Genomic DNA, 42,641 nt, shown 5'->3' with positions numbered 1-42,641 from the left:
ACGTTTAAACAATGGATGGTAAAGGCGATGCTGACTATTCAGTTCAGTTGAATCCTTTAACAATAATTTCCAATAGCGCTTTAACCGTCGGTATTGTTTCTGTTCCTGAGGAGAAGAATGCCGAAAGCCATTCATTGTCTGTATTCGAAGCTGGTTCAAGGCTCGATTCATCTGCTGTACAATGTGGAATCGGTCAGTCACGAGTTGAGCATTTTGAAACACAGACTTGATTAATTGGTCATAGCTAGCGTTCATGTCCATGACCAGATACTTCACGCTTTCTCTTGCTTCTTTTGTATAGCGCATAAAATGTCGGGTTAAGTGAGTTAATCGCCGATCTTCAAGGACTTCAAGAATCTGGTTCGTTTCTCCGTTTACACAAATGAAACTCATCGCTCCTTCACAGGATTTCATTGATTTGAATTCATCAATACATAGAATTTTGGGAAGGAACCTCCAATTAGGAGAATACGAAGCAGCTAGTTTACTCATTAATCGAAGAACAGTCACATCTGAAACAAAATGCTTTTGAGCAATCTGTTTTCTAGAGATATTCTTTTTTAAATCAAGCATGATTTGAAAGCAAAGTTGTTTTGATAAATGATGATGTTCTTCAATCAAATCAGTAAGTGCATGAAAGGTTTTCCCGCACTCATGACAAAGAAACCGTGAGCGTCTCAGTTCTAAGAAAGTCAAGCGTCCATTAAACACAGGCAACTGAGCGCGTGTCAAATGATGCCCGTTCTTAATAATTTATCCTTGATTTTTTATACCACAATGTTCACAATATGTCGGAATATAAGTAAACGTTGCTTTGATGACTTGAGCTTGAATCCCCTTTGTTTTTCTGTATTCAAGCCAATCCTCTCCGAAGGAGAGATGTTTATCTGTTAGTCCAAGTAACTTTCTGGTATCCTTATCCATAGGGAACAACCTTTCTGATAATTTGTGGTTTTAGTCGATTTCATTTTATCAATTTGTTGTTCCTTTTTTTGTGTTTGAACACTCAAAAAAGTGTTGATGGTTTTTCCTTTAGGAATATCCACCAACACAAATTATTATAGAGCCATTTTCCTTAGTTTATTGCCTCATATCCCCTCTCTCTTATTAGTTTCATTCCTCTAGAAAGTGTCATTTCTTGCAAATAACAAAAAACAAAATTACAATTATTATATGAAAAGGAATGGAGGAATTGGTTTATGACAAAAAAAATTGGATTTTTAATTGGTAGTTTAAGGAAAGAATCTTTTAACAGAAAAGTTGGACAAGCATTGGCAAGTTTACTACCCGATGGTTATGAAGCAGTTTTTATTGATTTAAGCCAGCTAGACATGTACAACCAAGATTTGGATGATGAAAATACACCACCCACTTCATGGACGAATTTCCGCTCAGCTGTTAAAGAAGTTGATGGACTGGTTTTTGTTACACCCGAATATAATCGATCTGTTCCAGCTGTGTTAAAAAATGCATTGGATGTCGGTTCTAGACCGTACGGCCAAAGTGTTTGGGATGGTAAACCAGGTTTGGTAGTAAGTGTGTCACCAGGAGCAATCAGCGGCTTTGGTGCAAACCATCACTTACGTCAATCATTAGTCTTTTTAAATGTCCCTACCCTTCAACAACCAGAAGCTTATATTGGAAATATTGTTAATTTGATCAACGAAGATGGTAGCATCAAAGAAGATACTATGAGTTATTTCAAAACAATTATTGATTCGTATATTCTCTTTTTTGAAGCGAACAAAAAATAATTAAATGAGCGTACAGAAGCTTTAGCCAAAAGTAGCGATGAGAAATTTCTATCTCCGATTAAAACTACTGCTAATCTAAAGCTTCTTTTTTATGAGATTGGAACCAAAAAATTTTAACTCCAAAAACCAAGTAGAAACAATATTTCATCAAATCACTTCGTTCTTGGAATATCTATAGAAATAAGCGATAACTCACAAAAATGACAAGAAACACAAAAGATTTCCATCCTACATCGAATAATTATTACTTAATGTTTTTAAAAATTCGGTGCTTTCTTCTGTATAAGTTGCTCCTACTTTCACCGTTTATCAAGGTCATAAAACCATCGTTTAGAATCGAACAATTGGACGAACCAGCAGTTATTGCGCTCTTTGCAATGAATGATGGTTAGGAAATTACCGAGACTCTGATTGTTTTCTACAGTTTATCGGTTTTAGAACTTAAAACAAAAGTGTTTTTTTACTTATACCTCACTCACTATCCCTCTTTTTATATTAAAGAATCTTTGAAATTATTTGATTGAAAAACATCGTTATATCTCACATGAACTACGTTATTGCCGCTTGATTTCCAACTAAATTTCTGCAAAATTTAGCTATTACAATCGATTTTAGGTACTCCGTGCTATTTTTGTCTCCTTTTTAATTAAATCTTCTCTGAAAAAAATATTTACAAAAACGACTGTACTATGTATACTAGTACACACAGACAACATAGAAAGGAGTTTATAATGGTTTTTATTAATAAATCTAGTAGTAAGCCGTATTACGAACAGCTAATGCTTAGTATTAAGGAAGATATACTGAACGGTATATTACAGCCCGGAGATAAACTTTCTTCTGTTAGAGAAATGGCTCGCCAACTCGGCATGAATCCCAATACAGTCAGTAAAGCTTACAAGATGCTAGAAACGCAAGAAGTGATTGTTACGATTAAAGGTAAAGGCACCTATATCAAAAAAATAAATACACAAAATCGTGATCACCAAAAAATCGAAAAATTAAAAAAGGAACTAAAAAGTTTGACAATTGAAGCCAATTATCTAAATGTGACGAAAGAAGAACTTGTTGGTTGGTTGAATGAATTTTAAGTAATAATAAAGGGGGATAAAAATGCAATTACATAATTTAGAAAAACAGATTGAGCATCAAACAATAATAAATAATATCTCTGTTACTATTAACAAAGGAGAAATAACGGGAATTATTGGCAGAAACGGTTCAGGAAAAACAACTCTTTTTCGCCTATTATCAGGACAATACATACTAGATAGTGGAAAAATCGTTATTGAAGGACAAGATATAAATCAACATCTGTCTTTAAAGCAAAAAATTTTTTACATTGATGAACAAGAACAATTTTTAAATCCATATTCTTTAAATAAAATCCTACTTTTTTATATTAATGCGTACCCTAATTTTGATCGAGACAAATATTTTTGCTTAACAAAAGAAAACATGCTTAATGAAAACAGCAAATATCGCTCACTTTCCAAAGGTATGAAAGGTCTTTATCGAATTATTTTAGCTATTTGCTCGAATGCAGACTATTTATTATTAGACGAACCATTTGATGGATTGGATGTATTTGTTCGTAAAAATATTATTGCACTGATTCTTGATACTATTACAGATAGTTCGCGAGCAATTCTTATTTCCTCTCATAATCTAAATGAACTGGAAAATATTATTGATCGTGCCCTATTCTTAGACCAACAACAGATTCAATATGACTATCACTTAGAAAATATTAGAGAAAAAGCGCGAAAAGTCCAACTAGTTTTTTCATCTAAAAAAATTCCTGCTGTTGTAAAAAATAATAGTAAATTGCTACATTATCAAGGGCGTGTCGTGACAGTTGTCTTTGAAGATTATACTGATAGTTTAGAACAAGCAATTCAAGACGAACAACCACTACTTTTCGAAGAATTGCCATTAACTTTAGAAGATCTCTTCGAAATAAATTTTTCAAAAACGACTAAAAAAACAATTCCTAAAGAAAAGGAGCAGTTCTATGTCTAAACAAGTATCCACGATTCTTAAAAAAAGATATTTCTTAGCTACACTTTTTGCTTGTCTATTTATTTTCTTTTTTACTATTTATCCAGTGAATAGAGATCTATCTAATTGGCATGTTCAAAAAAACTATTATTACTCTTCTGAGTTTGTTAAAAGCTTTAGTTCTAATGAAAAAGACTATATTTATAAAAATGATCCAATGTATGAAAATAAATCAAAAAAAGAACGACTTGCACAATATCAGCGAGAATCACTATTTTTATTTCAACAAACAAAAGCAGCAGATGAAAATGGGAACTATGCAAAAGAAGACAACATTTATTATTCAAGTTATTTGTCAGAAAATTACTTTTTCTTATTAGCAATCGTTGTAGGTGCTGGTTTTTTATTATTCTTTGTCGATTTAAAAACATCTTTTAATTCTTTTTTATTTTCTCTAGGTTGCTCAAAAAAAATAATTTACTGGAAAAAATATTTACTTGTCGGCGTTCCTATCTTATTATCTATTTTAATCAGCAAATTTTTCTATCTAGGTATTTTTTTTAGTAACATTTCAAAAGAATGCATCAATATCAGCTTCAAACAATTAATGTTAAGCATTTTAGCAAACTGGATTATGTATATCTTTTATTTCTGTGCAGCTTCCTTTATTGGATTGACCATGGGAAATATGATTTTGGGTCCGCTGACCCTAATAGGTTTCACAAGTAGTTGGAGCAACTTTATTGCCTCTGTTATCAATCTAAAAAGCTTTATATCAAATAACAACGCTGAGTATTTTTATCCATTACTAACTTGGGGAATTACAAAAAATCCAATTCATTTTCCAATTATTTTTATTTTCGCTCTCTTGTCATTGATTAGTTTAACTTTAGGATATATCGTTTATCCCAAAATAAGTTTAGAAAAAAATGGAGATTATTTACTTCTCGATTACTTAAGGTGGCCAGTACTTTTGATTATTGTTTTTTACACTACTAGCACGATTGTGTTTTCTCGAGGTTACTATTATTATCCAATGTTTGCAGAAGCGCCTTCGGTTATCCCAGTTATTTTGTTCTATTTTATAATTACTTTAGTGGTTTCTGCCTGTATTATTTTTCAAAAACCCATTTACAATTTTATAAATGAAAAAAGATTACAACTAAAAAAATAGCTTGAATCAAATAATATCATCATTTCTATCACAATAGGAACGATGATATTATTTGATTTTATTATTTAAAACCATACTTTCTAAGAATATCCAAACACTATATTTTCGAAATTCAACTGGAACATATCATCATCAAACCTCGTTTTTATTTCATGTAAGCTACATTTTATTTCTTAATCTCCAACTAAATTTCTAAAAATTCCGAATTACTCAATTACTTTCAGATATTCCTTAGTTAGGACTTAATGATTTAGATACTAATTATTGCTTTATTTCTTTCGTTTATATTCTTTAATAATTTTTAATGCTCTTTTTCGTGTTTTTATGTTAGGACTTTTTAACCGCCGATAAGCACTTGAAAGATCTGTTTTTTCCATAATAACCTCCACTTATAATTTCATGTAATACTCTAAAATGTTTTTTATAGATTTCTATAAAAGAATATTGATTGTATTAACTATTGCACTCTTTACCAACTTGCCTTTTTGATACCTGGAATCAATCCTTGATGAGCTAATTCACGAAATTTGATTCGAGACATTCCGAATTTCCTCATATATCCCCTCGGTCGGCCATCAATTTGATCTCTTGATCGTAAGCGATTTGGATTTGAATTTTTAGGCAATTTAGCCAAACCTTTATAATCATTGACTGCTCTCAAATACAGTCGTATTTCAGCATAATGTTCGATTAATTGTTCTTGTTTTTTCACTTTTGCTATTTTTGATTTTTTAGCCATCGATACTATCCTCATTTTCATTTTGATTTACGTTGTGCAAAACGTAATTATTACGATTTAACAAAGACACAATAACAAGATAATTTCGTTTTGTCAATAACTATTATTAAACTCACTATTTTTTTATCTAAAAAAAGGTAGTCAGTGATTGATTACTGAACTACCTTATCAACTATTATCCAATTTTTTTTACTCTCCCACCAGTTCTTTTTGCAAATACTTCTGCTTCTCTTTTTACTGTAAACGTCAAAGCAATCTTCTTGTCTCTTGTTCTACTGCCATCTTTGGTCAGATATCCATGGAAAAACTTGACTGCATACATAGCCTCACCACCTTTTCTTTGATAATAGCAAGATAAAATCTTTGCTGCAATCATTATGCTTCACAAAACAAACGCTAAGAGAAAAAATGATGAAACATTTAAATACTCTTCACCAACAAAAAAGCTGAATCCTTACTATCAAGGACTCAGCTATTACTTAAAGCTTATTCTTCTTCTTCAGCCATGAAGGTATTGAAAACTTCTTCAATCATATCCCATTCAGCATCAGTTTCAATTTGTTGCAATTCGCCTTCTGTTCCTTCTTCGTTTTCGATGTAAGCATAAGCTTGTAGCTCGACATCTTCTTCTTCAGGAACACCGGCTGGATATAACAAGACATAATTTTTACCAAATTCCTCTTGTCCATCAACTGTTAATAAGATTTCGTATAATGTTTCATTTCCTTGTTCATCAACAAGCGTGATATGTTCATGTCCTTCGTGATCATGATCGTGATTATGTTCTTTTGTCATAAGATATTCTCTCCTCGTTTACGTTTATCGAAAAACAGCTAATTAGATTTTGTTCGTCGCACTATCTAAATAGTTTTGTAAAATCATCACCGCTGCAACTTTATCGATAACTTTTTTGCGCTTCGCTCTGGAAGTATTGGCTTGCTCTACTAGCATACGTTCTGCTTGCACAGTCGTCAATCGTTCATCTTGATAAACTACAGGTAAGCCAAATAGTTCTTCAATCTTTTTACCATAGTTCATTGATGCTTCCGCTCTTGGACCAATAGAATTGTTCATGTTTTTAGGTAAGCCAACAACAAAGGTCGTTACTTCATACTCTTTTACTAAATCAGCTAATCGTTCAAAACCGAACTCTTCTTTTTCTTCGTCAATTCGAATGATTTCGACTCCTTGAGCTGTCCAACCAAATGGATCACTGACCGCTATCCCAACTGTTTTAGATCCAACATCTAAACCCATTGTTCTCATCTAATATTAATTCCATGACTGGATAGATAGTATTTGACAAGCTCTTCCATGATTTCATCTCGTTCGTGACGACGAATCAAATTTCGAGCGTCTTGATAACGAGGAATGTAGGCCGGGTCTCCGGAAAGTAAATATCCCACAATCTGATTAATTGGATTATATCCTTTTTCTTCTAAAGCACGATAAACTGTAGCTAATGTTTCACTTACTTCCTTTTTGCGATTATCATCAAAATCAAAACGCACTGTTTCATCTGTAAAACCCATTTATCTACACCTCACTTTTATTCTAATCATACAACTCTATTCTACTAAAGATGGCTACAAACTACAAATAAAACTTAAGCTACTTATAGATAATTTAAAGAAAATCTTTAAAAACAATCGATAACTCATCAGAAAGCGAACATTTCAAATTAACTTTCGACTAAAATCATTTTTCATCTACTATAAAATTCACTAAAACTCGCTAAAAAAAGTCAAAGAGTTAACTTTTTAAATCAGTCACTTCTTTGGCTTTTTATTTTCTAAATCAATTATTATTGTTTCATCAATTTAACCATCAGTGCTTTTTGCGCATGCAACCGATTTTCAGCTTCTTGGAATACAACAGAATGAGAACCGTCAATGATATCTGCGGTAACTTCTTCTCCTCGATGCGCAGGTAAACAATGTAAAAACAAATAATCTTTCTTAGCTTGAACAGCCAATCGATTATTCACTTGGAAATTCTTGAACGCTTCTTCTCTTTCTTTTTGCTCTGATTCATCGCCCATACTAGCCCAAACATCGGTCACAAGTACATCGGCTTCCTTAACTGCTAAGTTCGGGTCAGTAAAAAGTTCAATTTTACTACCGCTTTGCTTCGCATTATTTTTAGCAAGTTCTAAAATTGTTTCATCAACTTCATAACCAGCTGGTGAGGCAATTGAAACATCCATTCCAACTAAACTTCCTGCAATTAAAAATGAATGCGCCATATTATTTCCATCACCCACATAGGTTAATTTGATTCCATCTAGTTTTCCCTTTTGCTCGTAAATGGTTAAAAAATCTGCTAGAACTTGGCATGGATGATGGAGGTCAGTCAACCCATTAATAACGGGAATCGATGCTTCTTTAGCTAATTCAGCAATCATATCATCTGAGTACGTCCGAATCATAATTGCATCTACATAACCAGATAAAACTTTTGCCGTATCGCTAATTGGTTCGCCACGCCCCATTTGAGTACTTTTAGAATCTAAAACAATGGCTTGACCACCTAATTGAATAATACCAGCTTCAAACGATACTCTTGTCCGTGTACTATTTTTCTCGAAAATCATTGCTAAAATTTTGCCTGCTAAACTACCACGATAGTCTTCTGGTTTCGTTTTTATTGCTACTGCTAATTCAATAATCGACAAAATATCCTCTTTTGACAGTTCCGTCAAATCTAAAACACTTTTACCATATAAAGAATTAATCATTCTCATTATCCTCCTTTAATACCTCAAGAATCATTTCTATTCCATATTCGATTTCTTCTTCTGTAATAATCAATGGTGGTAATAGTCGTAAAACATTTTTTCCAGCTCTTAAAACAAGCAGCCCTTTTTCAGCCAAACGATCGATAATCACGTTAAGTGAATCGGCATTGATTAATTCTATTCCAATCATCAATCCAGTCCCACGAACTTCTTTGATATTCGATAACTCATTCAATGGAGCTAATCCTATTTTAAGTAATTGACTCTTTTGCTGCACCGCATTTAATAATTCAGGTGTGTTAACTAAATCAAGTACTTTATCAGCAACTGACATTGCTAGTTTATTGCCACCAAATGTGGATCCGTGACTTCCAGGTCCGAAAACTGATGCTAATTCTTTTTTGCCGACCATTGCTCCCACAGGAATACCATTACCTAACCCTTTTGCTAATGTGATGATATCTGGCTCGATTTCGTATTGCTCATATAAAAATAACGTTCCTGTCCGACCAATACCAGTCTGAATCTCATCTGCAATCAATAAAATATTCTTCGCTTTACATAAGGCAACAATCTCTTTGATCCATGATTTCTCAGCTAGAACGATACCCCCTTCACCTTGGATCAATTCTAGCATAATCGCAGCCGTATCATCCCCGATTTGCTTTAATGCTTCAGAATCATTGAACGGAAGATAAAGAAAATCAGGTACTAAAGGCTCAAATCCTAGGTGAATACTGGATTGAGCGGTTGCGCTCATAGCTCCATATGTTCGTCCATGAAACGAATCATTAAACGTTACAATCACTGATTTATTGGTTGCTTTTCGGGCCAATTTCAATGCTGCTTCATTCGCTTCGGCACCGCTATTACAGAAGTAGCTGACATAGTCTTTTCCATTTGCTAAGGCTTTAGCCACTTCTTCCTGCAGATGATTCTCATATAAATTTGGCGTATGCCACAAAAGGGAGGCTTGATTCGTCAATACTTCATTTAATTCTTTATTAGCATAGCCAAGATTCATCACACCAATCCCGCTAGTAAAATCTAAATATTTTTTTCCTGCCTGATCAGTTAAATAGGCACCCTTGCCTGAGATAATCTCAAATGGTTTTCTTGAATAATTTGAAAATAAATAACTCATGCAATCGCCTCCTCTAATTTGATAACTGTACCTGCATGGGTCAATTCGTTAGTGATATGAACAGCTTTGACTCCACTATAGATTGCAGATAATGCACTCTCGACTTTTGGTAACATGCCACCTTGGATTACTTCAGATTTTTTTAGACTAGAAATTTCTTTTGGTGAAAGTTGATTTAACCAATCGTTGCCGTTTTTAACCCCAGGGACATCAGTCAATAAGTATAACGCTTCTGCTTTTAGTTCTTCTGCTACTTTACAAGCAATATGATCCGCGTTGATATTTAGCCACTGTCCCTTTTCAGTCAATCCTAAAGGCGCAATTACTGGAATATGATTTTTTTTCAATAAGTGAGCTAACAATTCCGTATCAACTTCTTCTACTTCACCAACAGCTCCTAATGTCTTCTTATTTAAAAAGGTTCCTGTGATGATTTGACCACAGGAAGCATTTAATCCTACTGCTGAAAAACCTTCTTGCTGAAAACGAGTTGTAATCATCGGTTGAACTTGACCAATAAGTACCATTTGTGTAATTTTAAGCGTTTCTTCTGTTGTAACTCGCAACCCTTCTTTAATCACAACTGGAATCTCTAAACGATTCATCATTTCTGAAATATAATGACCTCCGCCATGAACAATCACAATCTTATATTCTTGCTTTTGCCATTGAGCGATTTGCTTAAAAAAAGCCTCGGTCAAATTATCACTAGCAACGCCACCCATTTTTACAACAATCGTTTTCTGCATGATTTTTCTCCTTTATGTATGATATAACGCATTAATTTCGACATATTTATATGATAAATCACAACCCCAAGCAGTTCCTGAAGCGACTCCTTGTTTCAGATTAATCATAATCTTGATTTCATTTTCAGCTAATATTTTTTCCATTGCGACGGAATCAAATAATTGTGGTTGGCTCTCTACTAAAACAGGAATCCCTCCTAGGAGGATATCAATCGTATTAGGATTTATTTCCACCTCAGAATAACCAACTGCACAAATAATTCTGCCCCAATTCGGATCTTTACCAAAAATCGCGGTTTTAACTAAGGAAGATCCTACCACTTTTTTAGCAATCATCCGAGCATCCAGCGCATTTTGGGCATTCCGTACATTGACTTCAATCAGCTTAGTTGCTCCTTCTCCATCTTTAGCAATTAATTTCGCTAAGGTTTCCATCATCAAATGAAGCATTTCAGAAAACAAATCATAAGCTTCCATCCCTTTTTCAATTATTGGATTCCCTGCTGCTCCATTTGCCATTACAATCACCATATCATTTGTAGAGGTGTCGCCATCAATCGTGATTTGATTAAATGTTTTATCCGTCTTTTCTTTTAATAATTCCTGTAATAAGTGATGAGAAATTGCAGCATCGGTCGTAATAAAGGCTAACATCGTCGCCATATTAGGATGAATCATACCAGACCCTTTACAAACACCCGACATTGTCACTTTTTTACCAGCCAATTCAGCTTGAATCGTCAATTCTTTCGTTCCAGTATCCGTCGTTAAAATAGCTTCATGAAAACCAAAACAATTTCCTTCTTTTTCTAGTAAATCAATTCCTTTTTCAATTATATCCATTTCCATCGGCTGCCCAATAATACCTGTCGAAGCTACTGCAACATCATTTGTTTTAATGGAAAACTTTTTTGCTGTTATTTGTTGCATTTCTATGGCATCTTCCAGTCCTTTTTTACCAGTACAAGCATTTGCATTCCCTGAATTGACAATCACAGCTTGTAAAACGCCATCTTTTACTGCTTGTTTTGTTAAAGTAACTGGAGCTGCTTCTACTTTATTGGTAGTAAAAACAGCAGCCGCTTGGGCAGGAACTTCTGAATAAATGACGCCAATATCTTTACGTTTCTTTTTCAATCCACAATGTTTACCATCTGCATAAAATCCAATTGGCGAAGCAATTGTTCCTTCTATTATTTTCATTAGTTTCTCCTTTTAAGGATACATCGGTAAAAGATCTAAGCCAGCTGTTTCTGGATATCCTGCTAATATATTTAAATTTTGAACTGCTTGTCCAGCAGCTCCTTTACCTAAATTGTCAATTACAGTTACGACCGTTACAATGTTTGTTTTTTCATTATATGCTAGCCCTATATCGCAATTATTTGAACCAAAAACTTGCTTAATCGAAGGAAATTGATTTACTTCCTGTATTCGAATAAATGGTTTTCCTTCGTAAAAATTTTTATATAATGCAACTAATTCTTCATCGCTTTGCGACTGTTTTAGTTTTGCGTAGGTTGTCACAAAAATTCCTCTTGTTACTGGAATTAGGGAAGTCGAAAATTGAATGGCTTCTAAATCTGACTGCCATTTTTTTAACTGTTGCACAATTTCTGGGATATGTTGATGACTATTCATCTTATACAAACTCATATTATCATGAGCATTTGTAAAATGAGTACTTTCAGAAAGTCCTTTTCCTGCACCTGAAAGCCCTGATTTCGCATCTACAATAATAGAATCCAGAGCAATTTTTTGTTTACTTAGAAGTGGAGCTAATGATAGCTCAGTTGCCGTCGCATAACATCCAGGATTCGCAATAAAACGAGCGGTTGGTTCTGCTCTAAATTCGCTTAACCCATAATCGAATGCTGCGACGATCTCCTTTGGTGGCGCTGTTTTTCCGTACCATTTCTCATAGGCTCCATCTTCTTTTAAGCGAAAATCACCCGAAAGGTCAATTACCGGAAAATCAGCTTCGACAAAAGGAAGTGCTAATTCTTTTGATATTCCTGAAGGAGTTGCAAAAAAAACAAGGTCACTTTTTGTCATTATTTTTTCTGCATTGATTTCTTCAAGCGGTAAGTTTATTAACTGTTTTAAATGAGGTTCTACTTGGTCAATTGATTTTTTATTCATTGAATGGCTATGAATAGAAACTATTTCTACCAAGGGATGTGTTCGAAGATATCGTAACAATTCCAATCCGCTATAACCTGTTACACCAATTATTGATACTTTCATACTTTCCCTCCAGCCAAATAATGATTATTTTTTGTATCTTTTTTCATAGTATACAACTGTATTTTATACAAGTCAATGATTATTTATATAAAAAATAAGTGAAACAAAGTATTTTTATACATAAAAACTCGAAATAAATGATTAAATGTCAGTAGAATGCTATTCTCTCTCTATTTAAAAAATGTATAAAAATTAACATATTATGAATAACCCTGTATTTTTATATCATAAACTAGTATGTTAATACAAATAAGACTGTAAAACGCAAAAACAAATTTTTTTGCAGTTTACAGTCTTTTTTTCAGTTATTCCTTTAACTTTAAACAAAGTAAAATTGTACCACTAAAATCACGATAATTATAATGATGCCAGGTAAATAGTTAGAAACTCTAATTTTAGTTATTTTCATTACATTCAAAGCAATTGCTAAAATCATCAAACCACCAATAGCGCTGATTTCGTTCATTAATATATCCAATAAATCTTTAGGAATATAACGCATGATGACACTTGCTAAAACAGCGATTAACCCTTGATAAAGAAAAACTGGAATTGCTGAAAATAATACGCCTACACCTAAAGTAGCTGTGAGCACAATCGACATAAACCCATCCATCACTGCTTTTGTATACAAAGTTTGATGATTATTTGCAACACCACTTTCAATCGCACCGATAATACCCATTGAACCAATCAAAAAAATCAATGTCGCCGTAACAAATCCTTCGGCAAAATTACTACCAGGTTTAGCTTATTTCTTTTCTAGCTTTAGCCCGAATTGGTTCATCTTGTCTTCAATACCTAAAAATTCACCAATCATCGCACCGACACACAAACTAATCAAGACAATAATAAATGAATTTGTTTTAAATGCCATTTGTACACCTAAAACCAATACACCCAAGCCAATTCCCTTTACTACGGTATCTTTCATTTGTTCAGATATATTTCTAAAAATAGCTCCTAATAAACTTCCAAGGATAATTGCTAGCCCATTCACAAAAGAACCGATTAATATCATTCTATTTAATTGCCTACCTTTTCTTTTTTCCACTATTATACGCTAAAAATCACAAACAGAAAATGAAAAATTGACACAGTCAGCATTAATATTATTTCGACTCAACTACCTGTTTTTCTTTTTTAGGAAGTGAGGGTTGCAGAAAAAGCTCATATTTTTCTTGATTATAAACTTTATCAATCTCACCAATATATTCAATCGGTATATTCGGACGAATCATCCCATGTTTAAACTGAAATAACCCATCACTATTATCTAACGAAAATACTCCTCCTAAATCATAATAACTACATCCTTTTTCGATCGCCCACTTAATTCCTTCCCAATTAACTAAATAAGGCGCCATTAAAACTTGATTTTGGTGCGTACTTCCTGCATACATATACCAGACTTTATCTCCTGAGAGAAAACATAAACCAGCAGCATCAGGCTTCCCATCTATCGAAACAATAATAATTTTCATTTGATCACTAGCTAAAAAAGAATCAGCTAAACGATCAAAATAAGCTTTCGGACGATAAGAAATCCCATGACGTTCGCTTGTCATTTTATATAATTGATAAAATGTTTCGATTTCTTTTCTATCATTAGTCACTTTGGCAACTAACCCTTTTTTCAACGCATAACGAATACGATATCTTGTTTTTGAATATCGTTCAGCTAAGACTTCCTCTTCGGTTTTCCCTCTTAAATCAACCAACATATTGAAACGAGGTTGAATCGTCTCAGAACCACTTAATTCTCTATTTCGAACAATAAACCCATTTTCCCGTAAAGCTAAATCAACTTCTTCACAATACGGAATCTCAGGATCCATTCTTAAAAGAAAAACATCCCGTTTAAATAATTCTTCCTCTGCTTCAGCAACTAATTTTTGGATAAAATCTGGTTTAATTTCATTTAAAACAGGTCCTTTGGTAACATAAGCAAAAGCAGATTCTTCTCTATTATGGATAATCAAAATTGACATCGCTGCAATAATTTGTCCCTCTTCCTCTATATAAACATAGACAGGTTCCCAATTATTTTTCACCTGACCCCATTTTGTTTCTTGTGTTATTGATGAATACTTCGCATGGCGAATAAACGCATCATATCTTGATTGTTGTTCAACATCTATTGTATTTAAAATCGGCATAAGATTCCCTCAATTCTTTCATTTATTATAAAAAGAGCATATCAAGTGAAACTTAAACCAAAATTAAATCGCTTTTACCGCTTTTATTCTATGTTGCTTTTCAACCATCTATAGTAAACTTAAAGAAAAACGAAATGAGTGAACAACATGAGCTCTGATAAAATAGAAAAAGTTATGGAAACTTGCTTGTTAGCAGGGAAAATTATGATGGAAAGTGATGCTGAAATGTATCGAGTCGAAGATACAATGCGGCGAATCGCAATTGCTGCTGGGGATTTCCAATTAGTCAGTTACGTTACGCAAACAGGCCTTTTCGTGGGAATCGATGGAACTTCCACTATCCGTATGGTCCAAATCTTAAATCGCTCAATTGATTTAGAGAAAGTTTCAACAATTAATCACTTATCCAGAGCTTATGTCGCTGGCCAATTCGACCTTTCAGAATTATTAACTCAATTAAAGAGAATTGAAAAAGAAGCAAAATTTTTCCCGTTATGGTTACGAATTGTTGCAGCCTCGGTAGTAAGTGGTACGATTATGATTTTGTTTGGCGGAGCATGGCAAGATTTATTTTTGACCTGTCTCATTGGTGGTTTAGGCTATTTTCTATATTATTTTAGTTTGAAAATTTTTCGAATCAAATTCCTTTCAGAATTTTTAGCTGCTTTATTTATTGGTTTTACTGCCATTTTAAGTGTGCAGTTTCATCTAGGAATCAATCAAGACATGATTATTATCGGTTGTGTAATGCCGTTAGTTCCAGGAGTTCAAATGACAAATGCGTTTCGAGATTTACTTGCAGGTCATTACTTATCAGGTGTTTCCAGAGGAACGGAAGCCATGATGACCTCTGCGATGATTGGCTTTGCTATCGCCTTTGTTTTTCAATTATTCTATTAGGAGGTCTAATTATGCTATCTATTTTACTTCAATTTTCATTTAGTTTTTTAGCCTCTGCGGCGTATGCAATTATCACAAACGTCCCTAGACGTTCGCTATTTTTTTGTGGCTTATCTGGCGCAACAGGTTGGTTATTGTATTGGATAACTTTGCTGATTGGTGGAACCAATGTTTTAGGATCACTGCTTGGTGCAATGGGAGTCGCGACTGTCAGTTATCTATTTTCAAAAAATTTAAAATTACCTGTGACTATTTTTAATATCCCCGGAATGGTCCCTTTAGTGCCTGGCGGTCTAGCTTATCAAGCTGTTCGGAATTTAGCAATCGGAAATTACGACATTGCAGCTTACTCTGCTGTCCAAGCAATCATGATTGCAGGAGCAATTGCACTAGGTCTTGTTCTATCAGAATTATTTAATCACAACATCCGAAATTTCAAAGAAAAAAGAGAGACAATTATCTTGCTAAGAAAGAGCAAAAAATAATAAAAAAGGAATTTTCTAGAAAAAGTAAAAATAAACACTTCTATGGAAAATTCCTTTTTTTATTATTTTTGTTTATAGATAATGACAGAATTTGGGTAGATACTTGTTGTAAAACTAAATGAATGTAAACAACAGATTTTGCCTGGTACCTATCTGATTACTTAAATTTTAAAGTGGGTGAGACAAAAGCAAAGAACACTTTTGTTCTATCTTATAAACCCGAACAAACGGTGGTACAAAAGCAGCTCCTTCAGAAATAAGCCGAAATTTACCAAGAATTTGAAGAGTAATTTTCGAAAATTCCTTCTTATTTCTCGGAGCTAACCACTTTTGTCCCAACCTCTCCAACAACCTATAGAGTCTTTTATCATTTTCTGAAATTGCTTCTTATTGCTATAATTTATGAAGAACCTAAGAATTAGAGAATCGATTATCTCCATTTTTATACTGGAGCTTTACTTTTAAAAGGCACGATAAACATATTGATTTTTTGGTTCTTCAATTTTTTTGAATTGAGTAACATCAACAACTGGAATTTCCCGTTTAAATGGTAAGTAATATTCTGAACGAATTACACCAGTCAACTCAATCCAATCATTATTTTCAAGATCCGCATCTGATGGTAAATGAGTAAGTAAACCAAATACTCCAGAGTCAGCTATACAATGAATGATTCCAAATCGAAAAACAAAATAATCGGTTTTATCTTTTTCAGGCGACTTAAAAACAAAGCCTTTATAAGAAATCTTTTTGCCAACAAATTCACTGGGATAATTGTAAATCAGTTCCATAATTTCTAAATAATTTTGATCAGTTACGTTTAATGTATCGTTATTTACGTATTGAGTCAAAATTTCTTTCATTTGTTTGTCATAATCAGTCTTTTCAAAATAAATACTTGTATCAGGCTTTAGATATTGCGTTTCAAATTCGGGATCACCAACCGACTCTTTACTAAGCGGAAAAGTAAATCCTTTTGCTTCTACAATCGTTGTATCCAAACTGACTGTCGGAAATAAGAATCCAACGATTAATGGCAACATTAACAAAAAATAAGCAATTCCTTTTTGGACTTTCGTTTCCAAGCCATGATGGTGCTCATGATGCGCTTCACTTGAACAATGGTCATGATGCTCATGCATAGATTCTTCTTTACTCAATCCTTCTTTATTCCACAAAATTAACTGAACCAGTGCCAAAATCAACGAGAGAATCATCGATAAAATCGCTAAATAACGATAATGGACATTAATATATTGATTTAACTTTCCAGATACTTGTAAATACATCATCAAAGTCGAATAGCCAACTAATATTAAAAATCGAATCATTTAATCCCTCCTCTAAATAAATAATGCATAAACCGTTACAACAACAGTTATAATAGAAACAAATTTTAGCATAAATGATGATTTAAAATAGCGTTTCATCATCAATAAGTTTTTAATATCAACGACTGGACCGAAAACTAAAAAACCGATCACTGGACCCGGCCCAAATAAGCTTAGTAAAGAAGAACCAATAAAGGCATCTGCTTCAGAACATAAAGATAGAATAGCGGCTAAAAGCAACAGAACTATCACTGCCAAAATTTTAGTATGACCTAATTGTAAAATAGCTCCTGTTGGTAAATAAGTCTGCATAAGTGCCGCAAGTAGTGAACCGAAAATCAAATAACGTCCTGTATCAAAAAATTCATCTAAACTATGTGATAAAACTTGAAAACTACTTTTCCAAACTGAACGATTTGTTTTTGGTTGTACAGCTTCTTCCCTTTTTGTATCCGCACAACTCTCAACGAATGCTTCATTTTTCAAAATAGGTTGCTTATTGATATAGGCTAACCAAATTCCCACGAAAAATGCAATCAAAAGGCTTCCTAACACTCGCCAAGCAACAAATTTAATCGAATTACTAAATGCTATGTAAGTTGAAAACATGACAATCGGATTAATAACTGGAGCGGTTAACATAAACGCAAATGCTGTATACTCAGGAACATCTTTTTTCACAAACTGATGAACGATTGGAACAATTCCACACTCGCAAGAAGGAAAAAAGAACCCTAAAACACTTCCTACACAAATCGATAAAAATTTATTTTTTGGCAATATTTTTTTTACTCGTTCTGGTGTCAAAAAAACTTGCAGCGCACCAGAAATAATACAACCAAATAATACAAATGGCAGTGCTTCTATCACGATTGATAAAAAAATCATACTCATTTGCAAAAAAGAATTCGGTAAAAAATGAAACATATGAAACCTCCTACTACATTCTTTTACTTCTATGTACCTATCCAAAACAAAAACACTTTCTTAAAAAACTTAGTTAACTATACTGCTTTGTTTTCAAAAAAACAAGCAATTTTAATCTAAAATAAGAAAGTATTATAAATAAAATAAATACCAAATCACAAAAATTTACAAAAACACCGAGTGATAATCCCTCAATACTGAATGGAAACCTTTTGTGTTTTTTATCATTTTAGTGATTTGGCACTTATTAGATAAACCTAAAGAACGAAGTGATTCGATGATGGATCACACCGAATCTGCTTAGCTCTTGAAACTCAATATTTCTGTCTAACTCTCTTTAGCTCTAAAAAGAATAAACTGCACTAACATTGATACTAATTAAATGGCAAAAAGTTCAGATGCAGAATCCGGATCTGTATCGTAGACATTAAAATCGAAATTAACTCCTAATCCTTTTTCAGTCAATATAGACTCCATCGCCATTCGCGCATGCTCTTTTGTATTATTCTCTTTACTTAAATGGCCCAAATAAATTCGTTTCGTCTTATCTCCAATTACATCTGCCATTGTCAATGCCCCATCATCATTGGAAAGATGCCCTTTGTCACCTAAAATCCGTTGTTTCAAACTCCACGGATATGGACCCATACGCAAAATTTCCAATTCGTGGTTACTTTCAATTAAATAGGCATCTGCATCTTTAATAATACCGCGGACGTGATCGCTACAGTAACCAGTATCCGTCAACATCACAAAAGAATGATTATCCTTATAAAATCGGTAAAATTGAGGTGCACTTGCATCATGGGAGACGCCAAAACTTTCTACATCCATATCACCGAAAGTCAGGACTTTTCCCATTTCAAAAATATGTTTTTGTTCTACAGCAACATTCCCAATCATAGGATCCATTGCCTCCCAGGTTTTTTGGTTAGCAAAAACATCAATTTTATATTTTCTAGCTAACACGCCAACTCCGTGAATATGATCTCGATGTTCATGAGTGACTAAAATAGCATCTAAATCATCTGGTTTCCGATCAATCTCAGCTAATAATGACGTAATTTTTTTTCCACTTAATCCAGCATCAACAAGTATTTTTTTGTTTTTCGACTCGATAAAAAGGGAATTTCCAGTACTACCACTGGCAAGAATACTAACATTAAAGGCGTTTTCTTGACTCATTTCACTCTCTTCCCTTCAATTCCATTACAGCTAATTATTATACAACGATTCTATTTAATTTTCTACCTTAGGAACTGTATTCGATGAAATAATCGTATTGTTCATTGCATTTACTTGTTCTATTTGAGAAATTCCATCATTTGTTTTGATCCCAACAAACCAAACAGGAACGTAAACGTTTTTTTCACGAATCTTATAAATACGAGCATAGGCTAGTTTTATAAAACTAATTTCAGATTTAGCTGGGATTTTATTATTAATATATAAAGTTTCGATAGCATCTCTTCCGGTATAAAGTTCCATTTTATCTCTTAGCTCTTCAATTCCTTGAATATGGGTTTGTGTATATCTTACTATTTTTTCCCATTCAGTGTTTTTTTCATCTGATTTTTCCAGTTTAAGTGCCAACTGACTTGTATCATCTTTAAAAGGAATATTCTTATAACTTTGAGATGCTACAATTTCTGGGGCATCTGTATCCAAAGTAGAAAAATCACTCAAATAATGATACTCTTTTCCAAATAACACGGTATTTTCATCATCAAGAAAAGACGATAATGTCTCTGGAATTTTCTTTTCATTGATATAGTAACTAACCTGAGGGTAGCTTTCTATGTTCGTCTCTGTATATTCAGTTCCTACATGAGACAAATTGAACTTATTACTTAATTGTTGCTCCTGAATCAGTTCATAAAAATTGGTTTGTTCTGCACTTAAATAGTAGCCTTCGAATTTTTCAGTAGGTAATGATTTATCATATTTAATTTGATCTTTAGCTAAACGACTCTCTATTTTTTCAGTTTGTTGAGGAAAGGAGACACTATTTTCCTCTTTTACCCCTTCTCTGTAAATTCCATATAAAAAAATATTTAATCCTAAAAATGCGATAAAGAAAATCCATTCTATTCGTTTAAAATCCACTTATCCCACCTCCGAATCAGCAAATGAAATAAGTAAATCTTTTTCAGAATACCATTTACCATCATAGCAAACATACCATTCTGGCGTAAGATCTACAACTGATTTCGTTGAATCAATCGATTGCCAAGTATAGCCAATAATTAGTGATTGAATTTTTTCAGTGTCAGCACCAGCAGCCAATAGTTCATTCAGCACTTGCTCGGTACTACCTAACGTAACCTCTTCATCCGATGGAATCGGAATTTGTATCGTATCCATGCTCGTAGCAATCTGAATTGTTTTTTCATCTAAATAATCATCACTAATCGTCATTTGAACTTGCCCTTTATTTTTCTCACTGAACACAGGAAACCCTTCAACAAAGGTACGATACGTAATCTGATCATCAGTTCGATCAAAATAACGAATATTCCCCATGTTCTTTCCTAATTTTTTGATATAAGGAAATGTTTCAGAATAAATATTTTGATTTTTTTTAGGTTGGACTTTTCCTTCAAATTTGATTAAACGCGATTGCGTATCATCAAAAACACTAAGCCGTTCATTGCCACTTGTATATGTTAAATCTTGATTATTTTCATTCGTCTGAACATTTTCTGGATCATTGAAAAAGGCATTTCTAAAACGAGTAACTGATTGAGATTCAATAATATAACTATATTGTTTGAGTTTCCTTTCATCCGTCAAATAATATTGTTTATTGGCTAAATCTTTTTCAGAAGTAACTATTTTATATTGAATTCCTTCTTTATTCAGTATTTTACTAAGATTACTTCCATTTACGGTACAACGTGCTTCATAAACATTCAAATGATCATAATCAAAAAAACGAATAACTTCCTTATTTAAATCAACTTGTATTTTCGTAAAATAAATATCGTTTTCAATTGAATCCATCTCTGCAAAAGATAATTTAAATACATCTATATATTCAGATAATAAAAATTTACCTTCATAAAGCAATTCGAAACCATTTTCTATTTCTTGATATTGCTGAAATTCTTCCGCATTTTCTTTAACCACCTGAGAAACCGTTTCAAATGTTCCCTTTTCAATTTCACTTTGGACGTTAGCGATTAAGTTTTCACTATTGGATAATTCCATTTTGTTCTCTTGCTTTTTAATTAATCGTAAAGGCATAAACACATCTTTACTAGTTCGTTCATTAACTGGAGTAGCAACTGGCGCATCTTTCGTTTCTGCTGTTTCTTTTCTAGAAGAACTAATCCAAATATTAAGTGATAAAAATAAGCTAAGTAAAACTAAAAAGAACAGACCTACGCGAATTATTTTTTCTAAAATATTCATTCCCACCAGTCCTCCTCATATGGTTCATAAGGTAAGGAGATATAAAAAGTAGAACCTTTGCCTTCTTGACTTTCTACCCAAATCGACCCATTATGGGCTTTGATTACTTCTCTTGAAATAGCCAATCCTAAACCTGTTCCTCCTTGCGCTCTTGCTCTAGCCTTATCGACACGGTAAAAACGTTCAAAAACTTTGCCTAAATCTTTTTTTGGAATCCCAAGCCCTTGATCTGAAATGCTAAACACGACACTATTATGTGTTTCTAATAAGCGACAAACAATCTCGCCTCCATCAGGAGAATATTTAATGGCATTATTTAAAATATTGTCTAAAACTTGAACCATTTTATCCGGATCTAATTCTACCCAAAGATCACGTTTAGTAAATTCTCTCCGTATCGTGTAGCGTTTAGTATTGCTATCGATAATCATGTCGAAACGATCAAGAACAAAATTGATTAATTCATTAAAATTTACATATTCTAACTGCAACTGATTATTTCCAGCATCCATTCTAGAAAGGTTCAGTAAATCATTAATCATTCGAATCATTCGATCTGTTTCTTCTAATGTTACATTCAAGAAATTAGGGGCTATCTCAGGATTTTGCCAAGCACCCTCACTTAACGCTTCAATATAGCTTCTCATACTCGTTAATGGCGTTCTTAATTCATGCGAAACATTGGAAACAAATTCTCGGCGTTCTCGTTCATTTTTTTCTTGCTCTGTAACATCATGAAGCACACAAACTAAACCGGTAATAAAACCAGATTCACGACGAATCATCGCAAAATCAACACGTAAAATCATTTGCCCTTCTTCATTTGACGAAGAAGAACGATCAATCAATAGTTCATCTGGTTCTTCAAGTAATTTTCTAAGGGTATATTCTTCTTCAATATCAAGCAATTTCAATATAGAAGAACCGATCACTTCTTCATCCTCTTTAATATTCAATAACGAAAGAGCCATCTCGTTGATTGTGATTACTTTTCCTCGACGATCAGAAGCGATAACTCCATCTGTCATATGTGTTAGTACACTATCTAACCGATTCCGTTCGGCCTCCATCGTTTCTTGCGCTTCTTCAATTCTTTCAGAAAGCTGATTGAATGTTTCAGCTAATTGACCTAATTCATCTTTCCCATGCACTTTAACTTTGCCAGTGTAATCCCCTCGTGCAATTCTCAACGCTTGCTCTCTCATTTCACCAATAGGTTGTGTGATTGAACGCGCAATCAAAAGAGTCACGATAATCGAAATCGCACCCGCTATCAAGGAAGCGGTGAAAAAGATTCGCGATGTATCACGGATTTCATTGTACTTATTTTCAATATTGCTTTTAACATAAAGAACCCCGATCACTGTATCACTTGTCGGGGATTTTAAAGGCTCAACATTGATATACACACGTTTATCGTTATCCAAAGCAGAATATTTTTTACTATTAAAATCATTTAGGTCACTATAGTCATTCTTTTTTCCAACATTACCTTGTTGATTAATATCGCTCGTTGCACGAATAATTCCTTTATCATCTACAATACGAGACTCAATCGTATCTGAAGTCAATGATTCAGTTAATCTTTTTTTCAATAAATTATCAATCTCGTTATGATCTAAATCTGTATCATTTTGACTCAAAATACCACTAGCAATTCCGGCTAATTGAGATACTTGTTGATCTACATTACTTTCATATTCCCTAATCGTAGTAGATTCCAACTCACGAATAAAATAGCCTCCAATTATTTGAATCGCAATAAGTAGCAGCAAAATAAAAGACAAGGCTATTTTAAAATTTACAGATTGAAAAAAGTGAACTTTTTTCTTCATACTAACTACTCCTGTTCAGGATTTCTCAAATAGTACCCCACACCGCGACGTGTAACTAAATAAGTTGGGTGACTTGGGCTATCTTCGATTTTTTCTCTTAAACGACGAACGGTCACATCCACTGTTCGCACATCACCAAAATAGTCATAGCCCCAAACAGTTTGTAATAAATGCTCCCTCGTCATCACTTGACCAATATGTTTAGCTAAATAGTAAAGCAATTCAAATTCACGATGAGTCAGTTCTATTTTTTGTCCGCGTTTTGACACCATATAAGCATCTGGATGAATAGTCAAATCACCAATTGTTAACTCTGACTGTGCTGTAGAATCAGATTCTTTTGCACTTGCTGCTCCCCGTCTTAAGTTCGCTTTTACTCGAGCAACTAATTCACGATTAGAAAATGGTTTTGTTACATAGTCATCCGCACCCAATTCAAGACCTAGAACTTTATCGATTTCAGAATCTTTAGCAGTGACCATAATAATCGGCATATCATGGGTTTTTCGAACGATTCTTGCCACTTCTAACCCATCCATTTTTGGTAACATTAAATCTAATAAAATTAAGTCTGGTTCTACTTCAGTAACTTTTTCTACTGCTTCCTCACCATCATAAGCAGTAAAAACTTCATAACCTTCTTTGGTCAAATTATATTTCACTATATCTGAAATTGGTTTTTCATCGTCTACGACTAAAATTTTCTTCATACAAGAGACCCCTCTTTTTCTTTCATCTAATCATTGTTTTTAATTAGTTTACTATATTATAACTTATTTTAGTCCGTCTTTCATCTTTCAAAGAAATTCTCTTAAGAATTTATCAAGTTTTAAGTATCAAATAGGCTCAACCTAGGTTAGTTTACCTATAAAAAAGTAACAAATTCAGAGTGTAGTCAGAAATATTACAAAATCAAAAATAAACGATAACTCAGGAATAATTTAGAACACTAAAGAGCTTCATTCGCTGTTAACTGATTGCTAATTAGTACTTTTCAAATTATTATGAATTATCGCTTATTGTTATTGAAGCTATGTTGTTATTTTTTTATTAAGAGTAAATTTATCTCAATATTTTTCTCTAACTTTAGTTATATTATTTTTTAAAGTTGTTTTATAATTGCCAAAATGTGAAAAATTAATCAAGAATTTGAACGCCAACACCTAACAAACCAGGCCCTGTATGAACAACTAAAGCGGGACTAATCGTACCAAAATAGATTTTTTCAGCTTGCGGAAAGGCTTCTTTTAATTTATCATAGAATTCCTTCGCCTCTTCTTCTGCTTTCCCTTGGGCCACCCCAAGAACGATTTTTTTATGATCCCCAACAAATTTTTTCACTAATTCAATTGTTTTTTCTAAACTTTTCTTTCTACCTCTTGATTTTGCAACTGTATAATAGATGCCTTCTTTGTTACAAGAAATAATCGGATTCAGTTTTAGCGCATTCCCTAGAATAGAAGCAACCAATCCTATTCTGCCACCTTTTTGTAAATATTCAAGTGTTGCTACATTGAAAAATACGGTTGATTTAGCCACTCCATCACTTAAAATCGTTTTTAAGTCTTCCCATTGCGTTTCCGCCGCAATCAATTCTGCGGCTCTAACTGCTTGTAACCCACTGCCGATCCCGATATTTTTAGTATCTAAAACATAGGTTTCTAAACCAGTGAAATTTTCTGAAATCAACCTTACAATGTTATACGTACCGCTTAATCCACTTGAAATGGTTACAGCCAAAACTTTTTCAAAGCCATCAGATTGAATTTTTTCAAAGATTTTCGTAACTGCTTCACCATCTGGTAGCGAAGTACTTGGTATTTCTTGCTCTAAACGTTCATAAACTTGCTCTGGTGTAATATCAACGTTATCAGTATATACCCGATCTTTATATATAATTTGCAAAGGGAGCATGTAGATTCCATATTGATCAACAACACTTTGAGGTACATCTGTTCCAGAATCTACTATTAAGGCTATTTTTTCTTTATTCATTGTTATCTCCATTTTCTTCTAAAAATTTTTTTTCTAATTCAATCATTTTCTCGCTAAAAAGTTTGGTTGCAAGTGAAAGAGTGGCAGACTTGACTGCCATATATTCTAACGGAATTGGTTTATTGAAGGTTGAATAGCTACCTTCTCCTAAAGCTTGAGCAACAACGAATCTTAAAGCAGCCTCTTGTTCTTCACAAAATAAGTTATAGGCTTCACGTATCCCAATTACTTTCCCTTGAAATAAAATCCCTTGTTTAATTTCTGGAATGGTCAATATTTGTTTCAATAAAGTTATAGCAATTAAAAAAGCTAAATGTTTCTGGTTATAGCGTTTTTTTTTCGGACCAGGAATTAATTCAAGTTTTACATAATTATTAACCATCGATGATGTCAATAAAGTATGCTTTTCTTTTACAATTATAGGTGACAAATAACGTTCCACTAGCGTAATTACCTGATCCATATACAAATCTATTTCAGGTAATTCATGCCAACGCGGTAAACGAACGTCCTCTAACTCTTGCCCCCATTGACGAAGTGCATTTTCCATTTCGTTCACGATATAATCCCCCACTTTCCTCAAAACAGCATATCACATTTATCACAATCATTCAATCTAGTTTCCGAAACTAGATGAAGTTTTTAGAAATAACTAACAAAAATATCGATAATAAAAAAGCTGAAATCTACTAGAGTTCCAAGATCAAACTCAGTAAATTCCGGCTCATTTATCTTTCAATCCATAGTGAAAAATCAAAAAAATTATTTTAATTTTTAACTTAAAGAAGAACTTGCATTTTTATTCGATTTATTTTCACACCACTTATTAATCAAATAGAAGACAGTTGTACCAACTAAAATAATTCCGATTGCTAAATAAAATGCATAAACTTTTGTCCCTGTTGCGTCAGAGATAATACCAGTGACAGAAGGAACAATCACTGAAGCCGACATCCCAAAGAAATTAAACACACCATATGTAGTTGCAATACTTTTCTTCGGTGCAAATTGACCTAACCAAGAAATGATAATTGGTTCTACAGCAAGTTTTCCAAAAAAACCATACGCCATAATTCCAATAACTAAGAACGCTTGATTTTTGGTTGTAATAGTAAAGAATAGCATCAAAGCAGCTAATATCTCTAAAACAATTATAATGGTTGTTTTCTTTTTAGGAATTTTATCTGCAAGACGGCTAAAAATCAATGCACCTGGTATTGCTGTGAAAAATACTAACGACGAGGCAACACCTATCGCAGTTCCTTCAAAACCACGTTCCGTTTCTAAAAAGTTCGGTAACCAAGTATCAATTAAATAATATGTGTAAAGCGTTGAAAAATATAAAATATACGCTGCAATCATCGGCAGTTTAAATAAGTCCTTAACTGAACTTTTCGATTTCTGAACTTCGACTTCTACTTCTGTTTTTCCTTTAACTTCATTTTTTTCTGGACGAATAAATTTAGCAAAAATAAGCACCATGACTAAAATTAAAGCTACTGTAGCAAAAATCAAGTATTGCCAAGGAATCACACCTTCTCCGACTAAAAAGCTGGATGAAACTAATCCTAAGCCGCTCCCCACTGCTGTCCCACTATTTACAATAGCTGTCGCTAAACTTTTTTTCTTTTCTGGTACATATTCTGTAGTTAAAGAATAAGCTACCCCATAGTAAGTACCACAACCTAGTCCAGCAAATACACTACCAATAAATACAGTAGTCAAACTTGATGCTGCTCCGACCAAAATCGTTCCAAGACCAAATAATAAAAATCCTGGAATCATGATTTTTTTCTTACCAAACCGATCTACTAATAACCCCGATGGTATTTGCATACAAACATAACCTAAAAAATAAAAACTCGAAATATTCCCTAATTGCGCATCTGTTGCTCCGCCAAAATAATCACTGATAATTGGATAAATCGGTGTTAACACTGTACGATAAATCCAAATAACGATCCATCCTGCAGTTAATATAAATATGATTTGCTTCCAGTAGGGAGCTCGTTTTGTTTCATTCAATTCTTCCATTTTTACGTCCTCCCTGAAATAAATTATTACTATAAATTAAATTTGACCACAAGTAAAAGACCAACTTTTTGAAAACAAACTGAAATCCACAAAAATTCAATTTCCAATTTTTGTGAATTTCTGTTTATTTCTTAAGAGGTTCTAACAAAATCATTTAATCTAGAGTTGTTGAATCCAACAAGTTAGAAGACATATTCTTCTAGCACTTGTCTCCCAACGCTGAATTCTTGTTAATTATTCAAAAACTGTTTATCTAGCTTTAATAAACACATTTCTTTTTTACTTTTACGCACACTTTTTAGTTTAATTATCTAATAATTAGTATCGTTATTTATTTTTTAAGAAATTCACCTGGGAATTCTTTTGTTACTCCGTCTTTTTGACTGTAAATACTTTCACCACGTAAAATTGTTTCAACGACTTGAGCTCCAATTTCACGACCAATGTAAGGACTGATTTTATTGCGGTATTCTAAATCTTCAGCTTTTAGAGTATATGGTGCATTTGGTTTAATTAAAACAAAGTCAGCATCTTTACCGATTGTAATACGACCTTTAGTATCTAGGCTATAACGATCAGCTGGGTTAGAAGCAATTACTTTAGCAAATTGTTTCAATGACATGCCACGTTTTTGAACTGCTTCATCATACATCACATCCACATTGTTTTGAATTCCCGGAATTCCTCCCCAAGCTTCAAATGCATTTTCTTTATCTTTCAAATCAGGCGTACATGGTGAATGGTCAGAGGTAACAAAAGAAATTTCGCCAGCCAATAATTTTTCCCACATACCATTTCTATTTTCTAAATCGCGAATTGGAGGTGAACATTTAACTACTGGTCCAATTGCATCTAATTCGTCCGTATGGAAGTATAGATAGTGTGTACAAGTTTCGCATGTCACATCAACACCTTCAGCACGAGCTCTGGTAACTTCATCAACACCTTCAGGACAAGCAACGTGACAAATATGAATACGACAACCTGTTTCTTTTGCTAATAAAATAGCACGACGGATAGGTTCAACTTCTGTAAATACTGGACGGCTTTCTACATAAGCTTTTAACGTAGTTTCGCCATTCTCATAAGCTAATTCGCCTAATCTATCAGTAATTGCAGCATTTTCTGCATGAATCGCTAATACTTTACCAGTTTTTGCTACTTGCTTCATTCCTTCATATAATGAATAGTCATCAACATTCATGAAGTCTCCATCAATGCTTCTATCTCCACAAGTTGCCATGAAACATTTATAACCAGCAACACCACCAGCATCTAATTCTTGAATTCCACCCTCTAAGTTAAATGGTACTAAACCACCAAATGAAGCAACATCAGATTTCAATTTTCCTTTACCGGCATCATATTTAACTTGTAAAGATGCACCATCAACTGTTGCAGGAACTTGGTTTAAAGGCATTTCCATAAATGACGTTACGCCACCTTTAGCACAAGCTGCAGTTCCAGTTACATAACCTTCCCACTCATCACGATAGCCGCCACCAGGATCAGTGATATGCACATGAGCATCTAACATTCCTGGACTTACAATCAAGCCTGTTGCATCAATAACTTTAGTTCCTTCTAACTCACTTCCAATCGCAGCAATCACACCATCTTTGACAGCTACATCTGTTTTTACCTCTCCATCTTCTAAAATAACTAGACCATTCTTGATAACTAAATCATAACTCATATCCTAATTCTCCCTTTCTATATATAAAATTTAATCAAAAGCCTCTTCGGTTGATTCCTTAGAGCCTAATTTTCTTAATGCCAAATAAATAATAAATGAACAAGAGAAACCAACTAACCATGATACATCAGCAACAACTTTAAGTGCAGGAATAAACTGACCACTCAATGAGAAAATCAAAGCAATGATTGTTGCAATATAGGCTTGCTTATTTAGACCACGATAACAATTTTTGGTGTTATCTGCTTTAGGGTCCAAATATAGTTTATCTAAATTAATTTTTTGTTTTTGAATAAAGAAGTAATGTGCAATCATAACCCCAGCAACCGGACCTAATACTGCACCAATTGAATTTAAGAAAATGAAAATACTGTCTGCATTTTCCATCAATTTCCATGGCATAATCAGGAAACTAATAATACCAGCAGCCATTACCCCTTTTTTGTATGTCATATGTTTAGGGAATAAGGCACATAATTGATAGGCAGCTGGAATAATATTACCTGTTGCATTTGTAGAAATAGTTGTTAATAAGAATACGACCATTGCAATTACTATTGCTGGGAAGTTATCCCAACGATCCACAATATTCAAGATGTTCCATTCTTGGATTCCATAATGAATTGATCCACCGATTAAAATCGCAACACTTGAGAAAGCAAAAATCACATAAGCAACTAATAAACTAGCTGTTTGACCAATCGTTTGATCTCTAGTAGATTTTGCATTTTGAGTAAAGTCAGAAACACTTGAACCTGGTGCAGCCCAAACAGCTAACACTGAGTTAATAATCATAAAATAAGCAAATATCGGGTTAATCCCTTGTGTGGCACCAGAAGTATCAAACGCAAGAATTGGACCAAGACCACCAGCTACTTTTAAAGCCCAAATCGCCATTCCACCAAATACAATATAAATAAGTGGACTTAAAATTGCAGTAAACTTATTTAAAATATCGCCACCACCAATTCCAATTAAAACATTAATCGCCCAAAATAGCGTAAAAGCAATTAGTCCTGGAATACCGATACCAAAGAAACTTGCCGAACCTCCAATAGTTAAAAAGCCGGGCCAAATTTTTCCAATTAACACTAACAATGCCAATGATCCAGTATAATTTTGCAAACCGAACCAAGCAATTGCTGCTACACAACCACGAAGGAATCCTGGTAATTTAGCACCAATATTTCCGTATACCGATCGTAAATGAATCGCAAATGGAATCCCATACTTAGATCCAGCACGACCATTCATTGTCATAAACGCAGCAACAAAAAGCGAGCTAATCAATAATGCCAACATCACATTAATAGGTGATAAACCTAAAAACAGAAAGCCACCCACAGCAGTATAGTTCGGAATATTATGAACTGACCCCATCCAAAGTGTAAAATAGTTTTTGATCCCCATATTCCTTTTGTCGGAACTTTTCGGTAACATATCTTCCTTGTAACCACGTTTTTTAAACTTATCAATCTCTTCTGATGTAATTTGATAATCTTCGTTACTCACTATACCTTCCTCCTTGTTCCGTTGAATCAAAAATTGTTTTTTCTAATTTCAACATCACTATATAATTGCTATAAAACTATAATAAATTTATTGCTTTTCTCCTTTTTATAAGATGATTGATTCAACTATTCTTCATAAGCTAGTTTATACAGCGAAGCAATCAAACTTTTGACTCCTTCAACTAAATCTAATAGTTCTGTTGCTTCTGCCGGATTATGGCTAATTCCAGCGATACTAGGCACAAACAACATTGCAGTTGGAACAAATTGTGCAAAAATCTGTGAGTCATGTCCTGCTCCGCTGTGCATCAAGTTATAATCCAAATCATTATCTTTACATGCAATTTCAAGAATTCCGACTATTTTTTTATCCATTGGAACTGGTTTTTCTTCCATCCATAAATCAATATCAATTTCTAAGCCAAGTTCGCCAGCTATTGCTTTCATATCTTCTTCGATTATTTTTGTAAAATCTTGTAATACCTCGTCCTCTGTATGACGGCAGTCCATAGTAAATGAAACTTTTCCTGGAACAACATTTACAGTGTTCGGAACCACGTCAATATGACCAAACGTTAAGACTAGTGGATCACCAACTTCTTTCGCTTTATCAATAGATTGACTAACCATCTTACTATAACCGTATATCGCATCTTTTCGATAAGGCATCGGTGTCGTTCCAGCATGGTTTGCTTCACCAGTTAAGGTTATCGTGTATCTTTTTTGACCTACAATACTGTGAACAACTCCAACAGGTTTACCAATTGTTTCTAAAACATTTCCTTGTTCAATATGAAGCTCCACAAAAGCTTTAATATCTTTTCGGATTTCATCAGAATCTCTAAAATCAAAACCACACTGCTTCATGGCATCAACAAAACGAATTCCATTAGCATCGGTTGCATCAACTACTTCTTCTTTTTGAGCTAATGACCATATGTTTTTACTACCCCAAAAGGCATATGGAAAGCGGCTGCCTTCTTCTTCAGCCATCGATACAACTTCTAAACTACGTAAAGGTTTTCCGTATGTTTCTAACAAATACTTAATTGCTAAGTAAGCTGCAATGATTCCAAATTGACCATCTAAACTTCCACCATTTACAACTGTATCAACATGAGATCCTGACATAATTGTCTCAGTAGGGTATTTTAATCCTTCGACACGACCAAATAAATTCCCTACAGAATCAAATGAAGTAGTTAAACCAATTTGCTCAAATTTTTCTTTCAAACCATTTTGTGCAATCAACCAATTTTCATCATATAATAATCGGCTTGTTCCACCTGTAGGGTCAGCTCCAATATTGGCAAGCCATTTAATATTTTCATCAACTTGTGTAATTAAATCATTCATTTTCTAGCTCCTTTTTCTATATTGTAAGCGGTTTTATATTTCTAATCATTGTTCATTGATGATAAAAAAATAAATGTTTTTTGTTCTGTTTGAACAATGAAAAATAAGTGCCGATAAGCACTAAATGATTGCTTACTTTTTTTGATAATAAAAATTTGAAAAACTAGGTATAAACTACTAATTTAGCATTATTTTGTCTCTTTTTCTGGCGAATTAATTCCGTTAATTAAGTATACGCAAAATATTTAACTTAAATTTTTTGATTATTCTGTCTATTTATAAAAAAATCAGAAAGCGTTTTCTTTTCTTTGGTAAAATGAATCAAATCTCAACTTTTTTTTTTGGATTGTTCTACTTTACTAATGGTTAATTGAGCAATAGATTCCTGTAGCTTAGTATTAAATTTTTACACTTATTTTCAATAAAAAGGATTTTATTCTCAATTTGTTAACTAATTTATCTAAGACGTGTCTGAAAACGATAGCTGCAACTATTTTTACAGTTTTCTGAGTCCGTCATCAAATAGAATATGAACAAAAGTGAAGTACACCTTTTGATTTATATTATTCTATCAAAAATCCAAATCACTCAATTGTTTTCAGACAAGCACTAGTTAAAATACTGTTATTTTTCAAAACAAATGGTCTAACTAACTGTTTATTAATGGACAATAAGATCCATTGGGTGAGGACCTGCAACACCAACAAAGACAAAACGTTCGTTTCCAGTATTAGTCATTCCATGTTGCTCACCTGGACGAGAAATAATCATGTCTCCTTTTTCAATTTCAATTGTTTCACCATGACCTGGATGGAACGTTCCTTTTCCCTGAACACATATCCATAAATCATCTGACGTAGTATGAGAATGGTCAAAAACTGATTGTCCTGGTTCTAAGCACCATAAAGCACCCGCTGTTTTTTCAGTTTCATAAAAGAAAGTCTTTTTCCCTTCTTCTGGATCAAAGCAAGCTAAGTCATCAATTTTAAATAATCTTTCTTCGATTTTTGATTTAGACATAAATATTTTCCTTTCTATTGAGTATCAATTGATCTTTTTATAAAATCTAAATAATTGTTCTGCAGTTTGACGAATACTTTCAGTTGTTGTCGCCTTGTTTAGCGTTTTTTCTTCAGATGCTATTTGACGAATAATCGGGAAAAATGCATCGATTCCATGATCATTACATTGTCCTACATCATCAGAAACACTACCTGCAATCGCAATTAACGTTTTTTCATATTTTTTAGTAATTTTTGCTAAAGCAGAAGGAACTTTCCCCATAACTGACTGAGCATCTAAGCGGCCTTCTCCTGTAATCAACAAATCTGCTGTTGCAATTTTTTCAGCAAGCTTTTTCTCATTTGCTAATAACTCAAATCCAGGTTTGGTCTCACTAGTTAAATACGCCAAGAATGCGAATCCAAGGCCCCCAGCAGCACCTGCTCCAGCTTGATTTGATAAATCATTCCCAAGATATTTGGTACTTATTTTGGCAAATTGTTCTAATAAGTGATCGATTTTTTCAACTTCAACCGCTTTGACACCTTTTTGCGGACCGAAAATAGCTGTTGCTCCTTGTGATCCACATAAAGGATTTATAACATCACTTGCAATTGTAAATTTACATTCTTTTAGTTGAGGCAAAACGTTCGAATCATCCACATCTGATATGTGGTTTAATTCACAAAGATTTTGTTTAATAACCTCACCTTTTTCATTTTTAAATTGATACCCTAAAGCTTGTAGCATCCCAACTCCAGCATCATTGGTCGCACTACCGCCTAATCCAACAACAAACTCTCTATATCCTTCAGTAACTAATTGCTTGATTAATTCTCCAAGCCCAAATGTCGTTGCCTTCCATGGGTCAAGCTCTTCTTTTGGAACTAAAGTTATGCCAGAAGTTTCTGCAACCTCAAGATACGCTTTCTTTTCATTGATTCCATAAGCTGCTTGAACTTTTGCTCCTAGAGGACCTGTCACAGTAGAAGTCTTGATGGCTCCTTTTGTTTGATACATAAATGCTTCTACTGTTCCTTCTCCACCATCAGCTACTGGAACAATGGTTATTTCCGCGTCTAAGTGTGCATCTAAAATCCCCTTTTTGACAGCTTGACCTGCTTCTAAAGAAGTTACACTCCCTTTGAACGAATCCATTGCAATCAATATATTCATGATCTGTCCTCATTTCATTTAAGGATTTACTACGTTTTGTGGCGTTCCTTTTTGGAATTCTGCCACATTTGCCACCGCGATATCCATTAAACGAGAACGAGCTTCTTTTGATGCCCATGCAATATGCGGGGTAATAATAATATTTTTGGCTTCTAACAATGGATTATCTGCATTAATCGGTTCTGTTGAAACAACATCAACTGCCGCTCCCCCAACTTTACCAGCATTCAACGCATCTCTTAAATCCGCTTCATTGATTAGTGGACCACGTGAATTGTTAATGATTAATACACCATCTTTCATTTTGTCAATTGTCGTTTTATTAATTAACCCTTCTGTTTCAGGGAAAAGTGGACAATGCAATGAAATAACATCTGCTGTTTCAATCACTTCTTCCAATGGTACCATGCGTGCTCCAGCAACGATATCTGCATCAGAGCCTCTATCATTAGCAATTACTTTCATACCGAAGGCTTGAGCGATTTGACCAACTTGTTGACCAATACGACCAAAACCAATAATTCCTAATGTTTTGTTGGCTAATTCCATTTGTGGTGAATTCCAATAACACCAATCTACGTTGTTAGTCCATTCTCCTCGTTTTACTGAATCTGAATGCGCACCTGCTTGATGGCATAATTCTAATAATAACGCAATGGCATATTGAGCAACTGTATCCGTTCCGTAGGTTGGAATATTTGTTACTATGATTCCTAAGTCTTTAGCAGCTTCTGTATCTACTACATTGAAGCCAGTCGCTAGAACACCTACGTATTTCAAATTTGGTGCTTTTGCTAATATTTCTTTCGGTAATTGTACTTTATTGACTAATACAACTTCAGCATCACCGATTCGTTCTAAAATTTCTTCTTTTGGTGTGCGATCATAAACTGTTAAATCGCCTAAACTTTCTAGGGCATCCCAACTTAAATCGCCTGGATTTTCAGTATAACCATCTAATACTACTATTTTCATCTTCTCAATCCTTCCTTGATTATAATTGTGCCCATGCACGTTCGATGACACGTTTTGTATTTGCAACAATAATGTCGCCATCTTCATGAGGTCTAGGTAATACTTCAAAAGATAAGACCATTGGATTGTTAGCATCCAAAAGATTTTCATTTTTCAACACTTGGAAAAAGTCTAATAATTCGGCTGTATCATTTGCACTGTTTGGATAGCCAAAACGTGGATGTAAATCACCATAACAATCGCACCCTTCTTCAACTACAGCATTTCCAATATGCAAGTGAGTAATATATGGTTTTGTACATTGAATAACGAATTTACTTGTTTCATATGTTGTTGGAAAATGTGATAAATCTACAATCAAGCCAAAATTAGCATGAGTTAAGCGAACATCACTTGCAAATCTTGCTGCTAATGGAGCTGGTCCGATTAACGCACGTTTGTCCATATCATAGTCAAACACTTCTAGTTCAATCATCATATCTTTTTTAGCTGCATAGCTACAGATATTACGAGTTGTTTTTAACAATTGTTGATACGCTTCTTCTTTCGTTGCTTCTTCCCAAGCACCAGCCAAAAAGGCAATTCCTTTTGCTCCTAAATATTCAGCTTCATCAATTGCTTCAATCAATGTTTTTTCTGCTAAAATACGGTCTTCTTCTTTTAATGCATTTGGATTTAACCCTGGTCCAAGCAAACGAGGTTGCGCACCATAACAAACACGCATATGACTTTGCGCTAATATATCGCGCGCTTTTTCTCTTTCATCATCCTCTTTTACTTGTGTCATTTCAATTGCATTAAAAAATGGATCTCTAGAAACCTTCGTTAAAGTATCAAGCAACTCATATCTTTGTGGAGGATAGCTCATCCATTGAATCAATCCTAAATCAAAATAATTGTGAATACTTTCTTTCATGTTTTTTTCCTCCTAATACTAATCATTAATAATTTTTTTCATTAGTTATAATATCCCGTAAGATAATTAAGGCGCTCAACACTTGAAACTATCTAGTCTATTTTTCACTATAATTATTTACGGGATTCTTTTATCTCTTTGTATCTTTATATAACTTACTTAGTCAGCAAAACTTTTAATTTTATCTAATGATGGACCCATATCACATAATTGTTCTTGAACACAAATTGCATCAATCACATATGTTTTACCTGATTCTTTTGCACGTTGAATCGCTGCTTTCAATTCATCTGGAGCAAATACACGCTCTGCTTGACAACCAAATCCTTCAGCTACTTTGATATAATCCATTGTGCCATCTTGGTTATAAGGCATATCTACTCCATACTCAAAACCATAAGCACCGATTTGATTTTGACGAATCAAACCAAGATAAGCATTGTTTACGATAATTACAATGATTGGTTTTTTAGCTGCAGAAGCAACCGCAATTTCTTCTCCCATGAATGTAAAACCAAAATCTCCCAAAACAGTTACTGAGTACGCATCTGGATCAGCTACTTTAGCACCAAACGCTGCTGGCACTTCATAACCCAAGGTTCCTGCACCACCAGAAGGCATATATCTTCTTGGTTGATTGATATCTTGTAATTGTCCGCTCCAAATTTGAGTAATTCCGCAACCAGCAGTATACATCGTTGAATCGTCAAACGCTTCATTCATTTCTTGGAATACTCGATGTGGCATCATTGGACTGTTATCGTAATCCGTTTTACGGGCTAATTCTTTTCTAAGACCTGGTAAATCAGTGGCTCTTTGTTTGTTGATTGGTTGAAGACCACGTTTTTTCGCTTCTTCTGTCAGTGCATTTACACCGATTTTCGCATCAGAAACAATTCCTAAATCTGGCGCAAATACTTTTCCGATTTGGCCTTTTTCAATATCCATATGAATGAATTTGCGACCTTCACGGTACACATCTAAGTTACCTGTATGACGATCAGTAAATCGATTTCCAATTCCAATGACTAAATCTGATTCCAAGAAATATTTATTTCCAATTGGTTGACCAACTTGAATCCCCGCATGACCAGCATTCAACGGATGATCAACTGGGATACCTCCTTTAGCCATATAAGTAGTAATAACAGGAATATCCAACATTTCAGCAAATCCGATTAATTCTTTCTCAGCATGAGATAAGATAACTCCGCCACCCATGATGATCACTGGTGCTTTTGATTTTTCAATCATATCGATTGCTTCAGAAATATCTTTTTGTTCTGGAGCAACATTGACAATTTTTGCTGGTTCATAAGAATCAATATTAAAATCAATTTCAGTTTGTTGAACATCTAATGGAAGATCTAATAATACTGGACCAGGTTTGCCTGAACGCATTAGATAAAATGCTTCTTTCATGATTTCGGGAACTTGTTGGGCATCCATGACACAAAATACTTTTTTACAAACGGTTGATGCAATACTTACCATGTCAACACATTGGAAAGCATCTTGCTCCATTTGCCAGCTATTTGCTTGCCCAGTAATTGCTAAAACTGGAATAGAATCTATATTTGCAGTGTACAAACCTGTTACAAAGTTTGTAGCACCAGGACCTGAAGTACAAAGCGCTACAGCAATTTTATGAGAAGCACGATAATACCCATCTGCCGCGTGCATACAAGCCTCTTCATGACGCATACAAAAATGTTCAATTGGTGCTCCTTCTAAATATTTGTAGACTGGATTGATCCCAGCTCCTGGAATTCCAAAAGCGTCAGTAATTCCTTCTTTTACCATAATTTGTACAATTGCTTCAGCTGCTTTCATTTTATCTCCCTCTTTCGTTTCACTTAGTGATATTGCGTTTCACTTTATTTCATGTTAACATCTTCACATAGCAATAACAATGAAAGCGTTGTATTTTTGTCAGTTCGTTTTTCTTTTTGTCCAAATGAAACAAAATGATTTTTATGGAGGGAAATTTATATGGTGGAGAAACAATTAAAAGTTAATCATTCGCTTTTAAAAGCCTTTACAATTATTGAAATCATGACAGTTGCTTCTGAAGAAATGTCTCTAAATGACATCTCAAAACAAGCAAGTATTCCTAAAGCAACCGCACTACGCTTAATTTATACGCTAATGACCATTGGTTATGTCCAACAAAATAAAAAAAATGCAAATTATTCATTATCTCTAAAATTTCAACTATTAGCATACAGTTCTGATATCTATCAAAAAATGGTTTCAGTTGTCCGTCCTTTTATAAAGGAGCTTTCATTGAAATTATCCGAAGCTACTCACCTATCAATTTGTGATAGTGACGAATTAGTTTATATTGAGTCAATTGATGGGTTTGATAGCTTACTAAAAGTTACACAAAAAATTGGTAAACGGTCCCCCCTTTATTGTACCGGAGCAGGTAAATTGTATCTCGCAGCGATGAACCCCGAAGAATTGGATTGTTACTTTAAATCCACGATTCTGCAACCGCTGACTTCACATACACATATTACAAAAAGAGCGATTAAAAAAGAACTTAAAAAAATCCAAACTGATGGCTATTCAATAGATGATGAAGAATGTGAAATGGGCGTAAAGTGTGTCGCAGTTCCTGTCTACAACAAGCAAGGTGAGATTGCTTGCTCATTAAGTGTCTCAATGCCGACTATTCGTATTACAGAAGCGAAAATGACTCAAACAATTAATCTTTTAATAGAAACAGCCAAAAAAATACCGATATAGCTCCCCTTCCCATTTGAAATGATTGTTATTTGATTTCACTATTATTTTTATCTTTAAACAACTATTCAAAATATTATAGTACTTATTTAGGAGGTCATCATAAATGACTACACTCAAACAAATATTAGAAATCCCACGTTTTTCAGAATTACATGTTTTAAATGAACATGCTGATTTAGAAAGACCTTTGGACACAGTAGAAATTTCAGAAACACCAGATGTCAGCGATTACATCCCGAAAAACGCCTTAATCATTACCACAGCAATGGTTTTTCAAAATAATATGTCTGGTCTTTCTTCATTTATTCGTTCTTTAGTAAACGTCTCTGCTGCTGGAATTGCAATCAAAGTTGGTCGTTTTCTACCAAGTCTAGATCAAGAAGTATTAGATACTGCAAATGAATTAAATTTTCCAATCATTCAAATTCCTGTTAATATGACACTTGGAGATTTAGGGCACAAGTTACTTAGTCACTTATGGGATGATCAAACAGAACAAATCTTTTTTTCGCTAGAAATGCAACAAAAATTTGTAAATCTGATGATTCACGGCGCCTCAGCTGATACACTTTTAAAACAGTTAGGTTCTATGATTAAACAATCGATTTTTTTAATTGATCCTTTTGGTTCTGTTGTTAGTTCAAGTGTAGAATATTCAAGTTATGAGTTGATAAATTCAAAAGAAAAGAAAAAAAAATTACTAAAAAAAATAACTGAATACCAGCGTTCTAAACAAAAAGACACGTTTTTATTTGAAATAACAAAGGATACTAAAACATTAATTAGTGTCTTTCCAATTGGTTCTGATTACTATTTTCCTTTTATGTTGGTTATTTTCGATGTAGAAAAGTTGCCTTATCCCTTTTCACAATTTGCCATTCAACAAGCTATTACAGTCTTAACACTAACACTTTATAAAGAACAAACACTCAAAAATGAAAAAAGAGCAGAACGAAAAGAATTATTGACCTACCTTTTGACGCACAAAAAAATTACTGCTGAATCTGAATGGCTTGAGTATAAAAAACATTTTCCTGTTCTAAATTCTAATTATTATCGTGTCGTATACATGGAATGTGTGATTCCATCTAATAAACAGTATCATTCCAAAGAAATAGACAAACTAATTTATGATTACCTCTACTTCTACATTGAAAAAAATAATGAAGAAATAAAACTTTTTCCAACAGAACATCTAAATCAATGGGTTTTGATTGTTCAACAAAAAGGAAATATTTTGCCAATTTTAGAGGAAATTCATGGATACTTAGCAATTTTCTTAGAGGTTTTTGTCCGCTTTGGTATTGGCAATCCAGTTAACACAATTGATTTGATTCATTATTCATATAATGAAAGTAAAAATGCCTTGGAAGAAGAACCTGAAGGTAATGGATTTGTTTACCAAAATAAGATTCAAGGTCTTAAACAACTAACCGAAAACGTTTCTGATGAAGATGTTAACTTTTTTTGCGTGTCCATCCTTAAAAACTTAGCTTTTCCTGTCACACAAATCGATATTGAATTACGTAAGACATTATCGGTATATCTTTCAAAACAATGCGAAATCACTAAAACAGCTGAAGAATTATTTGTTCACAGGAATACTGTTAAGTACCGGATAAAAAAATGCGAAGAATTATTTAACACTCCGATCAACGATCCAGAATTTTCATTACAATTAAGAGTCGCTCTTTATTTATCAGAGCCTGAAGCTCGCTAAAAAACAAAAGGAACTGATTTATAAGATACATCCAACATTTACAAATAGAAATCCGTAAGAAATCATTCTTCTATTCAACGATTTCTTACGGATTTCTTATTCGTTCAAGGCAAACCTAATTTCATTTGTCTATCCTTCAACTTCATTAATTAATCTAAATAATTCATATTTTTTTCATACAAGCTTATACTCCATTTAAATAATTAACGTTATTATATATTCAAAACAACCAATATTTTTGTGGATGAACGTGGTGTTTAACTCTTTGGAGGCTAGACAGATGTTTGTTCTCTATCGATCAGAGGTGTAGGTTCGAATCCTGCCATCCACTTTAATTTTTGCAATAAAATAAGCAGAAATCCTGATGCGTTACTTCCTCTTCATGATTTTCTACTTATTTTATTGCTTTTTTATTTATTCGTTACATTTCCGTCAACATCTCGATCAACTTTCATATCCGTGATTGCCAAATAGCCTAATTCCTTAACCGGTCCATCTTGAACTTCTGGTTCCATCATAAAATCCAGGAATTTTTTAAGATTTTCATTAGGTTCTCCATTTGTATACATATGTTCATAAGACCAAATTTTCCAAGAATTATCAGCAACATTTTCTTCCGTTGGTTTCACATCATCTACACTTAAGGCAACTGTTGTATCATCCATATAAGAAAAAGCAAGATAACTAATCGCACCTGGCGTTTGCGCTACAATTTGACGAACTGTTCCAGATGAATCTTGTTCTTGAGATTGAACCGCTGAAGCGCCATCTAATCCCCATTTTTCAAAGGTTGCTCGTGTTCCACTGCCGCTTGCGCGATTAATCACAGCGATTTCTTGATCTTTTCCACCGAGTTCATTCCAATTTTTAGTTTTTCCAGTAAAGATATCAATCAATTGTTGATGGGTTACATTTGTTACGCCCACATCTTTGTTGACTACTGGTCCCATACCAACAACTGCAACGCGATGATCAACTAACTTCGTAGCATCTACACCTGATTTTTCTTCTGCAAATACATCAGAATTACCAATATCAACTGCGCCATCTGCAACTTGAGAAAGTCCTGTTCCACTTCCTCCACCTTGTACAGAAATCGTGTAATTGGCATTTTCGGTAATAAATTGATCTTTAGCTGCATCTACTAATGGTTGCAAGGCAGTTGATCCTACAGCGACTATTTTTACTGGTTCATTACTATTACTATTTACGGTTTTTGAACTGCTCTCATCAGTGGCGCTTCCTTGGCTGCCACATCCTGCAATGATTAATCCTACACTTAATAAAACTGTCGCTAATGCGCGTTTCTTCATTTTAACACGTCCTTCTTCTCAATTTGTTACAAGATTAGTTTAACAAGTAAATGTAAATTCCCGAACAAAAGCTTGTAAAAATTGAGTAAAGGAATGTAAAGAATGTGTATGTCGCTACCTTTTAAAATATCTCTATTATTTTATACAAAAAAGCTTTTTTTAAATATACTCTAAAATATCCTCAATTCTGTCAATATTTTGATATTCTGGATAGTCTCTTATCCTTTCACTACTAATATGAAATATTTTCAAACTAAACTGTTCTGCTAACTCAACATCGACAATTGAATCTCCGATATAAAATGATCTCTTTAAATCAATACTAGGAAATTTTTCCAAGACTTTGTCAATCATTCCAGTCTTTGGCTTTTTACAATCACAGCACTCTTCATCCGTATGTGGACAATAAAAAAAATCTAATACAGAAATTTTATTTTCTGCTAAAGTTTTCAAAAATAAGCGATTTACTTGAGAAAATTGTTTTTCAGTAATAATATTTTGATTTATAAGATACTGGTTACTTATAAAAATAATTTTATACCCTAATTCATCAACTTTCTTCAAAGTTTTGATACTACCATCAAAAAAATCAGGTTTTTG

The 42,641-nt window shown here is 33.7% G+C and carries 42 protein-coding genes and 1 pseudogene (1 of these 43 running past the window's edge); 8 read left to right on the top strand and 35 right to left on the bottom strand.

The window, feature by feature from the left end:
* On the bottom strand, positions 1-732 hold a 732-nt coding region (locus ACYSNW_RS05350), incomplete at its 3' end, for an ISL3 family transposase (RefSeq protein WP_461743435.1).
* Positions 733-753: 21 nt separating this feature from the next.
* On the bottom strand, positions 754-924 hold the full coding sequence (locus tag ACYSNW_RS05345) for a transposase (protein WP_461743434.1): 171 nt from the start codon (positions 922-924) through the stop codon (positions 754-756).
* Between the two features lie 275 nt (positions 925-1,199).
* Here ACYSNW_RS05345 and ACYSNW_RS05340 point away from each other — a divergent pair, with 275 nt between their 5' ends.
* From ACYSNW_RS05340 to ACYSNW_RS05325, 4 genes are all read left to right on the top strand, one after another.
* Positions 1,200-1,754 carry an NADPH-dependent FMN reductase gene (locus ACYSNW_RS05340; protein WP_461743433.1) on the top strand — a complete coding sequence of 185 codons (555 nt, stop codon included), beginning with the start codon at positions 1,200-1,202 and terminating at the stop codon, positions 1,752-1,754.
* A 731-nt stretch (positions 1,755-2,485) separates the two neighbouring features.
* The gene (locus ACYSNW_RS05335; RefSeq protein WP_461743432.1) at positions 2,486-2,845 is read left to right on the top strand and encodes a GntR family transcriptional regulator; all 360 of its coding nucleotides are present in this window, start codon (positions 2,486-2,488) and stop codon (positions 2,843-2,845) included.
* A 22-nt stretch (positions 2,846-2,867) separates the two neighbouring features.
* Complete coding sequence (locus tag ACYSNW_RS05330) at positions 2,868-3,776, top strand: ATP-binding cassette domain-containing protein (RefSeq protein WP_461743431.1); 909 nt, start codon at positions 2,868-2,870, stop codon at positions 3,774-3,776.
* Positions 3,769-4,929, top strand: a complete 1,161-nt coding sequence (locus ACYSNW_RS05325) for an ABC transporter permease (protein ID WP_461743430.1) — start codon at positions 3,769-3,771, stop codon at positions 4,927-4,929. Before ACYSNW_RS05330 ends, ACYSNW_RS05325 begins: the two co-directional genes overlap by 8 nt.
* A gap of 269 nt (positions 4,930-5,198) precedes the next feature.
* On the opposite strand, the gene ACYSNW_RS05320 is transcribed toward ACYSNW_RS05325, so the two are convergent.
* From ACYSNW_RS05320 to ACYSNW_RS05260, 13 genes and pseudogenes are all read right to left on the bottom strand, one after another.
* The gene (locus ACYSNW_RS05320; RefSeq protein ID WP_461743428.1) at positions 5,199-5,306 is read right to left on the bottom strand and encodes a putative metal homeostasis protein; all 108 of its coding nucleotides are present in this window, start codon (positions 5,304-5,306) and stop codon (positions 5,199-5,201) included.
* A 92-nt stretch (positions 5,307-5,398) separates the two neighbouring features.
* Entirely contained in the window at positions 5,399-5,668 is a 270-nt protein-coding gene (rpsN, locus tag ACYSNW_RS05315) for a 30S ribosomal protein S14 (RefSeq protein WP_461743427.1), read from the bottom strand.
* A 175-nt stretch (positions 5,669-5,843) separates the two neighbouring features.
* The gene (locus ACYSNW_RS05310) at positions 5,844-5,990 is read right to left on the bottom strand and encodes a hypothetical protein (RefSeq protein ID WP_461743426.1); all 147 of its coding nucleotides are present in this window, start codon (positions 5,988-5,990) and stop codon (positions 5,844-5,846) included.
* Positions 5,991-6,154: 164 nt separating this feature from the next.
* Entirely contained in the window at positions 6,155-6,463 is a 309-nt protein-coding gene (locus tag ACYSNW_RS05305) for a DUF1292 domain-containing protein (RefSeq protein ID WP_461743425.1), read from the bottom strand.
* A gap of 42 nt (positions 6,464-6,505) precedes the next feature.
* Positions 6,506-6,934 carry a Holliday junction resolvase RuvX gene (ruvX, locus tag ACYSNW_RS05300; RefSeq protein WP_461743423.1) on the bottom strand — a complete coding sequence of 143 codons (429 nt, stop codon included), beginning with the start codon at positions 6,932-6,934 and terminating at the stop codon, positions 6,506-6,508.
* Positions 6,931-7,200, bottom strand: coding sequence for an IreB family regulatory phosphoprotein (locus tag ACYSNW_RS05295; RefSeq protein ID WP_461743422.1), 270 nt, complete (start codon positions 7,198-7,200; stop codon positions 6,931-6,933). The genes ruvX and ACYSNW_RS05295 overlap by 4 nt, the downstream gene beginning before the upstream one ends.
* A gap of 272 nt (positions 7,201-7,472) precedes the next feature.
* Entirely contained in the window at positions 7,473-8,405 is a 933-nt protein-coding gene (gene argF / locus ACYSNW_RS05290) for an ornithine carbamoyltransferase (protein ID WP_461743421.1), read from the bottom strand.
* Positions 8,398-9,549, bottom strand: a complete 1,152-nt coding sequence (locus ACYSNW_RS05285) for an acetylornithine transaminase (protein ID WP_461743420.1) — start codon at positions 9,547-9,549, stop codon at positions 8,398-8,400. The genes argF and ACYSNW_RS05285 overlap by 8 nt, the downstream gene beginning before the upstream one ends.
* Complete coding sequence (argB, locus tag ACYSNW_RS05280) at positions 9,546-10,298, bottom strand: acetylglutamate kinase (RefSeq protein WP_461743419.1); 753 nt, start codon at positions 10,296-10,298, stop codon at positions 9,546-9,548. Before argB ends, ACYSNW_RS05285 begins: the two co-directional genes overlap by 4 nt.
* A 12-nt stretch (positions 10,299-10,310) precedes the next feature.
* The gene (gene argJ, locus ACYSNW_RS05275) at positions 10,311-11,501 is read right to left on the bottom strand and encodes a bifunctional glutamate N-acetyltransferase/amino-acid acetyltransferase ArgJ (RefSeq protein ID WP_461743418.1); all 1,191 of its coding nucleotides are present in this window, start codon (positions 11,499-11,501) and stop codon (positions 10,311-10,313) included.
* A 12-nt stretch (positions 11,502-11,513) separates the two neighbouring features.
* Entirely contained in the window at positions 11,514-12,545 is a 1,032-nt protein-coding gene (gene argC / locus ACYSNW_RS05270; protein ID WP_461743417.1) for an N-acetyl-gamma-glutamyl-phosphate reductase, read from the bottom strand.
* Between the two features lie 319 nt (positions 12,546-12,864).
* A pseudogene (locus tag ACYSNW_RS05265) lies at positions 12,865-13,566 on the bottom strand (DUF554 domain-containing protein).
* Positions 13,567-13,657: 91 nt separating this feature from the next.
* Complete coding sequence (locus ACYSNW_RS05260) at positions 13,658-14,704, bottom strand: lipid II:glycine glycyltransferase FemX (protein ID WP_461743416.1); 1,047 nt, start codon at positions 14,702-14,704, stop codon at positions 13,658-13,660.
* A 147-nt stretch (positions 14,705-14,851) separates the two neighbouring features.
* Here ACYSNW_RS05260 and ACYSNW_RS05255 point away from each other — a divergent pair, with 147 nt between their 5' ends.
* Together ACYSNW_RS05255 and ACYSNW_RS05250 are read left to right on the top strand one after the other, a co-directional pair.
* A complete protein-coding gene (locus ACYSNW_RS05255; protein ID WP_461743415.1) occupies positions 14,852-15,604 on the top strand; it encodes a threonine/serine exporter family protein in 753 nt (250 codons plus the stop codon).
* 11 nt (positions 15,605-15,615) lie between these two features.
* Positions 15,616-16,089: a threonine/serine exporter family protein gene (locus tag ACYSNW_RS05250; RefSeq protein ID WP_461743414.1), complete on the top strand. Its 474-nt coding sequence runs from the start codon at positions 15,616-15,618 to the stop codon at positions 16,087-16,089.
* Between the two features lie 461 nt (positions 16,090-16,550).
* Here the strand turns inward: ACYSNW_RS05250 and ACYSNW_RS05245 are convergent, their stop codons facing one another.
* The 18 genes from ACYSNW_RS05245 to ACYSNW_RS05160 form a co-directional block, all read right to left on the bottom strand.
* On the bottom strand, positions 16,551-17,420 hold the full coding sequence (locus tag ACYSNW_RS05245; protein ID WP_461743413.1) for a TIGR03943 family putative permease subunit: 870 nt from the start codon (positions 17,418-17,420) through the stop codon (positions 16,551-16,553).
* Between the two features lie 12 nt (positions 17,421-17,432).
* The gene (locus ACYSNW_RS05240) at positions 17,433-18,347 is read right to left on the bottom strand and encodes a permease (protein WP_461743412.1); all 915 of its coding nucleotides are present in this window, start codon (positions 18,345-18,347) and stop codon (positions 17,433-17,435) included.
* A gap of 378 nt (positions 18,348-18,725) precedes the next feature.
* Positions 18,726-19,532 carry an MBL fold metallo-hydrolase gene (locus tag ACYSNW_RS05235; protein ID WP_461743411.1) on the bottom strand — a complete coding sequence of 269 codons (807 nt, stop codon included), beginning with the start codon at positions 19,530-19,532 and terminating at the stop codon, positions 18,726-18,728.
* A gap of 54 nt (positions 19,533-19,586) precedes the next feature.
* Positions 19,587-20,453, bottom strand: coding sequence for a two-component system regulatory protein YycI (locus ACYSNW_RS05230; RefSeq protein ID WP_461743410.1), 867 nt, complete (start codon positions 20,451-20,453; stop codon positions 19,587-19,589).
* Positions 20,454-21,761 carry a YycH family regulatory protein gene (locus ACYSNW_RS05225; protein ID WP_461743409.1) on the bottom strand — a complete coding sequence of 436 codons (1,308 nt, stop codon included), beginning with the start codon at positions 21,759-21,761 and terminating at the stop codon, positions 20,454-20,456.
* Positions 21,758-23,596: a cell wall metabolism sensor histidine kinase WalK gene (gene walK / locus ACYSNW_RS05220; protein WP_461743408.1), complete on the bottom strand. Its 1,839-nt coding sequence runs from the start codon at positions 23,594-23,596 to the stop codon at positions 21,758-21,760. Before walK ends, ACYSNW_RS05225 begins: the two co-directional genes overlap by 4 nt.
* Positions 23,597-23,601: 5 nt before the next feature.
* Positions 23,602-24,306, bottom strand: coding sequence for a response regulator YycF (yycF, locus tag ACYSNW_RS05215; protein ID WP_461743406.1), 705 nt, complete (start codon positions 24,304-24,306; stop codon positions 23,602-23,604).
* A gap of 427 nt (positions 24,307-24,733) precedes the next feature.
* Complete coding sequence (locus ACYSNW_RS05210) at positions 24,734-25,591, bottom strand: DegV family protein (protein WP_461743405.1); 858 nt, start codon at positions 25,589-25,591, stop codon at positions 24,734-24,736.
* On the bottom strand, positions 25,584-26,141 hold the full coding sequence (locus ACYSNW_RS05205; protein WP_461743441.1) for a DUF1836 domain-containing protein: 558 nt from the start codon (positions 26,139-26,141) through the stop codon (positions 25,584-25,586). Before ACYSNW_RS05205 ends, ACYSNW_RS05210 begins: the two co-directional genes overlap by 8 nt.
* 224 nt (positions 26,142-26,365) lie before the next feature.
* Positions 26,366-27,625: an MFS transporter gene (locus ACYSNW_RS05200; protein ID WP_461743404.1), complete on the bottom strand. Its 1,260-nt coding sequence runs from the start codon at positions 27,623-27,625 to the stop codon at positions 26,366-26,368.
* A gap of 331 nt (positions 27,626-27,956) precedes the next feature.
* Positions 27,957-29,321 (bottom strand): allantoinase AllB, encoded by a 1,365-nt coding sequence (gene allB / locus ACYSNW_RS05195; RefSeq protein WP_461743403.1) that lies wholly within the window; start codon positions 29,319-29,321, stop codon positions 27,957-27,959.
* Positions 29,322-29,351: 30 nt separating this feature from the next.
* Complete coding sequence (allW, locus tag ACYSNW_RS05190) at positions 29,352-30,833, bottom strand: allantoin permease (RefSeq protein WP_461743402.1); 1,482 nt, start codon at positions 30,831-30,833, stop codon at positions 29,352-29,354.
* 125 nt (positions 30,834-30,958) lie between these two features.
* Positions 30,959-32,188, bottom strand: coding sequence for an allantoate deiminase (allC, locus tag ACYSNW_RS05185; protein ID WP_461743401.1), 1,230 nt, complete (start codon positions 32,186-32,188; stop codon positions 30,959-30,961).
* A 660-nt stretch (positions 32,189-32,848) separates the two neighbouring features.
* Positions 32,849-33,208 (bottom strand): cupin domain-containing protein, encoded by a 360-nt coding sequence (locus tag ACYSNW_RS05180; protein ID WP_461743400.1) that lies wholly within the window; start codon positions 33,206-33,208, stop codon positions 32,849-32,851.
* A gap of 24 nt (positions 33,209-33,232) precedes the next feature.
* A complete protein-coding gene (locus tag ACYSNW_RS05175) occupies positions 33,233-34,366 on the bottom strand; it encodes a glycerate kinase family protein (protein ID WP_461743399.1) in 1,134 nt (377 codons plus the stop codon).
* 18 nt (positions 34,367-34,384) lie between these two features.
* Complete coding sequence (locus tag ACYSNW_RS05170) at positions 34,385-35,341, bottom strand: D-2-hydroxyacid dehydrogenase (protein ID WP_461743398.1); 957 nt, start codon at positions 35,339-35,341, stop codon at positions 34,385-34,387.
* Positions 35,342-35,360: 19 nt separating this feature from the next.
* Positions 35,361-36,257: a TIM barrel protein gene (locus tag ACYSNW_RS05165; protein WP_461743397.1), complete on the bottom strand. Its 897-nt coding sequence runs from the start codon at positions 36,255-36,257 to the stop codon at positions 35,361-35,363.
* A gap of 159 nt (positions 36,258-36,416) precedes the next feature.
* On the bottom strand, positions 36,417-38,090 hold the full coding sequence (locus ACYSNW_RS05160; protein WP_461743396.1) for a thiamine pyrophosphate-dependent enzyme: 1,674 nt from the start codon (positions 38,088-38,090) through the stop codon (positions 36,417-36,419).
* Positions 38,091-38,249: 159 nt separating this feature from the next.
* Here ACYSNW_RS05160 and ACYSNW_RS05155 point away from each other — a divergent pair, with 159 nt between their 5' ends.
* Both ACYSNW_RS05155 and ACYSNW_RS05150 read left to right on the top strand, forming a co-directional pair.
* Positions 38,250-39,008: an IclR family transcriptional regulator gene (locus ACYSNW_RS05155; protein WP_461743395.1), complete on the top strand. Its 759-nt coding sequence runs from the start codon at positions 38,250-38,252 to the stop codon at positions 39,006-39,008.
* Positions 39,009-39,111: 103 nt separating this feature from the next.
* Positions 39,112-40,728 (top strand): PucR family transcriptional regulator, encoded by a 1,617-nt coding sequence (locus tag ACYSNW_RS05150; RefSeq protein ID WP_461743394.1) that lies wholly within the window; start codon positions 39,112-39,114, stop codon positions 40,726-40,728.
* 410 nt (positions 40,729-41,138) lie between these two features.
* Here ACYSNW_RS05150 and ACYSNW_RS05145 read toward each other — a convergent pair whose 3' ends face one another.
* A complete protein-coding gene (locus ACYSNW_RS05145; RefSeq protein ID WP_461743393.1) occupies positions 41,139-42,041 on the bottom strand; it encodes a phosphate ABC transporter substrate-binding protein PstS family protein in 903 nt (300 codons plus the stop codon).
* A 159-nt stretch (positions 42,042-42,200) separates the two neighbouring features.
* Positions 42,201-42,641, bottom strand: partial view of a D-glycero-alpha-D-manno-heptose-1,7-bisphosphate 7-phosphatase gene (locus tag ACYSNW_RS05140; protein WP_461743392.1) — the 3' portion only. It continues 72 nt past the right edge of the window; 441 of the gene's 513 nt are visible here — the last part of the coding sequence; the start codon falls outside the window, past its right edge; the stop codon is at positions 42,201-42,203.

Source organism: Enterococcus sp. LJL99 (genome assembly GCF_054871725.1).
Note: the sequence above shows the minus strand (reverse complement) of the source record. Positions and strands in the feature narration are given on the sequence as shown.

Excerpts from the sequence above, each read along its gene's own strand:
- ACYSNW_RS05345 (WP_461743434.1), bottom strand. The coding sequence starts at position 924 with ATGGATAAGGATACCAGAAAGTTACTTGGACTAACAGATAAACATCTC.
- ACYSNW_RS05340 (WP_461743433.1), top strand. The coding sequence starts at position 1,200 with ATGACAAAAAAAATTGGATTTTTAATTGGTAGTTTAAGGAAAGAATCT.
- ACYSNW_RS05335 (WP_461743432.1), top strand. The coding sequence starts at position 2,486 with ATGGTTTTTATTAATAAATCTAGTAGTAAGCCGTATTACGAACAGCTA.
- ACYSNW_RS05330 (WP_461743431.1), top strand. The coding sequence starts at position 2,868 with ATGCAATTACATAATTTAGAAAAACAGATTGAGCATCAAACAATAATA.
- ACYSNW_RS05325 (WP_461743430.1), top strand. The coding sequence starts at position 3,769 with ATGTCTAAACAAGTATCCACGATTCTTAAAAAAAGATATTTCTTAGCT.
- ACYSNW_RS05320 (WP_461743428.1), bottom strand. The coding sequence starts at position 5,306 with ATGGAAAAAACAGATCTTTCAAGTGCTTATCGGCGGTTAAAAAGTCCT.
- rpsN (WP_461743427.1), bottom strand. The coding sequence starts at position 5,668 with ATGGCTAAAAAATCAAAAATAGCAAAAGTGAAAAAACAAGAACAATTA.
- ACYSNW_RS05310 (WP_461743426.1), bottom strand. The coding sequence starts at position 5,990 with ATGTATGCAGTCAAGTTTTTCCATGGATATCTGACCAAAGATGGCAGT.
- ACYSNW_RS05305 (WP_461743425.1), bottom strand. The coding sequence starts at position 6,463 with ATGACAAAAGAACATAATCACGATCATGATCACGAAGGACATGAACAT.
- ruvX (WP_461743423.1), bottom strand. The coding sequence starts at position 6,934 with ATGAGAACAATGGGTTTAGATGTTGGATCTAAAACAGTTGGGATAGCG.
- ACYSNW_RS05295 (WP_461743422.1), bottom strand. The coding sequence starts at position 7,200 with ATGGGTTTTACAGATGAAACAGTGCGTTTTGATTTTGATGATAATCGC.
- argF (WP_461743421.1), bottom strand. The coding sequence starts at position 8,405 with ATGATTAATTCTTTATATGGTAAAAGTGTTTTAGATTTGACGGAACTG.
- ACYSNW_RS05285 (WP_461743420.1), bottom strand. The coding sequence starts at position 9,549 with ATGAGTTATTTATTTTCAAATTATTCAAGAAAACCATTTGAGATTATC.
- argB (WP_461743419.1), bottom strand. The coding sequence starts at position 10,298 with ATGCAGAAAACGATTGTTGTAAAAATGGGTGGCGTTGCTAGTGATAAT.
- argJ (WP_461743418.1), bottom strand. The coding sequence starts at position 11,501 with ATGAAAATAATAGAAGGAACAATTGCTTCGCCAATTGGATTTTATGCA.
- argC (WP_461743417.1), bottom strand. The coding sequence starts at position 12,545 with ATGAAAGTATCAATAATTGGTGTAACAGGTTATAGCGGATTGGAATTG.
- ACYSNW_RS05260 (WP_461743416.1), bottom strand. The coding sequence starts at position 14,704 with ATGCCGATTTTAAATACAATAGATGTTGAACAACAATCAAGATATGAT.
- ACYSNW_RS05255 (WP_461743415.1), top strand. The coding sequence starts at position 14,852 with ATGAGCTCTGATAAAATAGAAAAAGTTATGGAAACTTGCTTGTTAGCA.
- ACYSNW_RS05250 (WP_461743414.1), top strand. The coding sequence starts at position 15,616 with ATGCTATCTATTTTACTTCAATTTTCATTTAGTTTTTTAGCCTCTGCG.
- ACYSNW_RS05245 (WP_461743413.1), bottom strand. The coding sequence starts at position 17,420 with ATGATTCGATTTTTAATATTAGTTGGCTATTCGACTTTGATGATGTAT.
- ACYSNW_RS05240 (WP_461743412.1), bottom strand. The coding sequence starts at position 18,347 with ATGTTTCATTTTTTACCGAATTCTTTTTTGCAAATGAGTATGATTTTT.
- ACYSNW_RS05235 (WP_461743411.1), bottom strand. The coding sequence starts at position 19,532 with ATGAGTCAAGAAAACGCCTTTAATGTTAGTATTCTTGCCAGTGGTAGT.
- ACYSNW_RS05225 (WP_461743409.1), bottom strand. The coding sequence starts at position 21,761 with ATGAATATTTTAGAAAAAATAATTCGCGTAGGTCTGTTCTTTTTAGTT.
- walK (WP_461743408.1), bottom strand. The coding sequence starts at position 23,596 with ATGAAGAAAAAAGTTCACTTTTTTCAATCTGTAAATTTTAAAATAGCC.
- yycF (WP_461743406.1), bottom strand. The coding sequence starts at position 24,306 with ATGAAGAAAATTTTAGTCGTAGACGATGAAAAACCAATTTCAGATATA.
- ACYSNW_RS05210 (WP_461743405.1), bottom strand. The coding sequence starts at position 25,591 with ATGAATAAAGAAAAAATAGCCTTAATAGTAGATTCTGGAACAGATGTA.
- ACYSNW_RS05205 (WP_461743441.1), bottom strand. The coding sequence starts at position 26,141 with ATGGAAAATGCACTTCGTCAATGGGGGCAAGAGTTAGAGGACGTTCGT.
- ACYSNW_RS05200 (WP_461743404.1), bottom strand. The coding sequence starts at position 27,625 with ATGGAAGAATTGAATGAAACAAAACGAGCTCCCTACTGGAAGCAAATC.
- allB (WP_461743403.1), bottom strand. The coding sequence starts at position 29,321 with ATGAGTTATGATTTAGTTATCAAGAATGGTCTAGTTATTTTAGAAGAT.
- allC (WP_461743401.1), bottom strand. The coding sequence starts at position 32,188 with ATGAATGATTTAATTACACAAGTTGATGAAAATATTAAATGGCTTGCC.
- ACYSNW_RS05180 (WP_461743400.1), bottom strand. The coding sequence starts at position 33,208 with ATGTCTAAATCAAAAATCGAAGAAAGATTATTTAAAATTGATGACTTA.
- ACYSNW_RS05175 (WP_461743399.1), bottom strand. The coding sequence starts at position 34,366 with ATGAATATATTGATTGCAATGGATTCGTTCAAAGGGAGTGTAACTTCT.
- ACYSNW_RS05170 (WP_461743398.1), bottom strand. The coding sequence starts at position 35,341 with ATGAAAATAGTAGTATTAGATGGTTATACTGAAAATCCAGGCGATTTA.
- ACYSNW_RS05165 (WP_461743397.1), bottom strand. The coding sequence starts at position 36,257 with ATGAAAGAAAGTATTCACAATTATTTTGATTTAGGATTGATTCAATGG.
- ACYSNW_RS05160 (WP_461743396.1), bottom strand. The coding sequence starts at position 38,090 with ATGAAAGCAGCTGAAGCAATTGTACAAATTATGGTAAAAGAAGGAATT.
- ACYSNW_RS05155 (WP_461743395.1), top strand. The coding sequence starts at position 38,250 with ATGGTGGAGAAACAATTAAAAGTTAATCATTCGCTTTTAAAAGCCTTT.
- ACYSNW_RS05150 (WP_461743394.1), top strand. The coding sequence starts at position 39,112 with ATGACTACACTCAAACAAATATTAGAAATCCCACGTTTTTCAGAATTA.
- ACYSNW_RS05145 (WP_461743393.1), bottom strand. The coding sequence starts at position 42,041 with ATGAAGAAACGCGCATTAGCGACAGTTTTATTAAGTGTAGGATTAATC.